This window comes from Natrialba sp. INN-245 (assembly GCF_009807105.1).
GTDB lineage: Archaea > Halobacteriota > Halobacteria > Halobacteriales > Natrialbaceae > Natrarchaeobius > Natrarchaeobius swarupiae.
In genome coordinates this window covers 1-57671 of record NZ_WUBV01000005.1, presented here as the reverse complement: position 1 = coordinate 57671, position 57671 = coordinate 1, and the positions used below count along the sequence as shown (strand labels likewise).

Here is a 57671-nt window from a genome sequence, read left to right as displayed (position 1 = left end):
CCCCTGCGTCCGGGCCTATCTGCCCTTCAGGGGTAACGATTGTACAGTCTCTGACCACGAGGTCTACTGACATACATCCGAATACAATACCTGCTACAATAATATACCTTGTGACTTCTGCGGTCGGATCGGACATCTAGTACCGTTCCAAACGTCGACTGATGGGTGAAACGAGACGACCTCCATCGGTTCCACCCATCAGTTCAGGTTTGGACCGCCACTAGGGGTCGTGCGTCGGGGGTCCTGCAATACCGGACCGTGTACATATACAAATAAAACGGCAAAATAACCCACTTAGTGCATTATTCCTATACGGCAGAATCTGATATAAAAAATCACCAATTGCCTCCCCTGCACTCGACGTGGGATTCATCTTGTATGTGGGACAGGTGTTCACGTGATTATCGGCCATAATATAATAATTAATAACAACGGAGTAGATGTCCGCCGAGTCGGCGGTCCCCGATACCGGGTCGCTGTACGTCGATTTCTGCTCACTGCGGACGACGGGACGGATCGCTAGAGCGACACCTGCCCACCCAGCCCCGAGGAGTCCGCCCGTAAGTAGTCAGCAGATTTTTGCTGGTCGCCACTCATGCATCGGTGATGACGGAGACGCTCAAATTCAGTACGACGCCGTTTTACAACACAAGACAGTTCTACTACGCACTCGAGACCGGGGAAGTGACGCCGACTCTCGGCGACGTCAGCGTCGAACACAACCACTCGCCGAGAAAGGATCAGCTCTTGCTTACCGGAGAGCTCGACGCCACGACGATGTCGATGGGGAAGTACGTCACGTCGAAGCTCGTCAGTCACACCGACGTCGTTCCGACCGATCCGCTCGCAGTGGCCGCTGGGTTGACGTATCAGCGCGGCAATGGCATGTTCGTCCGCGCTGACTCCGGCATCGACGACCCACAAGATCTTATCGGGAAGCGAGTCGGCATCCACGACCGTTCGCTCGCGATGACCTACCACAAGGCAATTCTCGAGGATCGATTCGACGTCGGCCCCGACGACGTCGAGTGGGTCGTCGATACCCATCAGGGACTTGCCGAACGGATGGAATCGGGTCGTCTCGACGCCGTCGAACGGATCAACGACTGGTACTGGGGCCTCGAGGAGGACCCGGACTACGAACTGCTCTACGACATGGGTGTCGAGTGGGACGAACTGACCGGCTATCGGCCGCTGGTCCACCTCGTCTGTGTCGACCGGTCGGTGTACGACGCACACACCGAGCGCGTCACCGCGTTCGTCGACGCGCTCGGCCGCTCGCGTGCGTACCGAAACGAAAACTACGAAGCCGTCCTCACCGCGTTTCTCGAGGAGACGGACACCGGCGAGTGGGAGGGTGAGCAGACGGTCGAGGCGCTCCGGCAGGTCACCGACGGCGTCGACTGTCCGTTCGTTCTCGAGTCCGACCAGCGGGAGAACGTCCGCGATTGGATGGAGTACGCCGACCGCTACGGCGTATTCGAACGGCCGCCGATCGCCGACGAACGGCTGTTTCCGTAGGGCGGCTGCAGCCACCGTTCGTCAGTCACAACGGCTATATAAGAGGCGCGAGACATATGCTCATATAGCATGTTCGAGTACGATCTAGAGACGTTGTCCGGAAAACACGTCTCCCTCGAGATAGAGGACCGAATGTACATCGACGGCGAGTTCGTCTCCAGCGAGGAGACTTTCGAAAACGAGTGTCCATCGACTGGTGAGATCCTCGCCGACGTTCCGATCGCGACCGAAGACCAGGTCGACCAGGCCGTCCAGGCTGCCGACCGAGCCAGCCAGGAGTGGCGGGAACTCGACGTCTTCGAACGCCGCGAGCGCGTCGAAGCCTTCGCCGATTTCCTCCTCGAACACCAGGACGAACTGACGAAACTCGACGTCGCCGACAACGGGAGCAGTATCTCTCGGATGAAATTCGACACGGAGAAGGGCGCTCGCAACCTCAAATACAACGCCGGGCTGGCGACCGAGCTCAAAGGGGAGACGATCCCGACCGGGCCGAACAATCACAACTTCACCCAGCGTGAACCCTACGGCGTCGTCGCCGGCATCATCCCGTTCAACCACCCGACGATGTTCGTCGCCGAGAAGGTCGCGCCCGCGATCGTCGCCGGCAACGGTATCGTCGTCAAACCATCGGAGTTCACCCCGCTTTCGGCGCTGTACATCGGACGTCTCATCGACGAGTGTGATCTCTTCCCGGACGGCCTGATCAACATCGTCACCGGCTTCGGCGAAACGGGCGCGAACCTCGTCGAACACGACGATGTCAGGCTCGTCTCGATGGTCGGCAGCCCCGCAACCGGAAAGAAGATCATGCAGGGTGCCTCGAAGAACCTCTCACCCGTCTTGCTCGAGTTGGGTGGCAAGAATCCGTTTATCGTCTATCCCGACGCCGACATGGACCGCGTTCTCGACGGCCTCAAGGGGGCGATGGCGTTACCCTGGCAGGGCCAGTCCTGTGGCAGCGGCACCCGGCTACTCGTCCACGAGGACGCCTACGACGACGTCGTTCCGCCGCTGATCGACCGGCTCGAATCGGTGACGATCGGCGATCCGTTCGACGAGTCGAACACGATGGGGTCGGTCGTCTCCGAGCCACAGTTCGAGAAAGTGTGCAAGTACATCGATATCGCCAAAGAGGAAGGCGCGGACGTGCTGTTCGGCGGCGAGACGGTCGACGAGTACGACCGTGGATACTACCTTGAGCCAACCGTCTTCGAAGTCGAGCCGGATATGACGATCGCTCACGAGGAGACGTTCGGGCCGGTGCTCTCAGTGATGACCTGGAGCGAGTACGACGAGATGATCGAGATCGCCAACAGCACCGACTACGGCCTGACTGCAAGCGTCTGGACGAACGACCTCAACACGGCACACCGGGCTGCGGACGATATCGAGTCGGGTTACATCTGGATCAACCAGCACGGACGCCACTACATCGGCGCGCCGTTTGGCGGTTACAAACAGAGCGGCATCGGGAACAAAGAGGATATCTCGGAACTGCTCGATCACACCCGCGTGAAAAACATCAACATCGAGTTCAGTGACGATCTGACCCTCGCCGGCGGCAACTAACGCGGAAAGCCCCACCGCCGTTCGCTTCATACGGATTGCTGTACCACTCACGATTTCCCGACGAGAAAACGGACCGACTGCGATCGACTCGAGCGTTTTTTCGACGCGTTGACAGTGTTCCTACGGCGTGAGCTGTTTCGGATTGACGGAACCGTATTCCAGTTCCGAGCCGGCGAGTACAGCCTCGTTGTCGGGGAGCAAGGCGGTAACCAAAAGCGGTGACTCGTCGGCAAAGTACTCGAGCAGCCCCGTCGCTCGTTCGGCGTCGAACGCGCCGAGCGTGTCGATGACGAGGACTGGAACGGTGTCGGCGACGTCGTAGGCGATGTACCCGGCAAGCGCGAGTACGAGCCCAACCATCTCACGCTCGCTCTCCGAGAGGTTGTAAATCGTGTCCTGGCGAGTGACGCCATTTTCTTCCCGGGCGACGATCAGATCGAAGTTGCCGTCCAACCAGACGCGTTCGATCGCCTCGTACTCGAGCAACTCGATCAACTCGTCCATCGCCTCGTTGAACTGCGTCTGGAGGCGTTGTTCGAGGTTCTCGATGCGTTCAGTGAGCGTGCGGATCTCGTCACGGAGCGACTCGATCCGTTCGCGGTTCCGTTCGCGGTCCTGACGAGCCGCTTCGAGGTCGTCTATCGTCGATTCGAGGCGCTCGATGTCCGTCTGAACCGAGTGTAACTCGATGCGCGTCGACTCGATCTCGTCGGTCAGATCACTCGTTTCGCTCTCTTGCTCGGCTTCCTTCTGGGCAATCTGATCCTCGACGCGGTCGATCTCGTCTTCGAGATCCGCGATCTGTTCGCGGTTGGTCTCGAGGGAATCCCGCCGCTCTTCGAGTTGCTCTTCGAGGGAGCGTTTCTTCGACTCGAGGGTGTCGACCCGTCTGTGGGCCTCGTCGATGGCGTCGAGTTGTGCGTTGATCTCCTCGAGTCGTGGCTCGTACTCGGCGCGTCGGTCCTTGTCCGCTTCGATGAGCTCGGTGAGTTGTGTTATCGTCTCGTCGAACTCCTCGGCGGTCGATTCGGTGCCACACGCCCAGCACGTCACTGTATCACCGGTTAGTCCGTGTTGTTGCCCGAGGACACCGGTGTATGGCGACGATTGCATCTCCCGGTTTGCGGTCAGCACTGATTGGAGGATATCGAGACGGTTGGTGATCTCGTCGAGATCGTCCCTGATCGAGGCCTTCTCGGACTCGAGTGACTCGACGTCGTACTCCGCGACGGTCTCACGGGCCTCCTCGAGTTCGGCTTCGACCTCCGCGATCTGGTCGGTGAGACGATCGATCGCGTCCTCGTAATTTTCGATCTGCGAGCGATAATCCCGTCGTCTGGTGACGAGGTGCGATCGCGTTTCCTGAAGCTCCTCGAGTTCCTCGTCGTCGGTGATCGTCCGCTGTTTGTCCCGCAACTCGTCGAGTGTCGCCTCGAGTTCGACGGCGGTTTCGCGTTTCGCGTCGAGTTCCCGTTTTCGGTCCTCCAGTCGCGTTTCGACGTCCGCCTGGGCCTCGATTTCCGTTTGTAGTTCGTTTTTCTCGACGATCTTCCCTTCGCGTTCGGCCTCGAGTGCGTCGATATCCATCGGCCCTTTGAGAACGTCTTCGAAGTTCTCGTTGTTTCTCACCGCCGAGCGGACGGTGCTGAACTCGAACAGGCAGGCGAACTGTTCGAACAACTCGATATCGTCGCCGTCGTCGATCCAGCAGTGGCCGTCGATTTCGATTCCGTGACCCGTCTCCGTTGCCGTCCGAACGATCGTTTCCCCGTCCAACGAGAGTTCGACGCGTGCAGTATCGGCGTCGTTTTTGATCGGCACCGTCGATCGACCGAGGCCGAACGCGACCGCCTCGAGAAACGACGTCTTGTTCGAGGAGTTCGGCCCGGTGACGACGTTGAGTTCGTCGGAGAGCGTACAGTCGACCGAGTCGATTCCGCCGACGTTCTCGATGGAGATAGTTAACTCGCTCATTGGTGCACCTCCATGGTCGCACAGTCACAGAGTTCGCCGCGGTAGATCGCACGTCGGAGCGGAACGCGCGTCTGGCAGGATTCACACTCGAGGTCGACGTCGACGTGGACGGTAATGTCCTCGCCGCCGCGGAGCTTTCCCTTTCGCTCGAGCGACCGGACGGCTGAGACGATCTTCTCTTTGGCGTGATTGCGCGCGATTTCGATCGCCTCACGTTCCCACTCGCTGGACTCTTCTTTTTCGTATTCGGCGTCGAGACAGTCGAGGAGATGCGTTCGAACGACGCCGTAGGAGACGAAATCGTCCTGCAGGCGCTCGACGTCGATGCCTTCACGCTCGAGCATGGCGGCGACCTCGCTGCTCGTCGTTCCCTCCTCGCGAAGCCTGTCGTACTTCGATTCGGCCTCGTCACCGAGTGTCGATAGTCCGACTTTGTCCATCTCCCGGCGCAGGAGGGTGACGTTCAACCACCGGGCGAGCTGTCTGTACCCCTTTCGCTGCGAACCGTCACCGCGCCACTCCTCGAGTAACCGTTCGTCGTAGTGTTCGAGGTCGTGATCTTCGAGAACTCGGCAAACTTTACATCCATATTCTGTTCCCATATCCGGCCATATACCCCCGTGAAACAAAAGTGTACTCGTTGATATTTGCTAAAGCAAAGAACGTACTGGTGTTGGGAAGGCTGTGCGATCTCGTCGTTTGCTCAGCTCTCGCCGTCGTTTCGCCGCGCTCTCGAACGTGGTCTGGCGGGAGTTTTTGATACGGTTTACTGTCCGTCATCACCGGCGAAACCGCAGACTGGTCGCGGTTTCGCCGGTAAATCGTTACAGCAATCCGTATGACACACCTGTACGAAAATCAGGAGGAGTAGACCGTGACCAAAGCGAACAACCAGTCGACTCGAATCGTGAGCGGGGCGAAGACGAATATATTCGGCGGCGTCTGTCTCGATGGCGAGAGCGTTACTACTGTGCGAGGTAGTTTTCGATCGTCGTCATCCGGTCTGTCTCGACCATATACTCCACGTTCGAGACGTTCTCGAGGGTTCGGACAGTGTCGATCAGATCGTCGGCGTCTCGATTCGAGGAGACGGTTGCGACGGCGTACAGATCGAACGAACCGAGCCCGCGACAGTTCATCCAGAACCCCATCTCAGCCAGTGCTTCGAACGTCTCTTCTTTTGCATCCTCGTTGTCTTCGACTGCGATAAACAGCCGGATCACCTCCCATCCGTGCTGTTTCGGAGCCGTCAGAAGGAGAATCGACGTCGTCTCGAACAGCTTCGAGACGCGGTATCGGATCCCCTCACCACTCATTTCGAACCCTTCGTCCTCGAGTTGCTCGGCGATATCCGAGTACGGCGTCCGCGGGTTTTGAACGAGAATACGGAGAATAGTGCGGTCGATCTCGTCCAGCCCGTCGAGTTCTTGTGGCATGGCAATGTATAGATATGCACACGAAATAAATCCTCGTTTTCAATACCCATTCTGGATGGCCGCGTTTCGAGACGGGCTACTGGAAGTCGTTACCGTCGCATCCGGGATCGGTTCTCCGGGTCCGACAGTAATCAGTTACAGCAGTCCGTATGAACACTCGACATCGCATAGTTTCTCACCGAGCGGCCGACCTGGCTTACTGAAATTGAGGCGAATCAGTGTCACTCCGGAAACGTTTTCTCGCCGTCTGGGAGCGAAAAACCGTGGGAATTTATTACACATGCCGGGACATATACCACCTAATGCCCAAGCGAATAGGCTTCGATGTCGGTGGAACGTTCACCGATTTTGTACTGAAAGACGAGGAGACCGGTGAACTCGACGTGTACAAGTATCCGACGACGGTCGACGACCCGTCTCAGGGTGTGCTGACGGGACTCGACGAATTTCTCACCGAAGTCGACTCGGAGATCGACGACCTCGAGCAGCTCATCCACGCCACGACGCTCGCGACGAACACCGTTCTCGAGCGTGACGGTGCGGACACGGCGCTGTTGACGACGGAGGGATTCCGGGACGTTCCGATTCTGGGCCGACAGAAACGCTACGATCTGTACGATCTTTTCATCGAGAAGCCCGATCCGATCGTCGACCGGGAGAACATCTACGAGGTCGACGAGCGCCTCCACCCTCGAGAGGGTGTTGTGACGCCACTCGACGAGGACGAGCTCGCGTCGCTGGTCGAGGATATCGAAGACGACTACGAGTCGGTCGCGGTTAGCTTCCTTCACTCCTACGAAGATGACAGACACGAGCGTGCGGCGACGGAGGTTATCGAGGACGTCGCACCGGATCTGTATACGACGCGTGCGTCGGGCATTTCGAAGCAATACCGCGAGTACGAGCGGACGAACACCGCGCTGGTCGACGCCTACGTCAAACCGACCGTCCAGCAGTATCTGAGCAAGATCGAAGAAGACCTCGACGGGCAGGGGTACGACGGCTCGTTCTTCATGATGAAATCGAGTGGCGGCGTTGCGACGCCGAAGATGATCCAGCAGTCGCCGGTTCAGATCATCGAGTCGGGGCCGGTCGCCGGTGCGCTCAACGCGGCCCACATCGGCGAACACGTCGGTCACGAGAACGTGTTCTCGTTCGACATGGGTGGGACGACGGCGAAGATCTGCTTTATCATCGACGGCCAACCCAAACGAACGGACGTCTTCGAAGTCGACGAGGCCGAGATGAAAGAGGGCAGTGGCCTCCCGATCAACCTGACGGTCATCGACATGATCGAGATCAGCGCCGGCGGCGGTTCCATCGCCGCGGCGAGTGACACCGGCCGAATCACCGTCGGGCCGGAGAGCTCCGGTGCGGAACCGGGTCCGATCTGTTACGGTCGCGGTGGTACCCAGCCGACCGTCACGGACGCCGACCTCGCGCTTGGCTACCTCAATCCGGATTACTTCCTCGGAGGGCGGATGGATATCGACGTCGACGACGCACTCGCCGGTATCGATCGGGACATCGCCGAACCGCTCGGCATGGACACCTACGACGCAGCGTGGGGTGTCAAAGAGATCGTCGACAACGCGATGACCCGCGCGAGCCAGATTCACGCCTCCGAACGCGGGATCGACCCCCGCGAGTTCGGTATGATCGCCTTCGGCGGTGCCGGTCCGTCCCACGCAGCGTTCATCGCACACGAACTCAACGTCCCGAAGGTGATCGTGCCTCCGGGTGCGGGCGTCGCGAGCGCCGGCGGCTTGCTCGTCGCCGACATCGAGTTCCACCTCGATCAGACGTACATCACCGAACTCACGCCCGACGGCCTCGAACACGTCAACGACATCTACGACGACCTCGAGGCCCGTGGCCGTGAACTCGTCAAGGAAGCGGGTGGCGACGACACCCAGATCGAAGTCGAGCGCGAAGCCGACATGAAGTACGTCGGTCAGGCACACGAACTCGGCGTCGAACTTCCGACCGGAGCACTTGGCTCCGATGATATCGAGACGATCGAACAGCGGTTCCACGACACCTACGAGCGAACGTACGGCTACAGCGACGAGGACGAGGAGATCGAGGGGATCACGTGGAAAGTTACGGTCCGAAGCCCGACCGAGTCGATGTCTATCGAGACGGCCGAGAGCGGATCGGCTCGCGCGAGCGACGCCAGAAAGGGAACGCGGGAGGCGTACTTCAAGAGCGCCGGCGGCTTCACCGATGCCGGGATCTACGACCGGGAGGAACTCTCCCCCGGTGCCGAACTCACCGGGCCCGCGGTCATCGAAGAGGTCAACTCGACGACCGTCGTTCCGCCGGGTGACGTCTTGACCGTCGACGAGTACGGCAATCTCGTCATCGAAATCAACGAGGTGAGCGATCATGAGTGAGACAGATTCGGATGCAGAGATCAGTATCGACGCCGACGAACTCGATCCGATCACGTTTACGGTTATCTGGGATCGACTCGTCGCGATGTGCAACGAGATGGGGAAAGTCCTCCAGCGAACCGGGAAGAGCGAGGCCGTCTCGCTCGGCCAGGACTTCTCCACCGGACTGTTCGACCGCGAAGGGCGAATGGTCGCACAGGGCAACTTCAGTCCCGGCCACCTCGGATCGATGCCGTATGCGGTCCAGCACGTCCGAGACCGGTACGATTACGACGACCTAGAGCCCGGCGACGGAATCCTGTTGAACGACTCCTACATGGGGTCGGGACACCTGCCGGATATGTTCCTCGTCACGCCGGTGTTCGTCGACGATCGGATCGAAGGGTTCTCCGTGACGATCGCCCATCACATCGACGTCGGCGGAATGGCACCGGGATCGCAGGCGGTCGAGGCGACCGAAATCTACCAGGAAGGGCTCAGGCTGTTCCCGACGAAGGTGATCTCGGAGGGCGAACTCGAGCGGTGGTTCGTCGACCTCATCGAGGCCAACGTCAGACTGCCGGACGAGGTGATCGGCGATCTGAAGGCCCAGCAAAACGCCAACCACCACGGTGCGACCCTGTTCCGGGAGATCATCGAGGAGTACGACCGGGAGACGATCTACACGTGTATCGACGAGGTCATCGCCCAGTCCGAACGCCGCGTCCGAGAGGACCTTCGGGAGATGCCCGACGGCAAGTACTCCTTCGAGGACGTCATGGACAACGTTCGCGTCGACAGCGGACCGGTCAACCTCGAGGTGACGATCGAGATCGACGACGACGAGTTGATCTTCGACTACGATGGGACCGATCCGGCGACACAGAGCGCGATCAACAGCTACATCAACTACACCCGGGCGTACTCGGCGTTCGTCCTCAAGGCGATCACCGAAAAGTATCTCCCGCAGAACGAAGGGATCATGAAACCGATGACCGTCCGTGCACCGGAGGGATCGTTCCTCAATCCCCAGCCACCGACGGCGGCGAACGCTCGCCCGATCATCAACCAGCGACTCGTCGAACTGAACCTCGGTGCGGTCGCCAAGGCAGTCCCCGACAAGGTGATCGCTGCGAGCAGCCACTTCGGCAACCCCAACTTCAGCGGGGAGGATCCGGAGACCGGCGAGCAGTTCATCCTCTATGACTTCATGATCGGGGGCGTCGGTGCCTCCGAGCGCAAGGACGGTGAGGAGGGGATCTGTTCGTCGTTCAACGTGACCAACATCCCCGTCGAACTCCACGAGACGCGGTACCCCGTGGTCATCGACCGACTCGAGCTCATCCCTGACTCCGGCGGTGCCGGTCGACACCGCGGCGGCCTGGGTCTTCGGAAGGACTTCACGCTGTTCGCCGAAAACGTCTCGTTTACCAATCTGTTAGAACGCACCGAGTCCCAGCCGTGGGGACTCGAGGGCGGCGAGGGCGGTGACAGCGGACAAACGGTTCTCAACCCCGACGACGAGGCCGAGGAACTCCATCCCAAAGGACAGTTCGAACTCGAGTACGGCGACACCGTCAGCTTCCAGCTCTCGGGCGGTGGCGGCTACGGCGACCCGCTCGAGCGCGATCCCGAGGCGGTTCGAGAGGACGTCGTGAAGGAGTATATCACGGTCGAGGAGGCCCACGACGTCTACGGCGTCGTCTTCCACGACGACGAGGACGAACTACGCGTCGACGAGGCGGCGACCGAGTCACGCCGCAGCGAACTGGCCGCCTGATACGGATTGCTGTAGCGATTTACCGGTGAGACCGCCGTCCGGGTCGCGGTCTCACCGGAAATGATCTACAGTAAACCGTATGACGCGGTCGGCCCGGCGCTCTTTCCCGACAGTCGGTACTCGTTTTCGTCGCAACGTGGTTTTCAGTACGGCCTGCGAACGGATGACACATCTGGGTCCGGACTCCTCGTCGAACGGCTCGCGCTGAAAAAATACGTTCGTCGCGACACTCGAGTCGCCGGCTTACTCGAGGCTGAGTCCCGAATCGACGGGCAAGACCGCCCCGGTCGTCGTCGACGCCAGATCGGAACAGAGGAACAGACACGCGTTCGCGATCGCCTGTGGTGTCGTCAGCTGTTTGTACGGCTGTTGCTCGAGGAGACCGTCGATTGCGTCCTCCGAGAGCGCGTCGGGATCCCGGATGAATCCCGGCGAGACGACGTTGGCGCGGACGCCGGACGGGCCGAGTTCCCGTGCGGCTTCCTCGACGAGTGCGATTAGTGCCTGTTTGCTGGCGTCGTAGGCGGCGAGATTGGAGCTTCGCATGATGCCGTCACACGCCGACACTGCGACCATGGCACCGTGGCCCTGCTCTTCGAACTTCGGAGCGGCAGCCTTGATCGTATTGAACGCCCCCGTTACGTTGACGTCGAGGTGACGCTGCCAGTCGTCGACGTCGGTGTCCGTGATCGAACTTCGAGCGATGACGCCGACGGTGTACATCAGACTGTCGATCGGTCCGATCGCGTCGAACGCCTCGTCGATGACCGCTTCGGTTTCCTCGGGGTCGGTCACGTCACACGACCACGCCTCGTGGCCGTCGCCGTCGAGTTCGTCGAGTAAAGCCTCGGCGTCGTCGGATGCACTGTTGTACGTGAATCCGACGGTGCCGCCGGCGTCGGCGACGGTTCGTGCGAGCGCACGACCCGAATCTGACGTTCCAGAGAGGACGAGTACTGTTTGTTCGTCGTACATACCGTATGTACGAAGCGCGCGTACTCACATCAAACTGGGGGATGCGGATCGTACGACCGTTACCCGGGGGATGCGGTTCGTACGTCCGTTATCGAAGGGCAGGTGACGATCCATCCAATTTACGTATGTTGGATTCTAACGTGTGACTGGTCATGCACACTGTAGCGGTAATCGGTGGCAGCAACGGCGGGTATGCCGCCGCTGCTGACTTCGCCGAACAAGGACATACGGTTCAGTGGTACGTTCGCTCCCCGGACAATCACGCGGCTGTACTCGACTCGCAGTCGGTTACGCTCGCAGTTTCGCCTCGTTACGAGGGGACGAGACGAACGGCGGACGATCGGACCACTGTCTCACTCTCGACGGTAACGACGGATCTCGCCGAGGCAGTCTCGGGAGCCGATGCGGTCGTAGTCCCGCTCCCGACGACGGCACAGCGGGGGCTCTTTGCCGACCTCGCACCGGTTCTCGAGGACGATCAGGTCGTGTTGCTCTGTCCCGGAAACTTCGGTTCGTATCTCCTCCGGCAGTCGATCGACGAACTCGACGACCCGCCGGAAAACGTCACCGTCGCCGAAACGCCGACGCTGCCGTACGCGACGCGTCGGTCCGACGACGCCGAGTCGACGATCAACCTCGACGCGGTCGCGCTCCCGATCGGTGCCTATCCCGGCGACGAAACCGACCGGGCGCTCGCGGTCGTCGAAGGGCTCTACGAGTCGGCTATCCCAGCGGCAAACGCACTCGACAGCGCGTTGAACAACAGCAATTCGTGTGTCAATGCCGTGCCGACGGTACTCAACGCGGGTGCGATCGAAAGCGACGAGATCGAGTCGTTCAACATCCACCGCCACGGGATCGGTGACGGCGTCTACAACGCGTTGATGTCACTCGACGAGGAGCGCGTTCGAATCCGAGAGGAGCTTGGATACGACGAACCGCACTTCACCCAGGACGAGTACTACCGCCCGCAGGAGGCCGACGGTGGGCACTTCTACGGCGAAAATGCCCGCAAGGCGCTGATGAGCGCCGACACCTTCAGCGAAGACCCACCGTCACTCGACGATCGGTACGTCCACGAGGACATCAGCATCGCGACGGTGTTGTTGGCCTCCGTCGGCGAGTTCCTCGACGTCGAGACGGCGACGATCGACAGCATCGTCCACATCGCGGAATCGCTCATGGACGAGGAGTACAGCGAGACGGGACGAACGCTCGAGCAACTCGGCCTCGCCGATCTCTCGCGTGGGGAGTTCGAGCGGGTCCTCGCCGAGGGTGACGAGCCATGACGGACGCAGAGCCGCCGATCGTCGTCGTGGGACCGGGTCGAATGGGTATCGGTATCGCGCAAGTGTTCGCCACGGACGGGCGATCGGTTCACATCCTCGACGTGAAAGAGCGCACGGACTCTGAGTTCGAAGACAAAGTCGAGTCGGTCTCCGAGACGATCCGATCGAACCTCGAGTTTCTCGCAGCCCGCGGTCACTTCGATGGGGACGCGAGCGACGTGCTCGACCGGATCACCGTCACTCGCGAGACGGAGACGTCCCTCGAGTCGGCTGAGTGGGTGTTCGAGGCCCTCCCCGAGGATCCCGAGATCAAGCGAGAGTTCCTCTCCTCGTCGGCCGACGCGCTCGGCGATGCGGTCGTCGCGACGACGACCTCCTCGATCAGCATCGACGAACTGGCGGATGCCGCCCCCGCGCCCGAGCGACTGCTGATAACCCACTGGCTCAACCCGGCGTTTATCGTGCCGCTGGTCGAGGTCGCACACAACGAACGGACCGACGACGACGCGGTCGATCGAACGGTCGCGCTCCTCGAGGCCGTCGGCAAGGAGCCGGTCACCTGTTCGGACAGTCCCGGCTTTCTCGGCTCGCGCATTCAGGCGGCTGCGATGAACGAAGCGGTCCGGGCCTACGAGGACGGCGTGGCGTCGCCCGAAGAGATCGACCGCGCGCTCCGGACGGGGGTCGGCTTCCGGATGGCCGCGATCGGATTGATCGAGTTCATCGACCTCGGCGGCGTCGACATTCTCTACTACGTCAACGAGTACCTCGAGGACGAGCTCGGGGAACGGTTCGAGAACCCGGACAGCGTCGTCGAGAAGATGGAGGCGAACGATCTCGGACCGAAGACCGGTGCCGGCTACTACGACTACGGCGAGGACGTCGACGCCGAGGAGCTAAAGACCGAAACCTACAGTCGGATGCTCGCGCTCGCGGAGACACTCGACGATGAGTGACGTCGAGGTCGTCTCCCTCGATCGCGTCCTCATCGCGACGGCCGACCTCGAGGCGAGTACGCGTCAGTTCACGGAGCTGCTCGGACTCGAGTTCGGCGCGGTCGTCGATCCACCGGCAGCGCCGATTGCAAACCGAACCAGTCGCATCGGCGTCGAGTTCGTCTCCGGCGACGACAGCTCGGCCGTCCAGCGATTCCTCGAGCGAAACGGCCCTGGGCTGTACGCGGTGTCGTTCGAAGTTGCCGACGTCGACGAGGCGCGCGAATCACTCGCGGCGAACGGCGTCGACCCCGTCGACGAGGTCGAACTCGAGGGGTTTCACGAGGTGTTCTACCACCCATCTTCGTTCGAGGGCGTCATGGTCGCCCTCACGGAGTACGATCGCCCCCACCCGGCCGAATCGGCCGCCGCCGAGTCGGGATGGACTCGCGACGCGGACGACTGACCTCGGTTCGCTCCTGACGGGTCCGGATACGACGTCCCTGTTCACATTCTACCTGACTCGACTCGCGCGTTTTCGCCTTCGACCCGGCGTGACTCGCGAGTGGTCCGGACAGAAACGACGCTCGTCTCGAAGACAGGAACTCGGGAAAATTACTTCGAGGCCGACGATCGCGGAAGACGGTCGATGCGCCGTTACAGGGTGATCGACGCGTCGATCACCGACAGACCGTCCTCGTAACAGAAGACCGGGTTGAGGTCCAGTTCCGAAATTCGTGGGTTCTCGGCGACCAGTTCCGAGACGTCGACGAGCAGGTCGACGAGTGCGTCCTCGTCGATGTCCGGGTTGTCTCTCGCGCCCTCGAGGATCTCCTTGCCGTCGATTCCCTCGATCATCCGGCGGGCGTCGTGTTCGGTCAGCGGAACGCCACCGAACGTGACGTCCTCTAAGACTTCGACGAAGATGCCGCCGAGTCCGAACATGACGACCGGCCCGACCTCTTCGTCCTGTATGGCGCCGATGATCACCTCGACGCCCTCCTCGAGCATCGGTGAGATCAACACGCCGTCGATCGTCGCCTCGGGATCGTAGGCCTCTGCGTTGGCCACCAGTTCCTCGTAGGTGTCACGTACCGCAGATTCACCGGAGACGCCGAGCGCGACGCCGCCGGCTTCGGTTTTGTGCTGGATCTGTGGGGAGACGATCTTCATCGCGAGCTCCTCGTCGAACCGGTCTGCGGCTTCGACAGCCTCCTCGGCGGAGGAGACCAGTTCGTAGGGGGCGACGGGAATGTCGTACTCCTCGAGTACCCCTTTCGCCTCGTGTTCGGCGAGTACGGTGCCGTCCGCGGCTTCCTCGAGTGTCTCGAGACCGTCAGCGCCCGACCCGGCGTCGAAATCGCTTCGTTCGTCCGCCGACTCGACGGCCTCGCTGTACTCCGCCAGCGACTGGAACGCGAGCGATGCGTCCCTGAACGAGTCGTAGACGGGAACGTTGCCGTCGCGACAGATCGCAAGTGCCTCCGACTCCTCGGGGGTGAAGGTGCTCTTGATGACGACCGGCTTGTCGTACTCCGAGGGCAACTCGGTGATCCGGCGGGCCGACTCGATCTGAGCCTGGGCGGAGGCGTCGTCCATCGGGAGTTCGATCCCGGTTCCGCCGACGCCGTAGCCGCCGTAGCCGCCACAGATCATCAGCCCGTCGATGTTCGGATCCGAGAGCAGGATCTCCGCTGCCTCTCCGTGTAGCGACGCCGTATCCCCGGTTACCATCGTATCGATCGGATTCTCGAGGTTCGGCGAGTAAGGGAACAACTCGGCGAGTTTCTCCTGGGTCTCCTCGGTCAACTCGGGAACGTTCATGCCGTGTTCGACGAGCGAGTCGGCGGTAATCGTCGCGACTCCGCCCGCTTCGGTCATGATCGCGATATTTCGTCCGGACAGCGTCGGTGCATCGGTTAGCGCCTGGTAGACCGGAACGACGTCGTCGAAGCTGTCGACGGTGACGACGCCGGCCTGCGAGTAGACGTCCGCCACCACGTCGGCGTCCCCGGCCAGCGAGGCCGTATGAGACTCCGCGGAGGACTTTCCGGCGCCGGTCCGTCCACCTTTCAGGAGGATGAGTGGTTTCTCCTGGGTGAATCGCCGCGCTTCCTCCAGAAACGCTCGTCCCTCGGACATCCCCTCGACGTAGAGGACGAGCGCCTCGGTCGAGTCGTCGGCCGCGAAGTACGGCAACAGCTCGTGGAACTTCAGATCCGCCTCGTTGCCGATAGAGACGAAGTGACTGAGGCCGGTATTGTGTGCCTTGTTCGTCGCCACGCCCAGATTCATCCCGAGGTTTCCGCTCTGGGAAATCACGGAGAGGCCGCCCTCCCCGTAGCTCGCGTCGATCCCCAGACAGATGTCACTCGGTACGTTCACCATCCCCATGACGTTCGGTCCGAGGAAGCGAATTCCGTGTTCGTTGGCGATCTGGATGAGTTCCTCCTCGGTGTCCTCGTTGCCGACCTCGCTGAATCCGGCCGAGAAAATCACCGCTCCGGCGACGTCGGCCTCGCCAGCGTCCTCGAGAACCGACGGAACGGCTCCGGCGGGGGTCACGACGTAGACGAGGTCGACGCGGTCGGGGATCGACGAGACCGACGGGTGCACCTCGGTCCCGAGAATCTCGCCCTCGTAGGAGGGGTTGACCGGGTACACCTCTCCGTCGTACTCGGATTCTACCAGACGTTTGGTCGCGATGTACCCGCGTTTGTTTTCGTCGGCTGACGCGCCGGCGATGGCGATCGACTGGGGATCGAGTAGACGCTCGATCCGCTCTGCTGAATAATCGCGTTCGTCCATACGCTCTCAATTCACCCAGTCCGTTAATATAGATTGTGAATAGCACACAGCACGACCGCCGTCCGGACGATCGAGTGGGCGAGAGCAAAACCGGAAATCTTTATCAGACGGGGCGAAAATGCGTACGTAATTGAGAGGTAGACACATGTCACCTGGAAACACGCAGTTCGGATCGATCTCGATCGACTGGGAATCTGAACCGGTTCCTAATCTTGGACAGTACGATAGTTACGAACAGGCGCGTGCGAACTTCGAGTGGGATATTCCGGAGACGTTCAATATCGCGACCGACGTCGTCACCCGTCACGCGGACAGACGCGGCCAAGTCGCGCTGTTCCAACGAATCGAAGACGAAGGCGAGCAGACGTACACGTTCTGGCAACTCGAGCGTGAATCGAACCGCCTGGCGAACGCCCTCGAGGCACGCGGTGTCGGACAGGGAGACAGGGTCGCTATCGTCGGTGCGCGAAGCGATCGGGTGATGCTCGCTCACCTCGCTGCCTGGAAACTGGGTGCGGTCAGCGTCCCGCTCTCGACGCTGTACGGTGCGGACGCACTCGAGTTTCGGCTCAGCGACTGTGATGCGAGTGCGGTCTTCGTGGATCAGGATCTCTCGGAGACACTCGCTGACGCACTGGAATCGATCGACACCGTCGAGTGCGTCGTCGAGATGGGTGGGACGACGTCACATATCGAAGGCATCGAGACGGTAGGATTCGACGAGATAGACGGCGAGACGAGCTACGAAGCCGTCGAGACTGCGGCCGACGATCCTGCACTGATCCTGTATACGAGCGGGACGACCGGCAGGCCGAAAGGCGTCGTCCAGGACCACCAGTCGCTTCTTGGCTGGCTGCCGAGCTTCCAGATGTGTTTCGAGTTACCCTGGCACGACAGCGATCCGCTTCTGTACGCGACCCCCGACCTCGCGTGGATCGGCGGGATCAACCTCGTGCTTGGCTCCTGGCACTACGGGTTCCCTGCGTTCCGGTACGACTCCCGGACCGGCTTCGACCCGAAGACGGTCTTCGAGAACATCGACCGGTACGGTCCGACCCGCGCGGTGTTGGTTCCGGGGATGCTCAAGCCGATGTCCCAACTCGACGCCTCACAGTACGACCTCGACGCGTTGCAGGTCGTGATGTCCGGCTCCGAACCGGTCTCCGAACAGCTCCACGAGTACGTCACGGAGACGCTGGGTGCGAACCTAAACGAGATGTACGGCCAAACCGAGGCCATGCATCTCGTAACGTCGTGTTCGCAGTGGTTCGATGCCGATCCGGGAAGCCTCGGCTACCCCGCACCTGGACACGACGTCCGAATCATCGACGAAGACGGGACCGAGTGTGAGACCGGTGAGACGGGTATCATCGGCCTGAAATCCCCCGATCCGACGATGCTCGTCGAACTCTGGAACGACGACGAAGCCACCGAACGAAAGTTCGTCGCCGACGGGGAGTGGATGAACACCGACGACCTGGGCTACTGCGACGAAGACGGACAGCTCTGGTTCAAATCTCGAGCCGACGATCTCATCATCACGAACGGCTACCGCGTCGGGCCAGCGGAAGTCGAGGATTCGATCCGCGAACTCGACCAGGTGCGTGAGGTCGGAATCATCGGCGTCGAAGACGACGGCCGCGGCGAGATCATCAAGGCGTACATCGAACCAAGTGGTGGAGTAGCCGACGACGACCAGCTCAAAGAAGTGGTTCGATCACACGTCAAGACCAACCTCGCGAAGTACGAGTATCCTCGAGAGATCACGTTCATCGACGAGGTGCCGACCACCGTCACCGGCAAGATCAAACGAACGAAACTCGAGGAACACGAGCGTGAGAGCCAAGCCTGATCGGTCTCCCGTACCCACGTGCCGACGGAGCCACGACTCGATTGCTCCGCAGGATCGCGAGTACACCGGATAGCGCGTCCGACTAGGGTCTCGCCGTGACGAACGTCGGTGAACGCGTCTCCGTCCGCCCCTGCCGAACGTCGCGGTCGGGTGACCTCTCTCGCTCGAGGGGGAAATAATAAAATACCCTTGGGACAATTACAACCGCGATGGAGATTACAGCGATAGAGACGCACGTACTCAAGAGCGATGTCGATTCGACGTCGATCCCGTCGATCGGAGCGGTCGAGGTCGGCTCGGTTCTCGTCGAAGTCCATACGGACGAAGACGTCACCGGCTACGGGGAGTCGTTTCACAGACAGCGCGTCGAGGACAATATCGTCCTCGCCCACGAGATCGAGTCGCTCGAGCAGTATCTCGTCGGAACGGATCCACGCGAAATTAGTGAACGGTGGTCGGAACTGTACGTCCACGTGAAACGGTCCGGGGCGTACAAAGCGCTCTCCGCGATCGACGAAGCGCTGTGGGATATCGCCGGCAAACGGGCCGGACTGCCGGTCTACGAACTTCTCGGTGGCTACCACGGTGATCTCAGCGCGTACGCGACGTTCCCGATCCAGAAAGAAGCGGACGAACTGGTCGAGGACGCCCACTGGCTCGCCGAGAAGGGGTTCGAGTCGCTCAAGATAACGGCCGGGTTGGGCGTCGAACGAGATCGGGAGCGGATCGAAACGATCGCGTCGAATCTACCGGACGGGTTCCGGCTCGCGATCGACGCGAACACCTCCTACGACTTTACCGACGCCCTCCGACTCGCGAACGCGGTCGAAGAACACGATCTCGTCTGGTTCGAGGAGCCGATCGCACACACCGATACCGAAGGCTACGCCGAGTTTCGCCGGCAGGCACCGACTCCGCTGGCAGGGTTTCAGACTCACACTCCCCACTACTCGGCCGTCGAGATGCTCCAGGCCGGCGCACTCGACATCTACCAGCCATCTCTGGATAACGTCGGGGGCATCACGGCGGCACATCGTGTCGCCGTGCTCGCCGAGGCGTTCAACAAGCGGATCGTCCCCCACGCGTTCGGTCCCGCGGTCAACTACACCGCGAGCTTACACCTCGCCGCGGCCAGTCCTGCCTGTTCGCTCATCGAATTCTGCGTGTTGAGCGACGACATCGACGATCCGGGTGAGTTTATCGCGAGTCCGTTCGTCGCGAACCAGGACGAACTGTCCGTCGCCGACGGCGGTGAAATCTCCCCGCCCGACCGACCCGGCTTGGGTATCGAACTCGACAGGGACGTCCTCGAGGAGTACCGAATCGAGCACTGATACGGATTGCTGTAACGATTTACCGGTGCTACCGCAGGAGTGCCCGCGGCTGCACTGTCGATGACGTACCGCAGCCCTCTGACTCTCGTCGATCCGCCTCGAGAGGATAGTCGTTCGATCCGACGACCGACGGGGGGTGGCTGTCTTCGTCGGCGACCCCGACACCACCATATAGCGGAAGTTTTATATAGTTATTAACCCTCGACACTGATAGTCCATGAGGGGAGTTAGCAATATCCGGAACGATAGTGGTGTAATTACTCGCCGCCAGGCGCTCTCGATCGCTGGAAGTGGGGTAGCGGTCGGATTGGCTGGCTGCATGGGTGACTCCGACGACGAGGACGAGGCCGAGGAGTTCCCTTCCGACACCATCCGGACGCTCATCGCGTTCGGAGAGGGTGGCGGTACCGACATCTACGCCAGACAGATCTGGGGGCAGGTATCCGAACAGCGAGACGTTTCCGTCCAGTTCGACAACGTCCCCGGCGCCGGTGGAATGACTGGGGCAAGCGAGTTCGCAGCCTCGGATTCGGGCGGTCACACGATCGCACCGTTTAACGCACCCGGCGACATCATTCCCGCGTTGATCCAGGACGTCGACTTCGACTTCGAGGAGTTCCGGGGCGTCGCCGCACACGCCGAAGAGGAGTTCGTCATCGTCGGCAACCCGGACGAAGAGATCGGCGACTTCGACGAGATGGTCGACCGCTACGCGGACGGCGAGTTCGAGGCATTCGGTGGGATGCAGCCGGGGACCCAGTTCAACATTATCGCCACGATCCTCAGAGACAACGCGGATTACGACGTCCAGTGGGAGAACTACATCCCCTACGACGGCTCCGGTGAGGTCGGACAGGCAGTCGCCAGCGGCGAGATTCCGAACGGTATCGTCACCGTCTCGACGGCGGAGGACATGTCCGAGCAAGTCGACGTCGTCACCGGCCTGGTCGACCACGAACTCTCAGCGTTCCCCGACGTTCCTAGCCTCACCGATCTTGGCTACCCGGACCTCGGCTACCTGGGTGGGATGGTCAGAGCGACCTACGCGCCGCCGGAGACGCCCGACGAGCACATCGAGTGGCTCGAGGAGGCGGCCGAAGAAGCGATCGAGAGCGACGACCTTCAGGGGTGGGCCGACGAAGGTGGCCTCCACCTCGAGTTTATGGGTGGCTCGGAGTTCGTCGACGACCTCACGTCAGAGTCGATCGGGAACATCCGCGACGAGATCGATCTCGACGAGTTCAGGGACTGAGAGCCGCACGCGTCGACTCTTTCGGTCACCAACGACTTTCACACAGTTCATATAAATCAATGAGTACCGACAAATCCGGCGTCTTTCGAACCGACCTGACGTCCGAGCACGTGATGCTCGCCGCCATGCTCGTGATCGCCTCGTACATGCTGATCGGGTCGTACGATTTCTCCGATAGCGCAGCGATGTTCCCGCGTTTTACTGCGACGATTACGATCGTCGGCGTCGTCTTGCTGCTGACCAGGGAGTACTTGCCGAGTCCGCTTTACGAATACGTCGCCGAATCGACCGACATGCTAAGCGACTACGGCGACGACGTCGAGGAGGAGGACACACAGGATACGGCTACGGATACCTCTCGCGGGAGACCGATCGGGGCCACGACGTTTACCGTCGCGTCGCTCATCGCGTACGTCGCCGGTGCGTACGCCGTTGGACTTCTGTGGGTGACGCCGCTTTTCGTCCTCGGATACACGACGTGGTTTCGTCTGTCCTGGCCCGCCCGCCTCGCACTGTCAGCCACCGCGTTCGCCATCGTCTACGCATTCATGGTGATACTGAACGTCGACCTCCACGAGGGATTCGTGGTCACACTCTTCTAAGCCATGATCGATAGTCTCTTCCACGCGATCGATCTGGTCTTCTCGTGGCCGGCGATATTCTGGCTCGCGGTGGGGATGCTGTTCGGCATCTTCGTCGGTGCCCTCCCGGGTGTCGGTCCGAATCTGGGGATGGCAGTCGTGCTTCCATTGACGGTGCCCCTCGATGGGATTACCGCGATTATCCTCCTGATCAGTATCTACAGCGGCGCGATGTACGGCGGGAGTATCGCCGCGATCCTCATCAACACGCCCGGCAACGCGGCCGCAGCGGCAACGACCTTCGACGGCTATCCGATGACCCGCCTCGGTCAAGCACGAAAGGCACTGGCCGTCTCCGCGACCGCATCGGCACTCGGCGGCATGTTGACGATCGTTACGATCATCCTGCTTTCCCCACTGCTAATCGAGTTCGTCCTCATGTTCGGATCGCCCGAGTACTTCCTCATCGCCATGTTCGGTCTCGTGTTGATCACGGTGGTGACCCGCGGATCGATGGTCAAGGGGATCACCGCAGGCGCGTTCGGACTGTTGCTCACGTCCGTCGGCATCCCCGTGATGACCTTCGAGCAACGGTACACGTTCGGCATCCTCGAGCTTCAGGACGGTATCTCGTTCGTCGTCGCACTTATCGGCGTCTTCGCGATCGGCGAGATGATGCGCCTGGCAGCCGAACAGGGCGGTATCGTCAAAGAGGACGTCGAACTCAGTGGAAGCATCGCCTCCGGATTCTGGGAAGTTATTAAAAATCCCGTTTCGACGATCAGATCGGCGTTTATCGGGCTCGGAATCGGTGCCGTCCCCGGATCCGGTGCATCGGTCTCGAACTTCATCTCCTACGGCGAAGCGGTCAGAAGCGACAGCGACGACACCTACGGCGAAGGAAATCCAAAAGGCGTCATCGCGTCGGAGGCTGCCAACAACGGCACCGTCGCGGGCTCGCTCATTCCGACGCTCTCGTTCGGAATTCCGGGTAGTGGTGCGACGGCAATTTTGCTCGGCGGCCTCTTGATGCACGGCATTCGCCCGAGTCCGGAGCTGTTCGGAGCCGAACTCTACATCACGTACGCGACGTTTATCGCACTGATCGTCGGGAACGTCTTCATCTTCCTGTTCGGACTCCTGATCGTCACCCGAACCGGCCACTGGTTTACCCGGATCAACACCGACTACATTATTCCACTCGTCATCTGTCTCGCGGTGACCGGCTCGTTTGCGATCCGGAACAACTGGCTCGACCTCGCGTTCGTCGTCGCCTTCGGTGTGCTCGGCTACTACATGGTCAAGCACAACTACTCGATCATCGCGTTCGTCCTCGGTATCGTCCTCGGCCCGATCGCCGAGGAGAACCTGTACCGGACGATCGAACTCGGCGGGTTCCCGGTTTTCCTCGAGCGCCCACTGTCGATGCTGCTGCTCGCGCTGACGGTGCTCGTCCTGGTCGGTCCGCTGATCAAGAACCAACTCGAGGCCAGACGGAACGCGGCCTGAGAACGGTCTCCGCCCCTCCACGTACTCAATAACCGATGATACGCAAACCGCTCGACGACGTCACCGTTATCGACGTCTCGTCGTACGTCAGTGCATCGTTCGGCACGATGATTCTCGCGAATCTCGGCGCCGAAGTGATCAAGGTCGAACGGCCGGAGGCCGGAGACCCGGCCCGATCGGCCGGCCCGCCGTTCATCGACGGCGAATCGCCGTACTTCATGTCGGTGAACTACGGCAAGCGAAGCATCGAACTGGATCTGAAAAGCGACGACGGCCTCTCGATCCTCCGAGAGCTCGTCGCGGACGCCGACGCCTTCGTCGAGAACTTCCGTCCCGGAACGGCCGAACGGCTCGGAATCGACTACGAGTCGCTGACCGACGTCAACGAGAGCCTCCTCTATTGCTCCGTGTCGGCGTTCGGCGAGGACGGACCGTGGACGGACCGACCGGGGTACGACCTCCTCATCCAGGGGATGTCGGGGCTCATGTCTGTGACCGGCGAACCCGACCGGCCCCCGGTGAAAGCCGGGGTCCCGGTATCCGATCTCGTCACCGGAAGCTGGGTCGCACAGGGCGTTCTCGCCGGGCTCTACGAACGAGAACGATCCGGCGAGGGTGACCGAATCGAACTCGCGATGTACGACGCGATCCTCCCGTATCTCACGAAACACGCGGGCGCCGTCTTCGCCGGCGAATCCCCCGAGCGAATGGGCTCTCGAGATCCGGTCATCGCTCCGTACCAGGTTTTCGAGGCCGCCGACGGCTATCTCGCCGTCGGGATCGGCAGTCAGAAACTCTGGACCGAGTTCTGTGCGGCGATCGACCGCGCCGACCTGGCGACGGACGATCGCTTCGAAACGAATCCGGACCGGGTCGACCACATGGACGAACTCGAGGCCGAACTCGAAGCGACGTTCCGGGAACGGCCGGTCGAGGAGTGGGTCTCGCTGCTGTCCGACGAGCACGGCCTTCCAGTGGGCCCCATCAACGACGTCGCCGACGCACTCGAGAACGAACACGTCGAGGCCCGCGGGCTGTTGACCGAAGTCGATCATCCAACCGCAGGCGACGTCCCGGTCGTCGAACATCCGCTCCGATTCGACCGCCTCGAGAGCGGCTTCGACGATCACGCGCCGGTGCTCGGCGAGGACACCCGGGAGTTGCTCGCCGAACGCGGGTACGACGACGAGGAGATCGAATCGCTCGCCGCCGATCGCGTGATCGGCTCCGTCGATCGCTCCGCTGACCGGAATTCGGGTGAGGAGTCGTGAGCGATCTCGGTCCGTACCGCTCGCTCTCGGTCGCCGTCGACGACGGCATCGCGACGGTGACGATCGATCGGCCGGACGTCTTGAACGCCCTCGACACCGCGGCCGTCAACGATCTCGATCGCGCGTTCGACGAACTGGCGTTGCGCCCCGAGATCGACGCGATCGTGCTGACTGGAGCCGGCGACCGGGCCTTCTCGAGCGGTGCGGACGTCTCCGAGTACGAAACTGCGGACGAACGCTATCACCGCCCCCGGAGTCGCCAGAGCTACGAGATGGTGAAGAAGGCGCGATCGGTCCGCCCGCCGACGATCGCGCGGATCGACGGCTACTGTCTGGGTGGTGGACTGACGCTCGCGATGTACTGTGATCTTCGAATCGCGTCGGAGACGGCCGAGTTCGGCGTTCCGACGACCCGTATCGGCCAGATCCCCGGCGGCGGGGTAACGTATCGACTGGTCGAACTCGTCGGGGAAGCCGGGGCGAAGGAAATCGTCCTCCTCGGCGATCGGATCGACGCCGACCGCGCACGGACGTTAGGTCTCGTCAATCGCGTCGTGCCCGCGGAGGAACTCGAGGAAACCGTCGATACCGTGACCGCGGCGATCCAGAACGCCGAGGACGGCGCCGCTGCGGCGGCCAAGGCGAGTATCAACCAGGTAGCCGACGAAACGGACCGGGCTGGCGCGTTCGCCGAAGAGACGGACCGGTGGCTGGCACAGTATCTCGGGGATGCACAGACGAAGCCGGCGGGAGACGACGGTGACGTCTCGAACGAGCACTGATACGGACCGCTGTCCCGACGTCCCGGCGTGACCGCAGGAGTTTACGGGCCACGGGAGCTGACGGACGGAGACCGCCGACGTCTGTCTCGCTGTCGCCGAGCCGGGCGGGGCTCGCCTGTCCGGTGAGTCGACACCTGTTTTTATTGTCGCTGGGGACAGAGACGTCGTATGACAGATCCGATCGATGTATCTGGACTGATAGATATACACGTCCACTGCGGCCCGTCCCCGTTCGACCGACGTACTGACGGATACGAGTGCGCGCGCGAGGCCGCTGACGCTGGCATGGACGCCGTCGTCCTGAAAGAACACCACCTCCCGACGGCCTACGGCGTTCCGTACATCGACCGCTTGCTCGAGCGCGACGGACTCGAGATCGACGTGATCGGAAGCGTGGTCCTCAACTACTGTAACGGCGGATTCAATCCGTTCGCCGTCGAATCGGCGATCGCTTACGGCGCCGACGTGATCTGGGGCCCGACGATCGACGCACGCCACCACGCCGAACAGACGGGCTCACTCGGTGCCTTCCTCGGCGTCGACGCCGGAGCCGAGTACGAGGACCAAGACGGTATCTCGGCGCTGGAAGACGGCGATCTGACCGACGACGTCCGGCTGTGTCTCGACAAGGTGATCGCTCACGACGTGGTCTTCTGTCTCGGCCACCTCTCTTACGAGGAAACGGTTGCGATCGTCGACTATCTCGCCGAGGCGGGCCACGAGCGAATCGTCGTCGACCATCCCAACTACGGCGTCACCGATCTCTCGATAGACCAACAGCGAACTCTCGCCGAGCGAGGCGCGTACCTGAACTTCCCGTTTATGGGACTCAGCCCGAAATACAGCTGGATCTCTAGCGAAGAACTCTACGCAAACATCCGTGAGATCGGCGTCGATCGGTGTGTCCTCTCGAGCGACGTCGGCCAGCAGGTCAACCCAAGCTCTCCCGAGAGCCTGCGGATCCTCGGCGAAACGCTGCGATCCGAGGGTCTCTCCGAGCCGGAGTTTCGGACGATGGCCGGCGAGACACCACGTTCGCTCCTGTTCGAGTGAGCGTTAGGGGGGTCGCTGGGCCAGTCGCCACCTGAACCGCCGTCCTCCTTGGTACGGTGTAACAAATTTCAACCGTCGCGCTCGGTGCAAGGTTTTTTAATGTGGTGATGCGTTTGTTAGCTCAAGGCATAGAGTATGACAGACGCGATGTACCACATAGCCGAGGTAAACTATGGAATTTGACGGTGAATTTACCCTCGAGGGCGTAACGAGCGAAGAAGTGTGGCTGGCACTGTCCGATCCAGTCATGATCAAGAACGCACTCCCCGGGTGTAAGTTCCTCACCGAGATCGAAGGCGAACCCGATTTCGACGAACTCGAAGCCGAGGCGACGGACGACGATCCACCGACGCTTCCCGAGGCCGACCCGGAAGACGTCGCCGACCGCGCGTTCGTGGAGGGCGGACGGTACGCAACGCTGGTCCAGATGAACGTCGGCGGAGTCAACCCCCGCTTCGAGACGGTCGTCTCGATCGACAGTCGCGAGTTCCCACGGATGGACGCCTCCGCGACGGGGAGTGCCTCGGACAGCTCCTTCGAGATGGATTCCGGTATGACACTCGTCGAAACGGACGGCGGTGTGACCGTCGAGTGGTGGGCCGAAACCGACGTCTTCGGCCGCGTCGCACAGATGGGACAGCGCGTGATCTCACCGGTTGCAAAGCGGGTCATCAATCGGTTTTTCAACCAGATCGAGAGCAACCTCTCGGACGTCAGCGACGACTCGTCCGGGCTCCGCGATAGGATCAAAGGGTTGTTGTAAGTGGCGTCGACACGAGACCGTAGACAATCGGGGACCAATACCTGAGCAATACGCATGACAGAACACGACATAGAGATCACAGTTAACGGAACAGACCACGAAATGACGGTCGACTCGCGGACGCTACTGGTGCACGCGCTTCGCGACCAACTCGGCTACACCGGCCCGAACGTCGGCTGTGAGAGCAGTACGTGCGGTGCCTGTACGATCCACCTCGACGGCGAGGCCGTCAAATCGTGTACCGTTCTTGCGGTACAGGCCGACGGCTCCGACGTCACGACGGTCGGAGACTTCGCAGACCGTGACTCGCTTCATCCGATCCAGGAGAGTTTCTCGGAAGAACACGGGCTCCAGTGTGGCTACTGTACGCCGGGTATGATTATGACGACCTCGGAACTGCTCGAGCGAAACCCCGATCCGAACGAAGAGGAGATCCGCGAAGCGCTCGAGGGGAACCTCTGTCGGTGTACCGGCTACCAGAACATCGTCAAAGCCGTCGAGTCGGCAGCCGAAAAAATGCGTACGACGGCGACCGCCGAGGGTGACGACTGATGTATCCGTCCGAATTCGACTACGAGCGGGCCGAAACCGTCGACCACGCACTCGAGCTGTTGAGTGGTGATCCAGAGGCGAAGATCATCTCGGGTGGACACAGTCTCATTCCGATGATGAAGTCGGGACTCGCCAACCCCGGTACGCTCGTCGATATCGGCGAGATCGACGAGATGACCGGTATCGAGTGGGACGACGACACCGTCTCGGTCGGCGCGCTCACCACCTACGCGACGATCGCCGACGACGACGAGCTCTGGGACGAACTGCCGGTTCTCGCCGAGGCCGCCCACGAAGTGGGCGATATTCAGGTCCGAAACCGCGGGACAATCGGCGGTAACGTCGCACACGGCGATCCGGCCTCGGACCTACCGGCGGCCGTACTCGCCGCCGACGCGACGGTCGTCGTCCAGGGTCCCGACGGAGAGCGACGGATCGACGTCGACGACTTCTTCCTCGGGATGTACGCGACGGAACTCGGCGAGGACGAGATCTTGACCGGTCTCGAGTTCCCTCGATCCGAGAACGCGACTACCACCGGTGCGTACGTCAAGAAACCGAGCCCGTCCTCCGGCTACGCCCTGGTCGGGGTCGCTGTTTCTCTCGAGGTCGACGACGGACGAATCGAGTCCGCTCGCGTCGCCGCCAACGGTATCATGGACCACGCCGTTCGCCTCGAGCCGGTCGAAGACGGGCTCGTCGGCGAGGCCCTCGACGACGTCTCCTTCGAGGACGTCGCAGAGGTCGCAGACGAGAATCTCGAGGAGTTCATGATGATGGACGACATCCAGGCCTCCGCCGAGTTCCGCGCCCAGCTTCTGAAAGTCTACACCGAGGAGGCACTGAACGACGCGGTGGATCGACTCGACGCGTCGCTCCCGACTGCCTGAACGCTGTTCCAGTCTGTCTCACTGCGTCGTGGTGACGATCGACCGTTACGTTGGTCGCATCGGCGTTCAATCCCACTTTTCGACGAGCAGCGTCCCCCGAGCGACAGCGGACCCCGGTAACCGGTGACATTACAAGCACGTAGTGCGAACGACTGGTAGTGACACGACACAGTTCGCCGGACGAGGCCCCGATCGATGCCCCACGGCATGGTGATGTACAGTGAGCGACGACGGCTTCGCCACGCCGGGTGGGACGGAGCGAGTCACTGGCCCCGCTCTCTCGGACGTCACCGAACGAGAGCTTCGCTCCGTGTTCGACGAGATGTCGTACGTCGCCGACGACGACCTGATCACGACGGTGTTGCTCGGTCTTCGTCTCGGCAAACCGCTGCTCATCGAGGGCGAGCCCGGCGCGGGAAAGACGGAGTTGGCGAAGGTTCTCGCCCACGGCTTCGACACCGAGCTGATACGTCTGCAGTGTTACGAGGGATTGGCCGCCGAGAACGCGCTCTACGAGTGGAACTACACGAAACAGCTGCTGGCCGTGCAGGCGGGCGACCGCGGCGTCGACGGAGACGGCTCCGTCTTCGACGAGGATTATCTGCTCGAACGCCCCCTCCTGCGCGCGCTCAGATCCGACGACGACACTCCACAGGTACTCCTCATCGACGAGGTCGACCGCGCCGACGAGGAGTTCGAGGCGCTGTTGCTCGAGTTGTTGTCCGACTTCCAGCTGTCGATTCCGGAGCTTGGAACCGTGACGGCGTCGGTGCCACCGATCGTCGTCATCACGTCCAACCGGACGCGGGGGTTGAGCGACGCACTCAAGCGCCGCTGTCTCTACGTCCACGTCGAGCCGCCGTCGTTCGAGAAAGAGCGTGAGATCCTCCGGCGCAAGGTTCCCGAACTGGACGAGGCCACGGCCTCGGCGGTGTGCGCTGTCACCCAGGAGCTTCGTGACCATCCGCTACTCAAGCAGCCGGGTGTCGCCGAGACGCTCGACTGGGCGCGTGCACTCGTCGACCTGGGTGCCGACGGGGACGACCAGATAACCGCCGACCGGATCCGCTCGACGGCCGGATTCCTCCTGAAGGAGATCGAAGATATCGACCGGATCGACGAACTGGCCGACGATCTCACGGCGGCCGCCCGTGACGCACGCGACTCGACGGCTGTCGACACCGACCAGAAGCGATGAGCGACCAGGCAGACGACGGACCGACCGTCCCGACGGACGAACGCGTTCGCTTTCGCATCGTCGAGTTCACGCGAGCGTTGCGGGCGGCCGATGTCGACGTGCCGGCGACGGGGAGTCTCGAGGCGGCACGGGTCCTCGCAGAGATCGGCGTCGTCGACCGGACGCGGACCAGAGCCGCACTCCGTGGGGCCCTGATTACGTCTCCGTCCGATATCAGAACGTTCGACCGGCTGTTCGCGACGTTCTGGCGCGCTCTCATCGCGGATATCGAGGACGACCACGGCGCTGACTCCGTCCGACCGGACGAGCGCCCCGAAGTCCTCGACCTGCCCGAAGCCGATCCGACACCATCGGCGGATGCGAGCGAACCCGACGCGGAGATGGACGACGCCGGCTCGATGCTAGCGTTTGGTTCCGATTCCGACTCCGACGATCCGGTCCTGGACGACGAGCGAGAGACCGTCGCTGGATACAGTCGACACGGAGAATCGTCGACGGTCTCCCCTCGAGGAGCCCTCGAATCCGAGGTTGACCTCGTCGACCCCGTCCGCCGTCTCAGCGACGCCCTGGCGCGACTGACTGACCGCGGCTACACGTCGAACGCCGATCCGACGCGCATCGACGTGCGTCGTGCGCTCAGGGAGAGCCACCAGACCGGTGGCGTGGTCGTGTCGACGCCCACGGAGGGGCCAAAGCGAACGGCCAGCAGGCTGTTGTTCATCGTCGACGTGAGCAAATCGGTACTGGACGTAATCGAACGCGACTTCCTCGTTCGAACACTCTCGTGTTTTCAGGAGGAGAGCCGATCGATGCGAACGTTTTTCTTCGACACCTCGACCCAGGAGGTCACCGACGCGATCGATACGCGCACGACGGCTGACGCCTACGACACGCTCGAGCGACTCGAGGCGACGTGGGGCGGTGGAACCCAGATCGGCACCGCGTTGACCGAGATCAGGGAGAGACATCCGACCGCCGTCGACCGACGAACTGCAGTGGTGGTCGTCAGCGACGGCCTCGAGACGGGCGATACGAGCGAACTCGAAGCGGGAATGAACTGGCTCTCCCGTCGCGGTCGGATCGTCCTCTGGTGGAACCCGCTTGCGACGACGTCGACGTACGAACCGACCTGTCGCGGCATGGAAACCGCACTCCCGTTCGTCGACGGGTTGTTCGGGTTCGCAGACGAGGCCGATCTCCGTGAGATCGCGTCCCAACTCGAGCGATACGACGGGACACAGCCCCTCGGCTACGAACGGACGGCTACCCCGTAACCGGCGCCCCAACGCGAGGCCAACGACGGACATCACCTCGCTGTCATGCGATCTTAATTGTCCCCACGGCCCCGACTAGATTATTTGCATAGTTATTTATCCCGTGAGAGGCTTGGTAGAAGACGACAGAGTGCCTATTACAAATGAGCGGAGACACAACTAACGGTCTCATTGGAGATCGCGTCACTCGAACGGAAGACGCCGAGTTCGTCACTGGGCAGGCAGAGTATACGGACGACATCGCTACCTCGAATGCGGCTCACGCAGCCGTCCTACGGAGTCAGCACGCACACGCCAAGGTACACGACATCGATACCAGCGCTGCCGAGGAGTTAGACGGCGTTATCGCCGTCTATACGGCCGAGGATATGGAGGAGGCCGAGACGTCGGCCCCGCGGAAGATCCCGTCGATGTCGACGGATTATATCCAGGTCGAACCGGAGCTGTTCAGGCCGGTTATCGCGTCCGACCGCGTCCACTATCAGGGCGAACCACTCGCGATTGCACTGGCCGAGGATCGGTACACGGCAAACGACGCCGTCGACCGAATCGAAGTCGACTACGAGCGACTCGAGTCGGTCACCGACCCCGAAGCCGCAATCGAAGACGACGCACCGACGCTTTTCGAGGATTATCCCAACAACATCGCCTACGACTGGGAGTTCGGCGACAAAGACGAGGTCGACGAAGCCTTCGAAGACGCCGAGTACGTCGCGAGCGCGTCCGTCGACGAACAGCGTCTCATCCCGGACCCACTCGAGCCGCGGGCGACGGTCGCCGACTACGACTCGTCGTCGAACGAGCTCAGCATCCAGATGAGCACGCAGACGCCCCACTCGGATCGCCACGCGATCGCGGGGATTCTCCGACACCCCGAGAACAAGATCCACGTCCAGGTTCCACGCGTCGGCGGTGGATTCGGGGCGAAGATTCACAACTACGACGTCGAGTCGCTCGTCCCGTGGTGTGCCCGTGAACTCGAGCGTCCGGTCAGGTGGCAGGCCACCCGCAGCGAGATCCACCAGACGTCGTCCCACGGCCGCGGCCTGAACCTCGAAGGCGAGGCGGCTTTCGACGAGGACGGCAAGCTGCTCGGCGTTCGTGTCGACGGCCTCGCCGATCTCGGCGGGTACGTCTCCTCGCACGTTCACATGCTGACCACGGTGCTTTGCATCGAGGTGATCAACAGCCAGTACGAACTGCCGAAGCTCTACTCCCGGATCCGGGGCGCGCTGACCAACGCGACGTGTCTCGACTCCTACCGCGGCGTCCACGAGGTTGCCGCGATCACCTTCATCGAACGGCTGATGCACGAGTCCGCGAAGGAAATCGGGATGGACCCGGCCGAGTTGCGCCGACGGAACCAGATCCCGGCGGACGCGTTCCCATACGAGACGGTCACCGGGACCGTCTACGACAGCGGCAACTACCAGCAGGCACTCGAGAAGACGCTGGATGTCCTCGAGTACGACGAGTTGCGCGAACGCCAGGAGGAGCTCCGCGAGGACGGACGCTACCTCGGCATCGGACTCTCGGCGTACACTCACGTCAGCGGCGTCGGCCCGGCCGACGTCTGTAAGGAGTACGGGATCTTCAAGACCCACTGGGAGAGCGGCCGTATCACCGTCCACCAGTCCGGGACCGTCACCGCCTACTGCGGAACGATGGACTTCGGGATGGGCCACCAGACCTCGTACGCCCAGATCGTCGCAGACAAGCTCGGCGTCCCGATCGAAGACGTCGAAATCATCGAAGGCGACACCAGACACCTCAACGACGGTGTCGGGACGCACGCGAGTCGCTCGCTCGTCGTTGGTGGTTCGGCGCTTGCAGAAAGTGCGGACGACGTCATCGAGAAGGGTCGCTCGATCGTCGCCCACCAGCTCGAAGCACCCGAAGAGGACATCGAGTTCGAGGACGGTGAGTTCTGGGTCAAAGGCGCTCCCGAACGCTCCATGACGATCCAGGAAGTCGGATCGCAGGCCCACCGCGCGTGGGACGTTCCGGGCGAACCCGGACTCGAGGCGACGACGTACTACCTGCCCGAACAGATGGCGATCACCTCCGGCGTCCACGCCGCGGTCGTCGAGGTCGATCCCGACACCGGCGAGGTAGAGTTCGAACGGTATCTCTCCGTCGACGACGCCGGAAACCGCATCAACCCCCAGATCGTGGAGGGACAGCTCCACGGCGGCATCGCTCAGGGGATCAGCCAGGCGCTGTACGAGGACGTCGTCTACGACGACAACGGAAACATGGTCACCAGCACGCTACAGGACTACGCGATGCCCAAATCGTTCCACGTGCCGGAAGTCGAAACGGTCGAGCTTTCGACCCCGGCACCGGACAACCCGCTGGGTGCGAAAGGTGTCGGCGAGACCGGACCGATCGCCGGTAACGCCGCCGTGCTCAACGCCGTCGTCGACGCACTCGAGCCGCTCGGATTCGACGGCAGTGAAGTCGACACGCCGCTGACACCCGAAAAGATCTGGAAGGGCGTCAACGACCAGGACTGACGACCGCAGGATATCGTTTTCGTTTTTTCACACTCGCGTAGTGGCCGGTCGATCGTCCGCCGTTCCGCGATCGGCCGGCGCGGACTCGTCACAGTCCGTCCGACTCCTTCGGTCCGACGGGCGATCGGCACATCGTCTCTCCGAACGGACGGGCCGAACCCCGTTAGCGGCCGCGTTCGTCACTCGAGAACGGAGTAGGGGACGACCGAAACCGACGACCCTGCCTCGAGCGGTGACTGTGTGACGACGACGCCGTCGGCGCTGCTCGCACGGGTACTCGAGGAGAGAACGCTCGGATCGAACTGCCGGTCGTAGACGGATAGCGGAGAGTCGACGTGTCCGAGGCCGGTGGCCTCGTAGCCGTCGTCGGTCTCCTCGAGCAAGACGGGGATGACGTACTCGAATCCGTCGGGCCCTAACTCGACGTCGTGGGTCATCGTCGCATCGATCGTCGCGTGTGTGGTCTCGCCCGTGAAAAACGGACCCATTACGAACGCCGAGATGGTGTGTGCGCCGATCGGTTTTCCGGGAATCGCGAACGCGACGGCGTCGTGTGCCGGCAGGGTGGCCATCGCGATCGGTTTGCCGGGCCGAACGCGAACCCGGTGAAACGAGACCTCGCCGAGGGAGTCGAGCGCGCGGACGACGTGGTCTTTGTGACCGACGCTCGTCCCGCCGGTCGTCACCACAACGTCGTACTCGCTGGCGAGTCGATCGATCGCGGACTCGACCCGGTCGTACTCGTCGGGGACGCTCCCCTCGTAGGTGGCCTCGTGTCCCCACGACCGAATCAGTCCGGCGAGCATGTCCGAATCGAGGTCGGCAATACGGCCGTCGTGGATCTCCGTCCCGGTCGCGAGCACGCCCGCCGAAAATCGCTTGAAGACCTCGACGGTCTCACGGCCGAGGTCGCCGAGCAGTATCGCGTCTTTCGGGGACAGCCGTTCGCCTCGATCGAACAGGGTCTCTCCTTTCGAGAGATTACTTCCGCGCTCGTACGTGTACGTCCCGGGCTCGATCCCTGCACCTCGAAGCTGGCCGTCTTCGATCGACGACTCTTCGCGCTTGAGAACCGCGTTGGCCTCCGGCGGGAGCGGTGCACCGGTCGCGATAGCCACCGCCTCTCCGGCGTCTATCGACGGCGGTTCGTCCTCCGGAAACACCTCGTCGTCGACCACCGTCAACGGGTAGTCGGCGGTCGCGTCGAAGGCGTATCCGTCCATGGTGGCACGGTCGTCTGCTGGAACGTTCTGTTCGGCGACGATCGTTTCGGCGAGGGTTCGCCCGCCGATCGAATCGAGGCTGACCGACTCCGTCTCGTGTGACGAGCGGGCGGCCGACAGCTGATCCAGCACTTGCTTCGTTGCCTCGCGCCGCCACCGCATCTCGTCGTGTTCGTGGTCCATGACGGTATGTTCGTCGAACAATCAGTTCAATCATGCGGTGTTCGCAACACGGACTCTCCCTGGTACCCGGGGACGAACGAAAACAGCGACGGTGTCCTCCAGGCAGTCTCCGAAACTGCGTTCGGCCTCTCGAGTCGCCTCCGTCTCATACTGACTGCTGTAAGTCCGTACCGGGGCAACCGCAAGGCGAGGCGCGGTTGCCCCGGTAAATAGTTACAGCAATCCGTATCAGTCGTCGGTAACCGACGACACTCGCCGATGGATCGGCCCCTCGCGCTCGCTCAGATGTTGCGGCGTCCGATCGTTGTCGACCGCCAGTAGTTCCGCGACGATACTGTGTGCGATCTGGGACGGCGAACCGCCGCCGAGATCGAGTCCGACGGGCGTATACACTCGCTCCAACTCGTCGCCGCCTACCGTACGATCTTCGTCCGCAAAGTCCTCGAGCATCTCCTCGAATCGCTCTCGGGGTCCCATCAAGCCGATGTACGGTACGGGCGTCCGGAGCAGTTCGTCGATGGCGAGTCTGTCGTCGAGGAAGTTGTGGGTCATCACGACGACGTAGGTCCGCTCGTCGAACTCGTGGGCGTCGCGGAGCGACGACGGCGAGGTCGAACTGACCTCGACCGCGTCTGGAAACCGTTCTTCGACCGCGTCGGCACCTCGGAACCCGATCACACGGACGCGGAAGCTGTTCTTCGAGGCGAGTTCGACGATCGGCGCGACGTCGTGGCCCGTCCCGAGAACGACCAGTTCCGGCGGTGCGGTGACGGTGTCGACGAACAGCTCGATCGATCGGTCGGCGTCGGTGACCGTGACCGTTCCGCTCTGCTCGCGCTCGAGCAGTTCTTCGACGGCGCGCTCGGCCTCCTCGCCGAACCACTCGAACTCGTCGGCTGCCGAGTCGATCCCGTCGGACGGATCGTAGTAGCCGCGTTCGAACCGATAGTCGGTCTCGTGTTCGTCTTCGAGGACGGTAACCGACGAGATTGCGCCCCCGCTCTCGAAGGTATCGACGACGGGTGAATAGTCGTCTTCGATCGGTTCCAGCAACACGTCGATAATACCGTTACAGCCGACGCCGAGACCCCACACGTCGTCGTCTTCCATCAGATCGTACGTCTCCACGCGTGGCTCACCCTCCTCGAGAACGCGGCGGGCGAGTTCGACGACCTCGTCCTCGAGGCAGCCGGCCGTGATACTTCCCACACCGGAGCCGTCCGGCGTGACGACCATCTTCGCGCCGGGCCGCCGGTAGGCGTTGCCCTCGACGTCGACGATGGTCGCCAGGACGGCCTCACGGTCGCTCCTGACGATTTTCGTGATGGCGTCCATAACGTTCGTTTCGGACGCGCTCCAGCCGGGTTCAGACGAATTCATGGGTGGTACAGTCGGTGTGTGCGGTGATACCGGTCGGTTCGGTCTCGGTCCAGGCGGTCTCGAACCGGGTCGGGACGTCCCGCGCTGTTGGCGAGAGACTCATTTGTCGTAGTTGGGTGCCGGTACCGATTAACACTTTCGCCGATCGAGACGTCGTTTACTGTCTCTGTCAGCACGGATCGTCTCGAGCACTTTCGCCCACCTTTCTTATCGAAATCCAATACATAATATTTTTCTGTTATATTTTATTAATATATGAAAATTCCCAACTGTTTCGGTACCAGTGGTTTGTGTCGCCAACAGCCCCGTGGCGGAACCGACGGTTGACCGACAAGCTCACCGGTTTATCAGTCCCGTTCCGGATTAGTATCCACCTGGCGGATTACTGTGTGAACTGGCTGAATATGCTTTATCCAGTCCTTGATGGGCTGATGACACCTATCAATAGTACAGTGATAACAGATTCGAATCGCGATTGGCCGAGCCAATGGGGACACCATTCTGTTCAGGGGCTACATACTTGTAGGCAACTCGACTGAGTAAATGTATCCTTACACATTTAGAACATTATATATGTATAAAAGTGGCGGTTATGATTTATTATAGATATATTGCTAAAATGACTGAGCCCTATTGACCCTGTATGTACGCTCGTTAGGGCGAGATAAGTACTGTTACTGTTGACTGAAGAATATATTATCTTGCCTTCCTAATACTGTAATATTAGGGATTATATGATATGATTCGGTAGCTATTTTTCCCCTGTTGTCCGATCACAATTAGCGAAGAAAATCAAAATCAATAATTGAATCAATCGACAGGCTGATAATTATTGAAATTTAGTTAATAATCATATTATCAGATAAAATGAGTTATAGAATTCCGACCAAACAAAGGATCAAAATCTTCACTGACTATGTTGTCCGATAGTATTGTATGGGTCGTTGTCACGTTTTACCGGCAATCGATCGGACGCGTTCGACGATCACTGGTACCGAACTCCAACGGAACATAGTCGGCGGGGAATCCGAAAGGCGCAAAAAAGTCCTATACGAGTGGTGTGTGAAACAACAGTCAGAGAGAAGACGGTAGATGGAACTATCGCCGCTTCCGGTCTGATTCCGAGCGGCCCTCCTGGTGCGACGTCAATTGAACTTCCGCTCGAGTTCCTCGTATCGACGTTGTGTTTCGTCGTCGACGCTCGAGCTCGTGGTTTTGATCGCGTGATCGAAGTGATCGGCAGTCACTGTAATCGTTCCGACACCGTCGTCGACGTCCGACGGTGTCGCTCCATCGACGTACTCCCGTGCAGCCTCCATCGCGGCCTCCCGACAGACCGCCTGGACATCCGCGCCGACGTACCCCTGTGTCCGACCGGCGAGACGGGCGAATTCGACGCCGTCGCCGATCGAACGGCGTGCCGTGTGGACGGCAAAGATTTCGCGACGTGCCTGCTCGTCCGGTATCGGAACGTGGATCTGACGGTCGAACCGTCCCGGACGCAACAGTGCATCGTCGATGAGGTCCGGTCGGTTGCTGGTCGCGATCACGACGACGTCTTCGAGTTCCTCGAGACCATCCAGTTCCGTCAGCAGTTGCGATACCACGCGTTCCTGAACGCCGGAAGCGTCTCCACCGTTCCCACGTTCGGCAGCGATGGCGTCAATCTCGTCGAAGAAGACCACCGTTGCGCGTTCGAGCGAGCCTTCTCGAACACCTCTCGAACTCCTTTTTCGGACTCTCCGACGTACTTGTTGAGCAGTTCGGGCCCTTTGACCGAAATAAAGTTGCTTTGGGCTTCGCTCGCGACGGCTTTGGCCAGCAGCGTTTTCCCGGTCCCTGGGGGCCCGTACAGTAAGACGCCGTTTGCCGCACTGAGATGGAGTTCGTCGAAGACGGGTGAGTACGCGAGCGGCCACTGGATCGTCTCCCGAAGTCGCGCTTTCGTCGTCTCCAGACCGCCGACCTCGTCCCAGGAGATGTCCGGCACCTCGACGAATACCTCACGGAGTGCGGACGGCTCGACGGTGTTCATCGCGTGCTGGAAGTCACGGTTCTCGATACGGATCGCTTCGAGTGCCGCCGCGTCGATCGTATCCGCCTCGAGTGCGTCGGCCTCGAGGACCGCCCGCAGGTCGGCCCGAAGCAGCCGGTCGCTCTCACAGACGGCTTCCACAGCACGGTGCATCCCGGCTCCCGCCGGGCCGTGGACGTAGACGCGCCGACCTCGCTCGTCGGGATCGGGCAGTGCCTCCAGATCCGCCCGACACTCCGGGGCTATCAGCAGCTCCTCGAGGGACGAATCCGCGTCTGCGATCGTCAGTGGCTGGTCCTGGATTCGTGTCTCGCGCTCGAGACGCGTCCGTACTCTCGAATCGAGGCTATCGTCTCCCTGAAGAAACTCGACGATGCGGTCGTCGACGGAGAAGATGTCGAACCTCGACGGACTGGCGTTCTCTCTCGCCGTTCGGTCGACGATGCCGTACTCGAATAGCGGCGTGGACTGGGAGAGCGCGTCGTGGCGGTCGTCAGTTGGGGTCGTCTCCCGGTGGCCCGCGTACCATAGCAGTCGCTCGACGATCGCGACCGTGGGTAACAGTGCCTGTCCGGAGTCATCCAGCCGTCCATAGATGTCGGTGATCGACCGATCGATTTCGGGGGCGAGGACGAATAACAGGACATCTTTCTCCGCCTGGGAGAGATCGAACGTCCGACAGAGGTCGTCCAGCGGCAGTGCAATATCTTTGTCGCGGCTCTCGGCAAGGTGTTGGTCGATTGTGTCTGCCTGTTGCTGTGCCGTCTCGATGGCATCCGTCGTGGGCGGCGACCCAGTTCCAGCGAAGGCAGCCAGACTCGTCTCACCAATGAGACCGGGCTGTTCACTGGACGTCTCGTCTCGCCGTTCCGTCTCAACGACACACTCGAGAATCGCGCTGATTCGGTCGAACTCTGCGCGCAGGTGGCCCCCAGCGTCGGTGTACATATTCATCCCGTCCCCTCTTATCCTCCGTTCAAAACGATTACTTCCCCAATCTTCCCAGCACGTCTAGATTCCATTGTAGAATTACAGAAGTCACTCATTTGGAAAAGAATTATGGTGCTCGTGTTGGAATAAAAACCAAGGCAAGTATGTCCAATCGAACCCCCAATCGTGGACCCACCAACCGCTCCCGGAGGGCAGGGAAATGACAGACTGGAAACGTTCTCGGAATGCGGACTCGGACAACGAGACGAGTGACAAGTCACGGTCACAGACAGCCGACACGGCGTCTTCGTCGGCTGCTGTCCGGGATGGAAGTCCCAAACCGCTGGCGGCGGCTGCACTCGAGCATGCCCGGGTGGAGACCCACCTCGAGGCAGCGACGTTCGATAACTCCGCTGCCGCTGTGGATCTGGCCGACTCGGCCGTTCCACGCATGTTCGGTCGTGACGAGGGTCAGATCCAGCGGTCCCTCGAGGGGACTGACACGACCGCTGACGAAGTGCCCGGGCAAGTGCTGGACGTCCTGAGCAACGGTGGCCAACCGCTGGATCAGCCCGTCCAACGCGCCCTCGAGGAGCGGATGGACGCCGATTTCTCGGACGTGCGCATTCACACGGGCGGCACTGCAGCGAAAGCTGCTGAGGCGATCGACGCGAAGGCGTTTACCTGCGGGAACGATATCGTCTTTAATTCCGGCGAGTACGATCCCGAAAGTCCTGAGGGTCAGCACCTGTTAGCCCACGAACTCGCCCACGTCACACAACAGAACGGTGGCGCGCCGATTTCGATGATGCCTCAGGAGGGCGCTGACCTCGAGATTGACCCTGATCCGCAGTTAGAACGGGAGGCCGACGCGGCGGCCGAGCAGGCGCTCTCCGGTGAGGAGCCGCTGGTCGTGAGTCGGATGGGGACGGACGTCCACATTCAGCGGACGGCCACCGACGACGGTGGACTCGCGAGCCCATCCCGGATTCGCAAAATCGTCTCCGAAGAGATCGAACAGCGCGTTCCCGAGGCGGTAGACAAGCGATTGGAACAGCGATCCGAGGAAATCGAAGAGTTGCTCAGCGGCTCGGACGAACTGGACGAAGCGGCGTTGGAAGACCTCGGTGTAGATCCCGAGGCGATCGAGGGCGGAGAGAGCAGCGTGTGGGAACGGCTACGCGACGGGGCGACCGACAATCGAACGGCGGTCACCGCCGGAGTCGGCGCAACCTTTGCAGCACTGACGACGGTCGCATCCGCCGGCGCGTTGCCGCTTGCTGCTGGTGCTGCCGTCGCTGCCTCTGGAGCCTTCGCCTCGAGTATGCTCGGCAAAGGGGCTGCCGACGCCGCACTCGGTGAAGAGAGCAGTCTCTCGCCGGAAGAACTCGCAACGGTCGTCGAAACGGTCAAACGTGAACTGGAGGAAAGCGGTGCCACTGGAAACAGTACTGACCCGCTTGAAGGGGAAAAACAATCATGAATATCTCAATCACCGCTGAAGATAATCAATATATTGGCGTTGACGTAACTGACAACAATTCAGTTGTGCATGATCTAACACTAGAAAAGGAAAACGGACAGGTTAAGTATCACGATCAAGACGGCTACCCGGACAACCCATCCAAACGAACCCAAGAAGAGCACGAATGGGTCAACCAGACGCGCCGGTTCGCCAAGTTCTACGTCTATCGTCAGCGTGGGTACGAAACAGTCGACCCGCTTTCGAATCCCGATCGGATTGCGACCGCCGCGATGGCCATCGCCAACCTATCTGCAGATTCATTCGAGGCGCACTTCGGCGAGTTCTACCAGCAGATGCGCCACGACGCCGGCGAGGCGTCGCCGGTCGTTAAGGTTCCGGATCTGCCACCGGTGACCGTCCCACGCGTCGAACAGGACATCTACCTCGGGCTGGATCAGACCGATACGGCAGCCTTGCTCGAGGACCTGATCAACGATGGGGCGCTGGAAGCAATGGTGCGAACGGTCGAACAGGCCACCGACAGTGGGGGGCTCGTGAGTCGTATCCAGCAGACTTTCGCCAGCGACGAGGAGATCGATACCTCCAGTGTGGCAGAAACGTTCAGTGAGGGCATCATCGAGGCCATCGGACCGGTTACGATCCGGTGGGCAAACGGCGACCGCGACGAAGCGGTGGCGGGAGACGCCGATGGAGCCATCCCAGCCCGCCACCCTGACGCCCGCCCACAGATGTTCGGCCGTGCGTACCAGTTCGACGACCTCGAGGAGTTCCGCCACTCGCTAGTTCGCCATCTGTGCTGTCAAGTTCGCGATTGCTACATCACGATGGGAGTCGCCCCGCCGGAAGACGTTCGGATTCAGGGGCCGGGGTTCTACGATCATATCGGCTGGTACAACAATCACGACTTCTATCAGGACTATCACGACCCGCAGGCGACGATCACCGACTGGCAAGAACAGCACACGCCCGACGACGCGTACGATCTCTCAGGCCTGCTCGAGTCAACCTAAGAAGAGTCTCGCCGATATAATCTCGGTTCCGAAACACATAATTTACTACGTTTTTAACCCAGGTATATAAGCCGTCAATGCGCTCACAAACTGTCTGTCATGGTATGGGTGGTTCGCCGAGAAACGGAGCGCAATACGATATCGAACAGCAAACCGAAGCCTCGCTGCATCGCAACAAAGCTGCCCACCGTGATCACGAACCCGTAGGCGAGGCTGCCGTCCCCGAATCAGTGCGAGCGGTGGTTTCCGAACCCGGCCAGCAACTCGAGGGCGAGGTCAAAGCCGGCCTCGAGGGGCGATTAGACGCCTCGTTAGATCCCGTCCAGATTCACACGGGACCGACGGCCCAGCAGGCCTGCGAAGAGGTCAACGCCCGCGCGTTCGCGGTCGGGATGTGAAGTACTGAAAATTAGTCGCCTGAACAATAGCACAGGCTTCCGCTAGTATCGCTCGGAGTGTCTGACGGCCGTCGCCGGGTGGTAATCGTTGTTTCGCATTCGGGGCAGTCGTAGTCAGTGCAGTTGTCGTACTTCTGAATTACCCAGTCTCCGTCAACGGTGCTTTCGTGACCGCAGTTGAAGCAGTAGAGCATCGTCTTTCGAGGTGGTGGTTGTTCGACAGCTTGTGTGGACGGATTCATACTCAATACTATCTGCTGAACGTGGATAACGGTGTTGACCCACCTCTCCATATCCATCTGATAACAGGCGACATACTCGAGCATCGACCAGAGTACACCGGTTATGGTCGTCGTGGAGGCGATTTCTAATGGGCGAGACAGTTTCGAGAGCGACACAGACCTACTACACAGTCGTCTTCGAAGTCGCCGGAACGCGGGTCTACATCGATCCGTACACACTCGAGTCGAACGCCCAGAAAAAGCAAAGCGAACTTCGAGAACTCGACGCGGCGGAGAACGTCCGCGTGATCGAGCACGCCGGAAGCGTCGGGGGATGCAGTGATACCTCGGACCGTACTGGTACGTCGTGTTCGATGAGAGCGACAGCGACGAAGACGAGTACGCATTTTACGAGGCCGAGTTTGAACGGCCCGTGGACGACCTTCCCCCTTCGATCGCCGCAAAGCTTCGAGACATCGGGTGCGTGGACGGTGGAAAGTGGGACGGGGAGATACAGTTGGGGAAGGACGTCCCCGACGCCATCGTCCAACAGCTCGCACCCGGCTAATCGCTCGCGTGCGTCGACAGAACACAGAAATCCGACCGCGAACCCGAGTCGTGTCTGTACGACGGCGAGTGTCCAAACTGCGGTCCGACGGTCTGTCTCGCACTCGAGAACGCGCTATATCTGTGTTACGAGTGTGGAGCCGATATCGGAGGTGACGACTTCGTGAGTACCGCCGAGGACGGGCCGCGAGACCGCCACAGAACCACTAGCGCCGAACGCGTGACCTGCCGCGAAGACGTCCCTGTCCTTGAGCGGATCAACGCACTCGTCGACGCCGACGAGTACCCGAATCGAAGCGCGGCCATCCGCGAGGCGACGCGGCAGTTCGTCGATCGCGAGCAGGGAGTAGATACAGAGAGGGACGGTGATTCCGATGCCTGAGGCCAATCCCAACCACAACTACGACCCAGAGGAGCGCAAACCCTGGATCCAGAGCGTGGTGCAACGTCTCGAGACCGGTGACCGGGTTAACGGTCGCGACCGTTGACGGGAAGACGCGGACACTGACAGTGACCGTCGAACCGCATATTGAGGACCGCCGACCCTACCGCTGTCAGGGCTTGCTCGTCTACCTCGAGGGCTACGGCACCGAGTACACGCTTGAGTGTCCGAGCGATCCCGACCAGGCCGTCAGGTTGCTGTTCCCGTCGACACCGTCATACGGCGTGTTCGTCCGGGTCCTCGAGTGTGTGGCCCGGGAAATGGCGATTATCTCCGATACGAGTGTCGAGGACCTGTTCGCGGCGGTGCGGTGATGTTGACATCCTCCCGCGCCTAAAGACGCGGGAATCCACGAAGTGGATATTCAGGTTGCGCGTTTCCTCGGGGTTCAAGTACGCTTTCGCGTGACCCTTCGACGGTCGCCGTCCAGTTGTGACCAAGGACGTGCTTTCCAGCGCGTGTAGCCCTGTCAATGGGGCCTTCCTCCTCGCATACAGCAAGCGTCCCCAGAAGTCGAAGACTTCTGGTGTGCGAACGAGACGCGGAGCGTCTCGTCAACGTCAAAGACGGCTGGCTATTCAACCAGCGAGGTAGCACGGTTCGCGTCACCCGTGGACACTCGCGAGCGGGTGTGTGCGATGGTGTTCGGTGGAACTACAGGGTACGGACGCTATGGCCCGTGTCGGTCGTATCCGTCGGCTTCGGTAGAACGACGATAACAGGCTTCCAAAACGATCGAACGCCGTTAGAGACGTTCGGCGCCGGGTGAAATCCGGTGGGATGGCAGGATCCCCGTTCGCTCGAGTGCGTAGTAGCCGGCGATGTGGACGGCTGCGGCGACGATCATGCTATTGAGTGCTGCCATTCCCGGCACCGGTGCCGACACTGCGACTCCAGGAACGATCGACCCGGCGGTCAAAATGGCGGCGAGACAGCCAGCGCCGTACGCGAGGATACTGGTCCAGCGGATGTTCGTAAATTGAACGTCTCCCATCCGTGGGATGCCACCACGCCAGCACAGCAGGAAGTCGGCGATGATGATCGCCCCGAGCGGCGGGATGTACTGGCCCAGTAACTCGAGCCACGGGAGGAGTAACGTATCAGCACCAGCCAGTGCCAAACCGATGCCGACGAGACAGCCAGCGATGACGAACGGTCGCTTGCGGTCGAACTCGAACGCCTCAGCACCGGCGACGCTGAACGCGTAGGCCGCGTTGTCGTTGGTCGTCCAGATGTTCAAGATCAGTGCGATCAGGCCGACGGTCGCGAGACCCTGTGCGACAAGCACCTCGTAGAGGTCGCCCTGTGGCGTGACGTCGTAGACGGCACCGCCGACGGCCCCGCTGAGGAATAGAAAGCTGTTGCCAACGAGGAACGCGATCAGCCCGGCCCAGAACGCAACACGCGAGTTGATCGCAAACCGCGCCCAGTTGGGTGCCTGCGTTCCGGCGCTGATGAACGTCCCGACGACGATCGTTACTGCCAGCCCGAACGACATTTCGCCGCCACCAGTCTGTGCAAGCAGCCCATCGATTCCGCCGGCGTCACCGACCGCGAGGTAGATCGAGAGGACTCCGACGACGACGAGAAACGGAACGGCGACGTACGAGAGTTTCTCCATCCCGTCGTAGCCGAAGTATGCCGTCAGCATGTGCAACACGCCCCAGGTGACGATCAACGCAGAGATCAGCGCACCGGTCTCGAGACCGAAGTACGTCGCGGTCGGAATGGCGACCATCGGAATGGTGACCCCGAACCAGCCAACCTGGGTACCACCGAGCAGGAGATCGGCCATCTTCGCGCCAACGCGTCCAAACGAGTACCGCGCCAGCAGGACGGTCGTTAGTCCGGCCTTCGCGGAGATCGCACAGAGCAACGCGACGTAGCCGCCGAGGATAATGTGACCGACGACCATCGCGGACAGCATCTCCTGAAAGCCCATCGCCGCGCTGACCTCTGCGCCAGCCCACATCGTTCCCGCGAAGAAGACGAGTCCGAGCAATACTGCAGAGAGACTTACCAACCCCTTTCGTTCGTCTTTCGGAACGTGATCGAGCGGATAGTCAGGATCGGGGAGGTCTTTGTCACCGAAAACGATACGTCGCCAGTCAAAATCTCCGTCTCGCACAGACATGATTGGTCACGTCACATGAACTGCCAATAAATGTTTTGTCACTTGATAATACTTTATCAGCGCAATTATCTGAGGCTCTGTCAGTAACCCACGTCGGTGAATACAAAGCGACAATACTATTACACCCCTAGGGATGTATTGTTCTATGACTGACCGTATTATCACCAACGCGACGACATGTGGCGGGTCGTCGGTCGACGTCGCGATTGAGGACGGGACGATCACGCGAGTCGAAGACGGTGGCTCGATCGATCCTGAAGTCGTTTCGGCCGACCGTCGGTACGATGCGGACGGCCGTCTCGTGACGCCGCCCCTGACCGAACCGCACCTCCACCTCGATGCGACGCTGACTGCGGGCGAACCGAGGTGGAACGAGTCCGGTACCCTTGCGGAGGGGATCGGTATCTGGGACGAACGAAAGCAGTCCCTCGAGAGTGACGACGTCAAAGCACGGGCAGAACAGGCGATCGAGTGGTTCGTGGCAAACGGCGTCACCCGGATTCGCACCCACGCCGATACGACCGAACACTCGTTGGCTGGCGTTCGAGCGCTCCTCGAACTCCGCGAGGAGGTCTCTGATGTGGTCGATCTCCAGGTCGTTGCGTTCCCACAGGACGGGATCTTCACCGACGAAACTCACGAGGATCTGTTGCGTGACTCTCTCGAGATGGGGGCGGATCTGGTGGGGGCGATCCCTCACAACGAGCATACGCGTGAGGATGGTGTCGCCTCCGTCAAACTCGCGATGGATCTCGCCGAGGAGTACGACCGGCCGGTCGACCTCCACATCGACGAGACCGACGATCCGGGCTCGCGCTTTACTGAAGTGCTTGCGAGCGAAGCGAGTAAACGAGGGATCGGCGACCGAGTCACGGCGAGTCACACGACCGCGATGCACTCTTACCCCAACAGTTACGCGGCGAAGGTCGTCTCGTTGCTCGAGGACAGTGGCGTGAGCGTAGTCACGAACCCGCCGGACAACTCGGTGTTGCAGGGACGGTACGACGACTATCCGCGTCGCCGTGGTCATACCCGGATCGACGAACTACACGAGGCTGGCGTTACCGTTGGGCTCGGTCACGACTCCGTCATGGACCCGTGGTACCACTACGGATGCGGCGATCCGATCGATGCCGCGTTTATCTTGCTTCACTACGCACACATGAGCGGTCGCTCGGACGTCGAAACGCTGTGGGAGATGATCACCCACGCGAACGCCGACGTCTTCGGCGTCGACGAGTACGGCCTCGAGGTCGGTAACGAGGGATCGCTCGTCGTCTACGATTCGCCCGGTCCGTTCAACGCACTCCGAACGCGAGCGCCGCGAACGCTCGTTCTCAGAGAGGGTCGGGAGATCGCCCGTACCGAACCCTCGGAAACGACGGTCGTGCGAGCCGATAGCGAACGATCGGTCGACTTTCACCGCTAAGCGCTCACAGCGGTTTCCTCCCGTCGGTGGCCAAGATCAGTCGTCGACGATCGATTCGATCAGCGTCTCCAGTTCGAAGTCGTTGAGCGGATACGACTCGTCTTTGACCGTCTCGATGACGAACTTCGAACTGGTTCGGACGACCTCGTCGATCTCCTCGTAATCCTGGATGAGGCCGTGTACCATCTGACGATCGGAGAGGTGTGCGATGACGATTAGATCGGTGTCGCCCATCGTGAAGTACACCTGGTTGACGCCCTCTATAGCCGTGAGTTTCTTGCTGACACGCTTGTGGTATTGCGTGTCGTACTCGGCCATCACCTCGGTGATAACGGTGATCTCGAGACCGAGTTCCTCGATATCGATGTCGTAGAGGTCGTTCGTGATAACTCCCTGCTCTTTGAGTTGGTCGATTCGGTAGTGGACAGTCGATTTGGGAATGTCGGTGTAGGTTGCAATTTCGTCCAGATTATCCGTCTCGAGTTCCGAAATCGCGTGCAGGATTCGAACGCTCCGTTCGTCCATACTCTCACGTCGAAATCGGAGGATAAACAACATTCGAACAGCGGGCGGGTCGTCGGATCAGATTGGAGAGTGCTGGTTGGTCCGTCGTTGGCTCGTTCGATCTGGAAGTCCCTGAACGTCCCCGCCGAACGAGCGGTGGGCTGTACGCTCGAGGATTTCGAGGGCAACGAGTACCTCAATCTCTTCTCGGGAACCTCGGTCGTAAACGCCGGTCACGGTACCGAAGCCGTCGTCATCGAGCCGATGATGGATGAAGCCGGAATCGTCGTTCCGTCGGCGGAGTGGCTCGAGGCGCTCGATGCAGTCGCATGAGCAATCGCCTCTCCCGACGCACTCACCTCTGGCCGTACTTCTCCCACTGACAGTTACAATCCCGAACAAGATTCAATCAGATGTTGTAGGTTAGACTTATCTGTGGGTAACACCCACAATTTTGTATTGTGTTTGAAACCGTTCTGGTCGCCAACCGTGGGGAGATCGCCGTTCGGATCATCCAGTCCTGTTCGGATCTGGGAGTCACGTCCGTCGCGGTCTATAGCGACGCGGACGAAACGGCGAAACACGTCAGAATGGCCGACGAGGCCTACCATATCGGGGGTTCGAAGGCACAGGACAGTTACCTCGACCGGGAGGCGCTACTCGAGGCCGCTCGAGAGGGCGACGTCGACGCGATACATCCGGGGTACGGGTTTCTGGCGGAAAACGAGTCGTTCGCGACCGCGGTCGAGGACAGTGAGTTCGTCTGGATCGGCCCGCCGAGTTCGGTCATGGCCGACTTCGGTGAGAAAACACGTTCTCGGAAGATCATGGCGGAAGCGGACGTCCCGATCGTTCCCGGGACGACCGAACCCGCGCCGGATCCAGCCGACGTCAGGGCGTTCGCCGACGAACACGGTTACCCGCTCGCGATCAAAGCCGACGGCGGTGGCGGTGGCCGCGGCCTGAAGATCGTTCACGGCCCCGACGAGATCGAGTCGAAGTACCAGGACGCAGTCCGTGAGGGTGAGGCGTACTTCGACAATCCGAGCGTCTACATCGAGACGTTTCTGACGGATCCGCGCCACATCGAAGTCCAGATCATCGCCGACCGACACGGGAACGTCAGACACCTCGGCGAACGCGACTGTAGCATCCAGCGTCGCCAGCAGAAACTCGTCGAGGAGTCTCCCTCACCGGTCCTGGACGACGAGACCCGCGAGGAGATCTGTGAGGCCGCCCGCCGTGGCGCCGCGGAGGCGGGTTACGTCAACGCCGGGACGGTCGAGTTTCTCTACGAGGGTGGCGACTACTACTTCCTCGAGGTCAACGCCCGCATTCAGGTCGAACATCCCGTCACGGAGGAACTCACGGGGATCGACCTGGTGAAGTGGCAGCTTCGGATCGCTGCCGGAGAGGAGCTGACGATCTCCCAAGACGAGATCGAGCCACGCGGAGCGGCCATGGAGTTTCGGATCAACGCGGAGGATCCGGACAACGACTTCATCCCCCTGCCGGGAACGCTCTCGTCGTACGAACCTCCGCGGGGAATCGGCGTCCGGGTCGACGACGGCGTCGACGAGGGCGATGCGATCGCGCCGTTTTACGACTCGATGTTCTCGAAGGTGATCGTCACGGGGGCCAACCGCGAGGAAGTCATCGCCCGCGGGAAACGTGCACTTTCCGAGTCGACCGTCGAGGGCGTTCCCACCACGATCCCGTTTCATCGACGGCTTCTGGAGGACGAGGGATTCCTCTCGAACGAACACACGACGAACTACGTCGACCGCGAACTCGTCGACGAGTAGCGGTCGAACGGGAGATCGGTTCGGTTCGTGACGGTCGATTCACGAGGAGTTGACGACGTCCGGAAGCGACGCGAGTTCGATGTCGTGGTCCTCGAGTCGGTCGTGAATCGCCTCGAGAATCTCGACGGCGTTTGGGTTGTCGCCGTGGATGCAGATGCTATCCGCGGGGACGTCGATCTCTTCGCCGTTTGCGGTCTCGACGACGCCGTCGGTAGCGATCGAGACGAACCGGTCGGCGACGAGTTCCGGATCACGGTCCTCGAGTTGTTGTTCGACGATGAGCGATCGGTCGGCTCGGTAATCCAGGTCGACGTATCCCTCGAAGACGGCCGTCACTCCGTCGACTTTCTGGGCGACCTCGTAGATGTGCATGTCCGTCGCGAGGTAGACGAGCTCCTCGTCGACCTCGAGCATTCCGTCCATGACAGCCCTGGCGTGATCCGGGCTCTCGGAGAGCATCGAGTACATCGCACCGTGGGGTTTGACGTGTTCGACGGTGACGCCGTGGCGCTGTGCGAACGCTGTCAGTGCACCGAGTTGATAGACGACGTAATCACGAACTTCTTCGGGAGTTGCGTCGATAGTTCTGCGGCCAAAGCCCATCTTGTCCGGGAACCCGGGATGGATGCCGATGCCGACGTCGTGTTCGGCGGCCAGTTCGACCGTCTCGCGCATGACGTGGGGATCACCAGCGTGGAAGCCGCCCGCGATATTCGCAGACGTAATATAGGGCATCACCGCTTCGTCGTTGCCCATCGTCCAGTTGCCGAAGCTCTCACCCATATCACAGTTGATGTCGATCGTCGGCATATCTGTACGTGTGATACAATTCTGCATATATTTTTCGTAACATATAGGGAGTTATCCAATCTTACCGAACTTCGTTCCTCTTGGAAGGCGAAATCAAAACGTGATCCAATACGCTTGCGTTCGATCGAGCAGGAAGACTCTTGCTCCTGGGTCTCGGTTTCGATCGGTAACCGGAGTCCAGGCGGTCGACGATACGGCTTTCCGAGCGGGTCGAACCGAGTGTGCCCACCCGAACCCGGTTCCCTCACTCGATATCGAGGAGTGTCTGTTCGGCTTCGACCTCGGCTTCGTTCTCGACGTGGAACTCGCCGACAGTCCCGCCGTTTTCGGTGGTAATCTCGTGAAAGTTCTTCATTACCTCGACGAGACCGATCGTGTCGCCTGCGTCGACGCTGTCGCCTTCCTCGACGAACGGCGGCTCGTCCGGATCCGATTGCCGGTAAAAGATCCCAGGCATCGGTGATTTGACTTGTTCTCCCATCGTTGTCTGTATTGGATCCCGTTCTGATTATACTCTTTGGTTAAATTCCTATTCGTTTCGAATACGTATTGTCGAATATCAATCCTCGAGTCCAACCTCTTTTCGAATTTCTGAGAGGCGGTCGTGGCGCTCCTGACGGGCTGTGAGTGCGTCGTCGATCTCTACGGGCTCGAAGTACACCGATTTGTGGGTCTGGCGCTGGGCGAGCCGTCCCCGGTCGACGCTGATGACGGTGCCGACGGTCGCGTAGCCCCCGCCGGTTACGGCGTCTTGCATGAGCACGATCGGCTTCTGTGGGACCTGGATCGAGCCAACCGGATATCCGAGGTCGACGACGTTCGAGGGATCGGTACCGGCACCGAACGGCTGATCGCGCTCCTCGAACTCGATGTCGGGTCCGTCGAGTCGGTACCCGACGCGGTCGGCCTCCGGTGATACCGTCCACTCGGCCTCACAGAGGTCGGCTTTGCTCTCCTCGGTGAGCCGGTAGTCCGTCAGCCCGAGGATGACGCGAACGGTGTCTTCGGTCGCGTACTCCGGGATGTACTCGTCGCCGACCGTCTCCCCGACGAGATCGCGCCGGTCGTCGGTTCGCTCCCCGATCGCGAGCTCGTCGCCGTCCTCGAGCGTGCGTCCGTCCTGACCGCCGATCCCGACAAGCGTGTACGTCGACCGGCTCCCCATCACTTCGGGGACGTCGATCCCGCCCGCCACGGCGAGGTAGGCGCGCGCTCCCTCGGTCGCAAACGACAACTCGAGTTCGTCGCCGGCTTCGACGGCGACGGTCGTCCAGGTGTCGATGGGGTCGCCGTTGCGCGTCGGCGACATGTCCGCACCGGTGATCGCGACGACGGCGTCTTCGTCGAACGTGGCCGTCACGCCCTGATAGGTCATCTCGATCGTCGCGGCGTCCTCGTCGTTCCCGACGAGGTAGTTCGCGACCGTGTGTGCGTACTCGTCCATCGCCCCGGACGGCGGCATTCCGATGTGGTAGTTGCCGAACCGTCCCAGATCCTGGACGGTGCTCGCGATGCCACCGTCGGTGATTCGAATCATGCGATCACCTCCACGAGTCGCTCGTTGTACTCGTCGGGCGCCTCGAAGAACTCCTCGGTCGAGAACGTCACCGGTTCGTCGGTGTACTCGTAGCTCCCGGCTTCGACCTCCTCGCGGATCTCGTCGTACTCCTCGCGGTCGATTCGACGGTAGTTCAGAATGTCACCGGGATTGGGATAGACGATCGAATCTTCGAAATCCGGCAGGCGCTGATCGACGTCGAGGACCTCTATCGGCGTCCGTCCGTACAGCTGGTAGCCGCCCGCACCCTGGACCGGATAGATGACCGAGAACGCGCCGCCGAAGCCGATCGCACGGCTGGGCGTGTCGGTCCGTGGTTCGACGTACTTCGGGACCTCGAGTTGTCTCTCCCTGGGGACCATCTGGAAACACCACGGCAGCCCCGGGACGAACCCGACCATCGTGACCATATGCGGTGCGGCGACGAACGCGTCGATAAACGCCTCCACCGAGTCGAAACCGTTCAGTTCCGCGGAGTACTCGAGGTCGGTTCCGTCGGGGTCCTGGTGGCGGTCGCGAAACTCCATGAGCGTCTCGTGGGTCCAGGGATCCTCGAACAGGACCGGGACGTCGATGACGCGAGTCTCCCACTCGTAGTTTTCGACGTCGAGTGCGGCTTCGATCTCTCGGAGTTCCTCGATGATCGTGTCCGGGTGGGCGACGTCCGGATCGATACGGAGCATGTACGACGCGTTCGCCGGACAGTTCTCGACGACGCCGTCGATCTCGCGTTCGGCTACTTGCTGGGTGATCGCCATCGCCTTGAAGTTGGCCGTGAAGCTCATCGCTTCGGCGAGCTCGACGAACACGTGGTCGTCGCCGCCGTACTCGTACCGCGGTTCGGGCAAGTCTACGGGTGTGATTCGATCGTTTCCCATGCCTTGTCATACCAATTCAAACTCCGGACACGAATAGATATTGGTCAATCCTCAACATACCTGATGAAAGTTGGACTGTATTCAATTAAGTCTGTACATAGGGAATATTGTTCGGGAACGAACGCTGCCTGCGATGGCCGAGAAACGACCTAGCGGTCGGGTGCAGTGTTGACTTCCTAAACCGGTCTCGTTTCCGGAGAACGTTGAGAGTAATACCAGTGACCAGGCCGGACTGTCCGTCGACGCTGGACCCATCATTCTAGTATAATGGATAGATATCGAATCTCATTCAATAAATACTGAAAAAGTAGTTTGGAGTGCGGCTGATTATATGTATGTTGAACTCATAGTGGCTACTATGCCGGATGGTACCAAACGGGCCTCGACGGCGAACCCGAGATCGAAGACGTCTCCAGAGCGCCGGAGCCGTCCGTCGACGGCCACCTCGACCGTCGCCACCCTGTCCGGCTCCGGGAGGTTGGAGAGGCCGAACAGGCGGTCGGTACCGAGTGCCGTCGAGAACGCGACCACATCCGAAACATCCGACAATGACTGATACGACACGAGAGATCACACTCACGGTAAACGGCACAGAACGGACGTTCGACGTCGAGCCACAGACGTTGCTCGTTCACGCACTCAGAGACGAACTCGGCTATACGGGATCGAAGGTCGGCTGCGAGAGCAGTCTCTGTGGTGCCTGTACCATCCACGTCGACGGACGGGCAGTAAAATCGTGTACGCTGCTTGCAGTCCGGTACGACGGGGCCGAAATTACGACCGTGGAGGGACTCGCAGACGGCGAGGACCTGCATCCACTCCAGCAGGCGTTCCGGGAAGAACACGGGCTCCAGTGTGGCTACTGTACGCCCGGGATGATGCTGACGGCGTTGTCGCTGCTCGAGGACAACCCCGATCCCACCAGATCGGAGATCCGGGACGCACTGAAAGGGAACGTCTGTCGCTGTACGGGCTATCACAACATCGTGGACGCGGTCGAACGTGCCGGAGAACTGATGGCAGCCGGCGAACCCGAACTTAGCGGGGCTGATTGAGATGTCCGAACAGGAGTCGGTCACCGACCGCGTCTTCGGATCGTCCGTCGAGCGCCGCGAGGACCGATCGATACTGACCGGCGTCGCCGAGTACACCGACGAAAAGCTCCCCGAGGCAGCCCACGTGGCGATCCTCCGGAGTCAGTACGCTCACGCCACCCTCGAGTCGGTGGACGTCGACCAGGCCGAGAACCGGGACGACGTCGTCGCCGTGTTCACCGGCGCGGACGTCGAGGAGAGTGGCATTCCAAACGATATCCCGACTGCCTGGTCGCTGCCCGGACTCGTCACCCCCCAGTACAGGATCATGGCAACCGACAAAGTCCGCCACACGGGTGATGCAATCGCCGCAGTCGTCGCCGAAGACCGATACGCGGCCCACAACGCGCTCGGGGATATCGACGTCACGTACGACCGTCTCGATGCGGTAACCGAACCCGATGAGGCGGTCGACTCCGACGTTACCGTCCACGAGGAGGCACCGGACAACGTCGCGTTCGACTTCACGATCGGCGACGCAGACGCCGTTTCGGAGGCGTTTTCGGCCGCCGATCACGTGACGAGTGTCGACCTCGAGCAACCCAGAATCATCCCCAACGCCGTCGAACCGCGGGCGGCGGCCGCCGATTACGACCCCGACAGCGACGACCTCACGGTGTGGATGACCTCACAGAACCCACACCTCCACCGGATGCTGATGTCGACCGCGACGCTTGGCCACCCCGAGCACAAGCTTCGAATCGTCGCCCCGGAGGTCGGTGGCGGGTTCGGAAGCAAAATCTATCACTACCCCGACGAAGCGATCACCGCCTGGTGTGCCAAACAACTCGGTCGAGCGGTCACGTGGCAGGCAACCCGCCGGGAAGGGTATATCACCGACTGTCACGGCCGGGATCACGTCACCGAAGCCGAACTGGCCGTCGATACTGACGGGTCGATCCGCGGATTACGCGTCGAGACACACGCCGGGTTGGGGGCACACCTCTCGCAGTTCGCCACCGCCACCCCGTCGTATCTCTACGCAACGATCCTCTCGAGTGAGTACGACATCCCGGCGATTCACTGCCGGGTGATCGGCGCGTTCACGAACACGACTCCGGTCGACGCCTACCGCGGTGCGGGACGAGCGGAGGGCATCTACGTGACCGAACGCATCGTCGACGTCGCCGCATCTGAACTCGGGATGGATCCCGCGGAGATCCGCCGGACAAACCTGATCTCTCCCGACGAGTTCCCGTTCGAGACCAGTGTCGCCATGGTCTACGACAGCGGCGAGTACGAAACCGCGATGGATCGCGCCCTCGAACTCGTCGAGTACGACGAACTTCGCGACCGCCAGCGCGAACTCCGGGACGACGATCGGTATCTCGGTATCGGCATCGCGAACTTCGTCGAGTCCGCCGGACTCTCCCCGTCGAAAGCTGCCGGCGAACTCGGCGCTGCGGCCGGCGGCTGGGAGGCAGGCGTCGTCCGCTTCCATCCGTCGGGGACGGTGACTGTCGCCTGCGGGACCGCAGACCAGGGCCAGGGACACCGGACCACGTTCGCCCAGGTCGCTGCTGAGGAACTGGGCGTCCCACTCGAGGACGTGGATGTCGTCGAGGGCGACACTGACGCGGTCCCACAGGGGATGGGAACCTACGGCAGTCGGAGCGGCCCCGTCGGTGGCGGTGCCATCGCCACCAGCGCTCGAAAGGTCGTCGAAAAGGCAAAACGCATCGCCGCACACTCGCTCGAAGCCAGCGTCGACGACGTCGAGTTCGACGACGGCGAATTCAGCGTCGTCGGCGCGCCCGACCGATCGGTCACCATCCAGGAGGTGGCACTCGAGGCGTATCTCGGCCACGACATCCCCGGGGACGCCGAACCCGGGTTAGAGGCGACCTCCTACTACGATCCGGAAAACTTCACGTTCCCGTTCGGTACGCACGTCGCGGTGGTCGAGGTCGACCCCGAAACCGGGGAGGTCGACCTCCAGACGTACGTCGCCGTCGACGACTGCGGCGAACAGATCAATCCGATGATCGTGGAAGGCCAGGTTCACGGCGGCATCGCCCAGGGCGTCGGAGCGGCGCTCTACGAGGGTGCCGTCTACGACGATACCGGGACACTCGTGACCGGCTCGATGAACGAATACGCCCTTCCACGGGCCCACCAGCTCCCCGACTACGAAACCGACAGCACCGTCACGCCGAGCCCGCACAACCCTATCGGCGTCAAAGGCGTCGGCGAGTCGGCCACGATCGCGGCCGCGCCAGCCGTCGTCAACGCAGTCGTCGACGCACTCGAGCCGTTCGACGTCGATCACCTCGATATGCCGCTGTCGAACGAGCGGGTGTGGCGTGCGATCGACGCAGCAACGGGGGGTGACTCGTAATGTACCCCGAGGAGTTCGAGTACTACGATCCCGAAACCATCGAGGACGCTATCGAGACGCTCGAGACTCACAGCGACCGCGAGGTCACGCCGATCGCGGGCGGACACAGCCTGCTCCCGACGATGAAATCGGGGCTCGCATCCCCCGACGTCGTCGTCGATCTCGCGTTCATCGACGACCTCCACGGCATCAGCCGCGACGATGGGGTCACGACGATCGGTGCGATGACCGAGTACGCTCGCGTCGCCGGCGACGAACAGCTCTGGGGAGAGAACCGACTCGTCGCCGAGTCCACCGCGGCGATCGGTGACATCCAGGTCCGAAACGTCGGGACCGTCGGTGGGAACCTCGCTCACTCGGATCCCGCCGCTGACCTCCCTGCGGCGGCTCTGGCCGCCGACGTGACCGTTCACGCCCACGGTCCCGATGGTCCACGGACGATCCCGATCGACGACTTCTTCGTCGCGATGTTCACGACGGTACTCGAGGACGGCGAACTGCTCACGTCGGTCGACGTTCCCCACCTCGGTGACGACGACACCGGCGTCTACCTGAAGAAAGCCAGCCCGTCGTCCGGATACGCTATCGTCGGCGTGGCAGCGGTTCTCGAAACCGACGGCGAAACGATCACTAACGCTCGAGTGGCCGCAAACGGTGCGTTCGGCCACGCGATGCGTCTGTCTCCGGTCGAGGAACGGCTCGCTGACGCGCCGCTTAGCCGCCGAGAGGTTCCAGCCGAGGCGGCTTCGCTCGCGACCGACGGCGTCGACGCCTACCAGCTCATGGAAGACGAACAGGCATCGGCGGATTTCAGAGCACACTTGCTCGAGGTCTACGTCGAACGAGCGATCGAGGATGCGATCGACCGCGTAACCGACTGAACGCCCTACGGAACGATTCGACTGTCGGCAGGCGTTCTGACACGTACCCACTCGTCAGGTTCAATCTCGATGGATCCGTGTCCATCCACGTTTTGGTCGTCAGCGAGACCGCAATATACTGGTCGCCGTGAAACGGACGGCCCTCGTGGTTCGAGACGATGAGCCACGGTCGGGCCGCCTCGTCGCCCTTGTACGGGTCATCACCGTATACGACATCGCCTGGTTGATAAATGGGTCGCGTCGCAAAGTTCTCTAGAGTTCAGTAGTAACTGTCTCCCGTGAGGAACGGGACACCTCTGGTGTCCACCCAAGGGGTGTCCCATGCACGCCACAATCGACGTGCGATTCACGATTAGCATCGACGAGGACAAAACGGTACCGCTCGCTACGCTAGCTGATAGGGATCAGCAGGCTAGATATCTTCTGGACGCGTAGAGAGTGTCATGACGACGTGGGGCGGAAAGTTGGGTGATGTTGATGAGGAGCAGTTGCGCCAGCAACTGCGCACGGAAACTGATGCGAAGGCGATCAAACGCCTCACGTGTGCGCTGCTGTACCGACAAGGCAAATCACCGGCAGAGATCGAGCAGTTGCTGGGGTTCCCCGAACAAACGGTGTACGATTGGCTCGACACCGTCGCCGAGCGCGACCTAATGACTAAGATAACTTCTGAAAGTCAAGGAACTTCTCACACCACTTCTTTGCGAAGCTGATGCGTTGCGTTATTTTCTCGAAAGTCTCCTGAACAAGGTTTTTGAACTCGTCTTCGTTCTCAATGACGATCGGCGCCATCGTCCATTTGAGATAATCCCAGACTTGTTCGATTGGATTCAGGTGCGGTGAACCTGATGGAATGAAAATCAGGTCGATCCC

The 57671-nt window shown here is 61.2% G+C and carries 49 protein-coding genes and 2 pseudogenes (1 of these 51 running past the window's edge); 33 read left to right on the top strand and 18 right to left on the bottom strand.

Translation table 11 applies throughout. The features are described 5' to 3' along the window. On the bottom strand, nt 1–73 hold the beginning of the coding sequence (gene allB, locus GRS80_RS01210; RefSeq protein WP_160045962.1) for an allantoinase AllB. Its footprint begins 1319 nt before the window's first position; 73 of the gene's 1392 nt are visible here — the first part of the coding sequence; the start codon lies at nt 71–73; the stop codon falls past the left edge of the window. A 533-nt stretch (nt 74–606) separates the two neighbouring features. On the opposite strand from allB, the gene GRS80_RS01205 reads away from it, so the two are divergent. Together GRS80_RS01205 and GRS80_RS01200 are read left to right on the top strand one after the other, a co-directional pair. Further along, nucleotides 607–1521, top strand: coding sequence for an MqnA/MqnD/SBP family protein (locus GRS80_RS01205; protein WP_160045961.1), 915 nt, complete (start codon nt 607–609; stop codon nt 1519–1521). A 69-nt stretch (nt 1522–1590) separates the two neighbouring features. Beyond that, the gene (locus tag GRS80_RS01200) at nt 1591–3093 is read left to right on the top strand and encodes an aldehyde dehydrogenase family protein (protein ID WP_149080860.1); all 1503 of its coding nucleotides are present in this window, start codon (nt 1591–1593) and stop codon (nt 3091–3093) included. A gap of 120 nt (nt 3094–3213) precedes the next feature. Here the strand turns inward: GRS80_RS01200 and GRS80_RS01195 are convergent, their stop codons facing one another. The 3 genes from GRS80_RS01195 to GRS80_RS01185 form a co-directional block, all read right to left on the bottom strand. Next, a complete protein-coding gene (locus GRS80_RS01195; RefSeq protein ID WP_160045960.1) occupies nt 3214–5067 on the bottom strand; it encodes an archaea-specific SMC-related protein in 1854 nt (617 codons plus the stop codon). Beyond that, the gene (gene rdfA / locus GRS80_RS01190; RefSeq protein ID WP_149080858.1) at nt 5064–5669 is read right to left on the bottom strand and encodes a rod-determining factor RdfA; all 606 of its coding nucleotides are present in this window, start codon (nt 5667–5669) and stop codon (nt 5064–5066) included. The genes GRS80_RS01195 and rdfA overlap by 4 nt, the downstream gene beginning before the upstream one ends. Before the next feature lie 363 nt (nt 5670–6032). After that, nucleotides 6033–6503: an AsnC family transcriptional regulator gene (locus tag GRS80_RS01185; protein ID WP_149080857.1), complete on the bottom strand. Its 471-nt coding sequence runs from the start codon at nt 6501–6503 to the stop codon at nt 6033–6035. 302 nt (nt 6504–6805) lie between these two features. Between GRS80_RS01185 and GRS80_RS01180 the strand changes: the two genes are divergently transcribed. Next, complete coding sequence (locus GRS80_RS01180) at nt 6806–8899, top strand: hydantoinase/oxoprolinase family protein (protein ID WP_160045959.1); 2094 nt, start codon at nt 6806–6808, stop codon at nt 8897–8899. Then, nucleotides 8892–10658: a hydantoinase B/oxoprolinase family protein gene (locus GRS80_RS01175; RefSeq protein WP_160045958.1), complete on the top strand. Its 1767-nt coding sequence runs from the start codon at nt 8892–8894 to the stop codon at nt 10656–10658. Before GRS80_RS01180 ends, GRS80_RS01175 begins: the two co-directional genes overlap by 8 nt. A 243-nt stretch (nt 10659–10901) precedes the next feature. Here GRS80_RS01175 and GRS80_RS01170 read toward each other — a convergent pair whose 3' ends face one another. After that, nucleotides 10902–11633 carry an SDR family oxidoreductase gene (locus GRS80_RS01170; protein WP_160045957.1) on the bottom strand — a complete coding sequence of 244 codons (732 nt, stop codon included), beginning with the start codon at nt 11631–11633 and terminating at the stop codon, nt 10902–10904. 152 nt (nt 11634–11785) lie between these two features. On the opposite strand from GRS80_RS01170, the gene GRS80_RS01165 reads away from it, so the two are divergent. The 3 genes from GRS80_RS01165 to GRS80_RS01155 are packed head-to-tail and all read left to right on the top strand — an operon-like array spanning nt 11786 to nt 14323. Next, nucleotides 11786–12922, top strand: a complete 1137-nt coding sequence (locus tag GRS80_RS01165; RefSeq protein WP_160045956.1) for an NAD/NADP octopine/nopaline dehydrogenase family protein — start codon at nt 11786–11788, stop codon at nt 12920–12922. Next, nucleotides 12919–13878, top strand: coding sequence for a 3-hydroxyacyl-CoA dehydrogenase NAD-binding domain-containing protein (locus tag GRS80_RS01160; RefSeq protein ID WP_160045955.1), 960 nt, complete (start codon nt 12919–12921; stop codon nt 13876–13878). The genes GRS80_RS01165 and GRS80_RS01160 overlap by 4 nt, the downstream gene beginning before the upstream one ends. Further along, nucleotides 13871–14323, top strand: a complete 453-nt coding sequence (locus tag GRS80_RS01155; RefSeq protein WP_160045954.1) for a VOC family protein — start codon at nt 13871–13873, stop codon at nt 14321–14323. The genes GRS80_RS01160 and GRS80_RS01155 overlap by 8 nt, the downstream gene beginning before the upstream one ends. A gap of 191 nt (nt 14324–14514) precedes the next feature. Here the strand turns inward: GRS80_RS01155 and GRS80_RS01150 are convergent, their stop codons facing one another. After that, on the bottom strand, nt 14515–16665 hold the full coding sequence (locus tag GRS80_RS01150; protein ID WP_160045953.1) for an acetate--CoA ligase family protein: 2151 nt from the start codon (nt 16663–16665) through the stop codon (nt 14515–14517). Nucleotides 16666–16810: 145 nt separating this feature from the next. On the opposite strand from GRS80_RS01150, the gene GRS80_RS01145 reads away from it, so the two are divergent. The 14 genes from GRS80_RS01145 to GRS80_RS01080 all read left to right on the top strand — a co-directional run bounded on the left by GRS80_RS01145 (nt 16811) and on the right by GRS80_RS01080 (nt 33492). Continuing rightward, nucleotides 16811–18517 (top strand): AMP-binding protein, encoded by a 1707-nt coding sequence (locus tag GRS80_RS01145; protein ID WP_160045952.1) that lies wholly within the window; start codon nt 16811–16813, stop codon nt 18515–18517. A gap of 209 nt (nt 18518–18726) precedes the next feature. Further along, nucleotides 18727–19851, top strand: a complete 1125-nt coding sequence (locus tag GRS80_RS01140) for a mandelate racemase/muconate lactonizing enzyme family protein (RefSeq protein WP_160045951.1) — start codon at nt 18727–18729, stop codon at nt 19849–19851. A gap of 319 nt (nt 19852–20170) precedes the next feature. Further along, a complete protein-coding gene (locus GRS80_RS01135) occupies nt 20171–21103 on the top strand; it encodes a tripartite tricarboxylate transporter substrate-binding protein (protein ID WP_160045950.1) in 933 nt (310 codons plus the stop codon). Nucleotides 21104–21162: 59 nt separating this feature from the next. After that, nucleotides 21163–21705, top strand: coding sequence for a tripartite tricarboxylate transporter TctB family protein (locus tag GRS80_RS01130; RefSeq protein ID WP_160045949.1), 543 nt, complete (start codon nt 21163–21165; stop codon nt 21703–21705). A 3-nt stretch (nt 21706–21708) separates the two neighbouring features. Continuing rightward, nucleotides 21709–23193 (top strand): tripartite tricarboxylate transporter permease, encoded by a 1485-nt coding sequence (locus tag GRS80_RS01125; RefSeq protein ID WP_160045948.1) that lies wholly within the window; start codon nt 21709–21711, stop codon nt 23191–23193. Between the two features lie 35 nt (nt 23194–23228). Continuing rightward, nucleotides 23229–24464, top strand: coding sequence for a CaiB/BaiF CoA-transferase family protein (locus GRS80_RS01120; protein WP_160045947.1), 1236 nt, complete (start codon nt 23229–23231; stop codon nt 24462–24464). Further along, nucleotides 24461–25246, top strand: coding sequence for an enoyl-CoA hydratase/isomerase family protein (locus GRS80_RS01115; RefSeq protein ID WP_160045946.1), 786 nt, complete (start codon nt 24461–24463; stop codon nt 25244–25246). Before GRS80_RS01120 ends, GRS80_RS01115 begins: the two co-directional genes overlap by 4 nt. 168 nt (nt 25247–25414) lie before the next feature. Then, nucleotides 25415–26299, top strand: a complete 885-nt coding sequence (locus tag GRS80_RS01110; protein WP_160045945.1) for a DUF6282 family protein — start codon at nt 25415–25417, stop codon at nt 26297–26299. Nucleotides 26300–26471: 172 nt separating this feature from the next. After that, nucleotides 26472–27062: an SRPBCC domain-containing protein gene (locus GRS80_RS01105; RefSeq protein ID WP_160045944.1), complete on the top strand. Its 591-nt coding sequence runs from the start codon at nt 26472–26474 to the stop codon at nt 27060–27062. 54 nt (nt 27063–27116) lie between these two features. After that, nucleotides 27117–27614 carry a (2Fe-2S)-binding protein gene (locus GRS80_RS01100; RefSeq protein ID WP_160045943.1) on the top strand — a complete coding sequence of 166 codons (498 nt, stop codon included), beginning with the start codon at nt 27117–27119 and terminating at the stop codon, nt 27612–27614. Then, nucleotides 27614–28504, top strand: coding sequence for a xanthine dehydrogenase family protein subunit M (locus GRS80_RS01095; RefSeq protein WP_160045942.1), 891 nt, complete (start codon nt 27614–27616; stop codon nt 28502–28504). Before GRS80_RS01100 ends, GRS80_RS01095 begins: the two co-directional genes overlap by 1 nt. A 322-nt stretch (nt 28505–28826) precedes the next feature. Next, nucleotides 28827–29702 carry a MoxR family ATPase gene (locus GRS80_RS01090; RefSeq protein ID WP_149080947.1) on the top strand — a complete coding sequence of 292 codons (876 nt, stop codon included), beginning with the start codon at nt 28827–28829 and terminating at the stop codon, nt 29700–29702. Further along, nucleotides 29699–30976, top strand: a complete 1278-nt coding sequence (locus GRS80_RS01085) for a VWA domain-containing protein (RefSeq protein ID WP_160045941.1) — start codon at nt 29699–29701, stop codon at nt 30974–30976. The genes GRS80_RS01090 and GRS80_RS01085 overlap by 4 nt, the downstream gene beginning before the upstream one ends. Before the next feature lie 143 nt (nt 30977–31119). Beyond that, entirely contained in the window at nt 31120–33492 is a 2373-nt protein-coding gene (locus GRS80_RS01080) for a xanthine dehydrogenase family protein molybdopterin-binding subunit (RefSeq protein ID WP_160045940.1), read from the top strand. A gap of 179 nt (nt 33493–33671) precedes the next feature. On the opposite strand, the gene GRS80_RS01075 is transcribed toward GRS80_RS01080, so the two are convergent. The 4 genes and pseudogenes from GRS80_RS01075 to GRS80_RS21035 all read right to left on the bottom strand — a co-directional run. Then, nucleotides 33672–34898 (bottom strand): molybdopterin molybdotransferase MoeA, encoded by a 1227-nt coding sequence (locus GRS80_RS01075; protein WP_160045939.1) that lies wholly within the window; start codon nt 34896–34898, stop codon nt 33672–33674. 228 nt (nt 34899–35126) lie between these two features. Next, nucleotides 35127–36278: an XdhC family protein gene (locus GRS80_RS01070; RefSeq protein WP_160045938.1), complete on the bottom strand. Its 1152-nt coding sequence runs from the start codon at nt 36276–36278 to the stop codon at nt 35127–35129. Nucleotides 36279–37423: 1145 nt separating this feature from the next. Then, complete coding sequence (locus GRS80_RS21040; protein ID WP_343161401.1) at nt 37424–37828, bottom strand: AAA family ATPase; 405 nt, start codon at nt 37826–37828, stop codon at nt 37424–37426. After that, nucleotides 37805–38313, bottom strand: a pseudogene (locus tag GRS80_RS21035) (AAA family ATPase); the annotation flags it as partial. The gene GRS80_RS21040 and the pseudogene GRS80_RS21035, both read right to left, overlap by 24 nt. A gap of 1150 nt (nt 38314–39463) precedes the next feature. Here GRS80_RS21035 and GRS80_RS01060 point away from each other — a divergent pair. The 6 genes from GRS80_RS01060 to GRS80_RS01035 all read left to right on the top strand — a co-directional run bounded on the left by GRS80_RS01060 (nt 39464) and on the right by GRS80_RS01035 (nt 43681). Then, complete coding sequence (locus tag GRS80_RS01060) at nt 39464–40726, top strand: DUF4157 domain-containing protein (protein WP_235019600.1); 1263 nt, start codon at nt 39464–39466, stop codon at nt 40724–40726. Nucleotides 40727–40791: 65 nt separating this feature from the next. Then, a complete protein-coding gene (locus GRS80_RS01055) occupies nt 40792–41739 on the top strand; it encodes a hypothetical protein (RefSeq protein WP_343161398.1) in 948 nt (315 codons plus the stop codon). Nucleotides 41740–41843: 104 nt separating this feature from the next. Next, nucleotides 41844–42137 (top strand): DUF4157 domain-containing protein, encoded by a 294-nt coding sequence (locus GRS80_RS01050; RefSeq protein WP_235019599.1) that lies wholly within the window; start codon nt 41844–41846, stop codon nt 42135–42137. 588 nt (nt 42138–42725) lie between these two features. Then, nucleotides 42726–42926, top strand: a complete 201-nt coding sequence (locus GRS80_RS01045) for a hypothetical protein (RefSeq protein ID WP_160045936.1) — start codon at nt 42726–42728, stop codon at nt 42924–42926. Between the two features lie 162 nt (nt 42927–43088). After that, on the top strand, nt 43089–43307 hold the full coding sequence (locus tag GRS80_RS01040; protein ID WP_200840298.1) for a ribbon-helix-helix domain-containing protein: 219 nt from the start codon (nt 43089–43091) through the stop codon (nt 43305–43307). 77 nt (nt 43308–43384) lie between these two features. Next, nucleotides 43385–43681 carry a hypothetical protein gene (locus GRS80_RS01035; protein ID WP_160045935.1) on the top strand — a complete coding sequence of 99 codons (297 nt, stop codon included), beginning with the start codon at nt 43385–43387 and terminating at the stop codon, nt 43679–43681. 431 nt (nt 43682–44112) lie between these two features. On the opposite strand, the gene codB is transcribed toward GRS80_RS01035, so the two are convergent. Then, a complete protein-coding gene (gene codB, locus GRS80_RS01030; protein WP_160045934.1) occupies nt 44113–45501 on the bottom strand; it encodes a cytosine permease in 1389 nt (462 codons plus the stop codon). A 145-nt stretch (nt 45502–45646) separates the two neighbouring features. Here codB and GRS80_RS01025 point away from each other — a divergent pair, with 145 nt between their 5' ends. Further along, nucleotides 45647–46930 carry a cytosine deaminase gene (locus GRS80_RS01025; protein WP_160045933.1) on the top strand — a complete coding sequence of 428 codons (1284 nt, stop codon included), beginning with the start codon at nt 45647–45649 and terminating at the stop codon, nt 46928–46930. A gap of 36 nt (nt 46931–46966) precedes the next feature. Here the strand turns inward: GRS80_RS01025 and GRS80_RS01020 are convergent, their stop codons facing one another. Beyond that, nucleotides 46967–47455 (bottom strand): Lrp/AsnC family transcriptional regulator, encoded by a 489-nt coding sequence (locus tag GRS80_RS01020; protein ID WP_160045932.1) that lies wholly within the window; start codon nt 47453–47455, stop codon nt 46967–46969. Nucleotides 47456–47542: 87 nt separating this feature from the next. On the opposite strand from GRS80_RS01020, the gene GRS80_RS01015 reads away from it, so the two are divergent. Continuing rightward, entirely contained in the window at nt 47543–47767 is a 225-nt protein-coding gene (locus GRS80_RS01015; RefSeq protein ID WP_200840301.1) for a hypothetical protein, read from the top strand. A gap of 128 nt (nt 47768–47895) precedes the next feature. Continuing rightward, nucleotides 47896–49239: an acetyl-CoA carboxylase biotin carboxylase subunit gene (locus GRS80_RS01010; protein ID WP_343161397.1), complete on the top strand. Its 1344-nt coding sequence runs from the start codon at nt 47896–47898 to the stop codon at nt 49237–49239. 39 nt (nt 49240–49278) lie between these two features. On the opposite strand, the gene GRS80_RS01005 is transcribed toward GRS80_RS01010, so the two are convergent. The 5 genes from GRS80_RS01005 to GRS80_RS00985 all read right to left on the bottom strand — a co-directional run bounded on the left by GRS80_RS01005 (nt 49279) and on the right by GRS80_RS00985 (nt 53016). Further along, nucleotides 49279–50049, bottom strand: a complete 771-nt coding sequence (locus GRS80_RS01005; protein WP_160045930.1) for a 5-oxoprolinase subunit PxpA — start codon at nt 50047–50049, stop codon at nt 49279–49281. 244 nt (nt 50050–50293) lie between these two features. Further along, nucleotides 50294–50530 carry an acetyl-CoA carboxylase gene (locus GRS80_RS01000; RefSeq protein ID WP_160045929.1) on the bottom strand — a complete coding sequence of 79 codons (237 nt, stop codon included), beginning with the start codon at nt 50528–50530 and terminating at the stop codon, nt 50294–50296. Between the two features lie 78 nt (nt 50531–50608). Beyond that, nucleotides 50609–51586: a biotin-dependent carboxyltransferase family protein gene (locus tag GRS80_RS00995; protein ID WP_160045928.1), complete on the bottom strand. Its 978-nt coding sequence runs from the start codon at nt 51584–51586 to the stop codon at nt 50609–50611. Then, nucleotides 51583–52485 (bottom strand): carboxyltransferase domain-containing protein, encoded by a 903-nt coding sequence (locus tag GRS80_RS00990; RefSeq protein ID WP_160045927.1) that lies wholly within the window; start codon nt 52483–52485, stop codon nt 51583–51585. The genes GRS80_RS00995 and GRS80_RS00990 overlap by 4 nt, the downstream gene beginning before the upstream one ends. A gap of 327 nt (nt 52486–52812) precedes the next feature. Further along, nucleotides 52813–53016: a hypothetical protein gene (locus GRS80_RS00985; RefSeq protein WP_160045926.1), complete on the bottom strand. Its 204-nt coding sequence runs from the start codon at nt 53014–53016 to the stop codon at nt 52813–52815. 17 nt (nt 53017–53033) lie between these two features. On the opposite strand from GRS80_RS00985, the gene GRS80_RS00980 reads away from it, so the two are divergent. Genes GRS80_RS00980 through GRS80_RS00970 form a run of 3 tightly spaced genes read left to right on the top strand, consistent with a single transcriptional unit; the run spans nt 53034 to nt 56798 of the window. Next, the gene (locus GRS80_RS00980; protein WP_160045925.1) at nt 53034–53540 is read left to right on the top strand and encodes a (2Fe-2S)-binding protein; all 507 of its coding nucleotides are present in this window, start codon (nt 53034–53036) and stop codon (nt 53538–53540) included. A gap of 1 nt (nt 53541) precedes the next feature. Continuing rightward, complete coding sequence (locus tag GRS80_RS00975) at nt 53542–55917, top strand: xanthine dehydrogenase family protein molybdopterin-binding subunit (RefSeq protein WP_160045924.1); 2376 nt, start codon at nt 53542–53544, stop codon at nt 55915–55917. Further along, entirely contained in the window at nt 55917–56798 is an 882-nt protein-coding gene (locus GRS80_RS00970) for an FAD binding domain-containing protein (protein WP_160045923.1), read from the top strand. The genes GRS80_RS00975 and GRS80_RS00970 overlap by 1 nt, the downstream gene beginning before the upstream one ends. A gap of 657 nt (nt 56799–57455) precedes the next feature. On the opposite strand, the pseudogene GRS80_RS00960 reads toward GRS80_RS00970, so the two are convergent. Beyond that, a pseudogene (locus GRS80_RS00960) lies at nt 57456–57671 on the bottom strand (IS630 family transposase); the annotation flags it as partial.

Coding starts and splice junctions, on each gene's coding strand:
- GRS80_RS01205 (WP_160045961.1), top strand. CDS start 607: ATGACGGAGACGCTCAAATTCAGTACGACGCCGTTTTACAACACAAGA.
- GRS80_RS01200 (WP_149080860.1), top strand. CDS start 1,591: ATGTTCGAGTACGATCTAGAGACGTTGTCCGGAAAACACGTCTCCCTC.
- GRS80_RS01195 (WP_160045960.1), bottom strand. CDS start 5,067: ATGAGCGAGTTAACTATCTCCATCGAGAACGTCGGCGGAATCGACTCG.
- rdfA (WP_149080858.1), bottom strand. CDS start 5,669: ATGGGAACAGAATATGGATGTAAAGTTTGCCGAGTTCTCGAAGATCAC.
- GRS80_RS01185 (WP_149080857.1), bottom strand. CDS start 6,503: ATGCCACAAGAACTCGACGGGCTGGACGAGATCGACCGCACTATTCTC.
- GRS80_RS01180 (WP_160045959.1), top strand. CDS start 6,806: ATGCCCAAGCGAATAGGCTTCGATGTCGGTGGAACGTTCACCGATTTT.
- GRS80_RS01175 (WP_160045958.1), top strand. CDS start 8,892: ATGAGTGAGACAGATTCGGATGCAGAGATCAGTATCGACGCCGACGAA.
- GRS80_RS01170 (WP_160045957.1), bottom strand. CDS start 11,633: ATGTACGACGAACAAACAGTACTCGTCCTCTCTGGAACGTCAGATTCG.
- GRS80_RS01165 (WP_160045956.1), top strand. CDS start 11,786: ATGCACACTGTAGCGGTAATCGGTGGCAGCAACGGCGGGTATGCCGCC.
- GRS80_RS01160 (WP_160045955.1), top strand. CDS start 12,919: ATGACGGACGCAGAGCCGCCGATCGTCGTCGTGGGACCGGGTCGAATG.
- GRS80_RS01155 (WP_160045954.1), top strand. CDS start 13,871: ATGAGTGACGTCGAGGTCGTCTCCCTCGATCGCGTCCTCATCGCGACG.
- GRS80_RS01150 (WP_160045953.1), bottom strand. CDS start 16,665: ATGGACGAACGCGATTATTCAGCAGAGCGGATCGAGCGTCTACTCGAT.
- GRS80_RS01145 (WP_160045952.1), top strand. CDS start 16,811: ATGTCACCTGGAAACACGCAGTTCGGATCGATCTCGATCGACTGGGAA.
- GRS80_RS01140 (WP_160045951.1), top strand. CDS start 18,727: ATGGAGATTACAGCGATAGAGACGCACGTACTCAAGAGCGATGTCGAT.
- GRS80_RS01135 (WP_160045950.1), top strand. CDS start 20,171: ATGGGTGACTCCGACGACGAGGACGAGGCCGAGGAGTTCCCTTCCGAC.
- GRS80_RS01130 (WP_160045949.1), top strand. CDS start 21,163: ATGAGTACCGACAAATCCGGCGTCTTTCGAACCGACCTGACGTCCGAG.
- GRS80_RS01125 (WP_160045948.1), top strand. CDS start 21,709: ATGATCGATAGTCTCTTCCACGCGATCGATCTGGTCTTCTCGTGGCCG.
- GRS80_RS01120 (WP_160045947.1), top strand. CDS start 23,229: ATGATACGCAAACCGCTCGACGACGTCACCGTTATCGACGTCTCGTCG.
- GRS80_RS01110 (WP_160045945.1), top strand. CDS start 25,415: ATGACAGATCCGATCGATGTATCTGGACTGATAGATATACACGTCCAC.
- GRS80_RS01105 (WP_160045944.1), top strand. CDS start 26,472: ATGGAATTTGACGGTGAATTTACCCTCGAGGGCGTAACGAGCGAAGAA.
- GRS80_RS01100 (WP_160045943.1), top strand. CDS start 27,117: ATGACAGAACACGACATAGAGATCACAGTTAACGGAACAGACCACGAA.
- GRS80_RS01095 (WP_160045942.1), top strand. CDS start 27,614: ATGTATCCGTCCGAATTCGACTACGAGCGGGCCGAAACCGTCGACCAC.
- GRS80_RS01090 (WP_149080947.1), top strand. CDS start 28,827: ATGTCGTACGTCGCCGACGACGACCTGATCACGACGGTGTTGCTCGGT.
- GRS80_RS01085 (WP_160045941.1), top strand. CDS start 29,699: ATGAGCGACCAGGCAGACGACGGACCGACCGTCCCGACGGACGAACGC.
- GRS80_RS01080 (WP_160045940.1), top strand. CDS start 31,120: ATGAGCGGAGACACAACTAACGGTCTCATTGGAGATCGCGTCACTCGA.
- GRS80_RS01075 (WP_160045939.1), bottom strand. CDS start 34,898: ATGGACCACGAACACGACGAGATGCGGTGGCGGCGCGAGGCAACGAAG.
- GRS80_RS01070 (WP_160045938.1), bottom strand. CDS start 36,278: ATGAATTCGTCTGAACCCGGCTGGAGCGCGTCCGAAACGAACGTTATG.
- GRS80_RS01060 (WP_235019600.1), top strand. CDS start 39,464: ATGACAGACTGGAAACGTTCTCGGAATGCGGACTCGGACAACGAGACG.
- GRS80_RS01050 (WP_235019599.1), top strand. CDS start 41,844: ATGGGTGGTTCGCCGAGAAACGGAGCGCAATACGATATCGAACAGCAA.
- codB (WP_160045934.1), bottom strand. CDS start 45,501: ATGTCTGTGCGAGACGGAGATTTTGACTGGCGACGTATCGTTTTCGGT.
- GRS80_RS01025 (WP_160045933.1), top strand. CDS start 45,647: ATGACTGACCGTATTATCACCAACGCGACGACATGTGGCGGGTCGTCG.
- GRS80_RS01020 (WP_160045932.1), bottom strand. CDS start 47,455: ATGGACGAACGGAGCGTTCGAATCCTGCACGCGATTTCGGAACTCGAG.
- GRS80_RS01005 (WP_160045930.1), bottom strand. CDS start 50,049: ATGCCGACGATCGACATCAACTGTGATATGGGTGAGAGCTTCGGCAAC.
- GRS80_RS01000 (WP_160045929.1), bottom strand. CDS start 50,530: ATGGGAGAACAAGTCAAATCACCGATGCCTGGGATCTTTTACCGGCAA.
- GRS80_RS00995 (WP_160045928.1), bottom strand. CDS start 51,586: ATGATTCGAATCACCGACGGTGGCATCGCGAGCACCGTCCAGGATCTG.
- GRS80_RS00990 (WP_160045927.1), bottom strand. CDS start 52,485: ATGGGAAACGATCGAATCACACCCGTAGACTTGCCCGAACCGCGGTAC.
- GRS80_RS00980 (WP_160045925.1), top strand. CDS start 53,034: ATGACTGATACGACACGAGAGATCACACTCACGGTAAACGGCACAGAA.
- GRS80_RS00975 (WP_160045924.1), top strand. CDS start 53,542: ATGTCCGAACAGGAGTCGGTCACCGACCGCGTCTTCGGATCGTCCGTC.
- GRS80_RS00970 (WP_160045923.1), top strand. CDS start 55,917: ATGTACCCCGAGGAGTTCGAGTACTACGATCCCGAAACCATCGAGGAC.